The sequence below is a fragment of the Photobacterium sp. MCCC 1A19761 genome, from assembly GCF_037389125.1.
In the GTDB taxonomy this organism is placed as follows: domain Bacteria; phylum Pseudomonadota; class Gammaproteobacteria; order Enterobacterales; family Vibrionaceae; genus Photobacterium.
In genome coordinates, this window is sequence record NZ_JAZGTF010000046.1 from 1 (window position 1) to 41,198 (window position 41,198).

Annotated in this window: 48 protein-coding genes; 37 read left to right on the forward strand and 11 right to left on the reverse strand. The window is 52.1% G+C overall.

Annotation, left to right across the window (positions count from 1 at the left end; translation table 11 throughout):
* Nucleotides 1-236: 236 nt before the first annotated feature.
* The gene (locus VV869_RS23630; protein WP_337737450.1) at nt 237-770 is read left to right on the forward strand and encodes a Kiwa anti-phage protein KwaB-like domain-containing protein; all 534 of its coding nucleotides are present in this window, start codon (nt 237-239) and stop codon (nt 768-770) included.
* Nucleotides 771-817: 47 nt separating this feature from the next.
* Here VV869_RS23630 and VV869_RS23635 read toward each other — a convergent pair whose 3' ends face one another.
* From VV869_RS23635 to VV869_RS23660, 6 genes are all read right to left on the reverse strand, one after another.
* Nucleotides 818-2,041, reverse strand: coding sequence for a site-specific integrase (locus tag VV869_RS23635; protein ID WP_337737403.1), 1,224 nt, complete (start codon nt 2,039-2,041; stop codon nt 818-820).
* Between the two features lie 305 nt (nt 2,042-2,346).
* Complete coding sequence (locus tag VV869_RS23640) at nt 2,347-2,556, reverse strand: hypothetical protein (RefSeq protein ID WP_337737404.1); 210 nt, start codon at nt 2,554-2,556, stop codon at nt 2,347-2,349.
* Nucleotides 2,557-2,558: 2 nt separating this feature from the next.
* Nucleotides 2,559-2,828 (reverse strand): hypothetical protein, encoded by a 270-nt coding sequence (locus VV869_RS23645; RefSeq protein ID WP_337737405.1) that lies wholly within the window; start codon nt 2,826-2,828, stop codon nt 2,559-2,561.
* Nucleotides 2,829-2,876: 48 nt separating this feature from the next.
* The gene (locus VV869_RS23650; RefSeq protein ID WP_337737406.1) at nt 2,877-3,701 is read right to left on the reverse strand and encodes a DUF2303 family protein; all 825 of its coding nucleotides are present in this window, start codon (nt 3,699-3,701) and stop codon (nt 2,877-2,879) included.
* A 39-nt stretch (nt 3,702-3,740) separates the two neighbouring features.
* On the reverse strand, nt 3,741-4,136 hold the full coding sequence (locus tag VV869_RS23655) for a hypothetical protein (protein ID WP_337737407.1): 396 nt from the start codon (nt 4,134-4,136) through the stop codon (nt 3,741-3,743).
* A gap of 211 nt (nt 4,137-4,347) precedes the next feature.
* Nucleotides 4,348-5,007: a LexA family protein gene (locus tag VV869_RS23660; RefSeq protein ID WP_337737408.1), complete on the reverse strand. Its 660-nt coding sequence runs from the start codon at nt 5,005-5,007 to the stop codon at nt 4,348-4,350.
* 114 nt (nt 5,008-5,121) lie between these two features.
* Between VV869_RS23660 and VV869_RS23665 the strand changes: the two genes are divergently transcribed.
* The 3 genes from VV869_RS23665 to VV869_RS23675 are packed head-to-tail and all read left to right on the forward strand — an operon-like array spanning nt 5,122 to nt 6,114.
* Nucleotides 5,122-5,358 (forward strand): helix-turn-helix transcriptional regulator, encoded by a 237-nt coding sequence (locus VV869_RS23665; RefSeq protein ID WP_337737409.1) that lies wholly within the window; start codon nt 5,122-5,124, stop codon nt 5,356-5,358.
* Between the two features lie 19 nt (nt 5,359-5,377).
* A complete protein-coding gene (locus VV869_RS23670; RefSeq protein ID WP_255390293.1) occupies nt 5,378-5,833 on the forward strand; it encodes a YmfL family putative regulatory protein in 456 nt (151 codons plus the stop codon).
* Nucleotides 5,830-6,114 carry a hypothetical protein gene (locus VV869_RS23675; protein WP_337737410.1) on the forward strand — a complete coding sequence of 95 codons (285 nt, stop codon included), beginning with the start codon at nt 5,830-5,832 and terminating at the stop codon, nt 6,112-6,114. Before VV869_RS23670 ends, VV869_RS23675 begins: the two co-directional genes overlap by 4 nt.
* 119 nt (nt 6,115-6,233) lie before the next feature.
* On the opposite strand, the gene VV869_RS23680 is transcribed toward VV869_RS23675, so the two are convergent.
* On the reverse strand, nt 6,234-6,695 hold the full coding sequence (locus VV869_RS23680) for a hypothetical protein (protein WP_337737411.1): 462 nt from the start codon (nt 6,693-6,695) through the stop codon (nt 6,234-6,236).
* A 239-nt stretch (nt 6,696-6,934) separates the two neighbouring features.
* Between VV869_RS23680 and VV869_RS23685 the strand changes: the two genes are divergently transcribed.
* The 6 genes from VV869_RS23685 to VV869_RS23710 are packed head-to-tail and all read left to right on the forward strand — an operon-like array spanning nt 6,935 to nt 10,337.
* Complete coding sequence (locus VV869_RS23685; protein ID WP_337737412.1) at nt 6,935-7,924, forward strand: ATPase; 990 nt, start codon at nt 6,935-6,937, stop codon at nt 7,922-7,924.
* Nucleotides 7,914-8,117, forward strand: coding sequence for a hypothetical protein (locus VV869_RS23690; protein WP_255390299.1), 204 nt, complete (start codon nt 7,914-7,916; stop codon nt 8,115-8,117). Before VV869_RS23685 ends, VV869_RS23690 begins: the two co-directional genes overlap by 11 nt.
* Before the next feature lie 3 nt (nt 8,118-8,120).
* Nucleotides 8,121-8,840 carry a phage antirepressor KilAC domain-containing protein gene (locus tag VV869_RS23695; protein ID WP_337737413.1) on the forward strand — a complete coding sequence of 240 codons (720 nt, stop codon included), beginning with the start codon at nt 8,121-8,123 and terminating at the stop codon, nt 8,838-8,840.
* The gene (locus VV869_RS23700; protein ID WP_337737414.1) at nt 8,840-9,028 is read left to right on the forward strand and encodes a hypothetical protein; all 189 of its coding nucleotides are present in this window, start codon (nt 8,840-8,842) and stop codon (nt 9,026-9,028) included. The genes VV869_RS23695 and VV869_RS23700 overlap by 1 nt, the downstream gene beginning before the upstream one ends.
* A complete protein-coding gene (locus VV869_RS23705) occupies nt 9,025-9,336 on the forward strand; it encodes a hypothetical protein (protein WP_337737415.1) in 312 nt (103 codons plus the stop codon). The genes VV869_RS23700 and VV869_RS23705 overlap by 4 nt, the downstream gene beginning before the upstream one ends.
* Nucleotides 9,330-10,337: a DUF968 domain-containing protein gene (locus VV869_RS23710; protein ID WP_337737416.1), complete on the forward strand. Its 1,008-nt coding sequence runs from the start codon at nt 9,330-9,332 to the stop codon at nt 10,335-10,337. The genes VV869_RS23705 and VV869_RS23710 overlap by 7 nt, the downstream gene beginning before the upstream one ends.
* Nucleotides 10,338-10,468: 131 nt before the next feature.
* On the opposite strand, the gene VV869_RS23715 is transcribed toward VV869_RS23710, so the two are convergent.
* The 4 genes from VV869_RS23715 to VV869_RS23730 all read right to left on the reverse strand — a co-directional run bounded on the left by VV869_RS23715 (nt 10,469) and on the right by VV869_RS23730 (nt 14,452).
* Nucleotides 10,469-11,107 (reverse strand): hypothetical protein, encoded by a 639-nt coding sequence (locus VV869_RS23715; protein WP_337737417.1) that lies wholly within the window; start codon nt 11,105-11,107, stop codon nt 10,469-10,471.
* A gap of 639 nt (nt 11,108-11,746) precedes the next feature.
* Complete coding sequence (locus VV869_RS23720) at nt 11,747-12,367, reverse strand: hypothetical protein (RefSeq protein WP_337737418.1); 621 nt, start codon at nt 12,365-12,367, stop codon at nt 11,747-11,749.
* A gap of 78 nt (nt 12,368-12,445) precedes the next feature.
* Nucleotides 12,446-13,867 carry a phosphoribosyltransferase-like protein gene (locus tag VV869_RS23725; RefSeq protein WP_337737419.1) on the reverse strand — a complete coding sequence of 474 codons (1,422 nt, stop codon included), beginning with the start codon at nt 13,865-13,867 and terminating at the stop codon, nt 12,446-12,448.
* Between the two features lie 90 nt (nt 13,868-13,957).
* A complete protein-coding gene (locus VV869_RS23730; protein WP_337737420.1) occupies nt 13,958-14,452 on the reverse strand; it encodes a DUF695 domain-containing protein in 495 nt (164 codons plus the stop codon).
* Between the two features lie 366 nt (nt 14,453-14,818).
* On the opposite strand from VV869_RS23730, the gene VV869_RS23735 reads away from it, so the two are divergent.
* The 27 genes from VV869_RS23735 to VV869_RS23860 form a co-directional block, all read left to right on the forward strand.
* Nucleotides 14,819-15,484 carry a hypothetical protein gene (locus tag VV869_RS23735; RefSeq protein WP_337737422.1) on the forward strand — a complete coding sequence of 222 codons (666 nt, stop codon included), beginning with the start codon at nt 14,819-14,821 and terminating at the stop codon, nt 15,482-15,484.
* Nucleotides 15,485-15,639: 155 nt separating this feature from the next.
* Nucleotides 15,640-15,906 (forward strand): HP1 family phage holin, encoded by a 267-nt coding sequence (locus tag VV869_RS23740; RefSeq protein ID WP_337737423.1) that lies wholly within the window; start codon nt 15,640-15,642, stop codon nt 15,904-15,906.
* Nucleotides 15,903-16,337: a DUF5675 family protein gene (locus tag VV869_RS23745; RefSeq protein WP_337737424.1), complete on the forward strand. Its 435-nt coding sequence runs from the start codon at nt 15,903-15,905 to the stop codon at nt 16,335-16,337. Before VV869_RS23740 ends, VV869_RS23745 begins: the two co-directional genes overlap by 4 nt.
* 121 nt (nt 16,338-16,458) lie before the next feature.
* Nucleotides 16,459-16,737 (forward strand): hypothetical protein, encoded by a 279-nt coding sequence (locus VV869_RS23750; protein ID WP_337737425.1) that lies wholly within the window; start codon nt 16,459-16,461, stop codon nt 16,735-16,737.
* Nucleotides 16,738-16,956, forward strand: a complete 219-nt coding sequence (locus VV869_RS23755; RefSeq protein ID WP_337737426.1) for a hypothetical protein — start codon at nt 16,738-16,740, stop codon at nt 16,954-16,956.
* 644 nt (nt 16,957-17,600) lie between these two features.
* The gene (locus tag VV869_RS23760; protein WP_337737427.1) at nt 17,601-18,104 is read left to right on the forward strand and encodes a hypothetical protein; all 504 of its coding nucleotides are present in this window, start codon (nt 17,601-17,603) and stop codon (nt 18,102-18,104) included.
* Nucleotides 18,091-19,971, forward strand: coding sequence for a terminase gpA endonuclease subunit (locus tag VV869_RS23765; protein WP_337737428.1), 1,881 nt, complete (start codon nt 18,091-18,093; stop codon nt 19,969-19,971). Before VV869_RS23760 ends, VV869_RS23765 begins: the two co-directional genes overlap by 14 nt.
* Nucleotides 19,968-20,180, forward strand: a complete 213-nt coding sequence (locus tag VV869_RS23770) for a phage head-tail joining protein (protein ID WP_337737429.1) — start codon at nt 19,968-19,970, stop codon at nt 20,178-20,180. Before VV869_RS23765 ends, VV869_RS23770 begins: the two co-directional genes overlap by 4 nt.
* A complete protein-coding gene (locus tag VV869_RS23775) occupies nt 20,180-21,739 on the forward strand; it encodes a phage portal protein (protein WP_337737430.1) in 1,560 nt (519 codons plus the stop codon). The genes VV869_RS23770 and VV869_RS23775 overlap by 1 nt, the downstream gene beginning before the upstream one ends.
* Nucleotides 21,732-23,081, forward strand: coding sequence for a S49 family peptidase (locus VV869_RS23780; RefSeq protein WP_337737431.1), 1,350 nt, complete (start codon nt 21,732-21,734; stop codon nt 23,079-23,081). The genes VV869_RS23775 and VV869_RS23780 overlap by 8 nt, the downstream gene beginning before the upstream one ends.
* Before the next feature lie 11 nt (nt 23,082-23,092).
* Complete coding sequence (locus VV869_RS23785) at nt 23,093-23,434, forward strand: head decoration protein (protein WP_337737432.1); 342 nt, start codon at nt 23,093-23,095, stop codon at nt 23,432-23,434.
* A gap of 33 nt (nt 23,435-23,467) precedes the next feature.
* A complete protein-coding gene (locus VV869_RS23790) occupies nt 23,468-24,505 on the forward strand; it encodes a major capsid protein (protein ID WP_337737433.1) in 1,038 nt (345 codons plus the stop codon).
* A gap of 65 nt (nt 24,506-24,570) precedes the next feature.
* Complete coding sequence (locus VV869_RS23795) at nt 24,571-25,074, forward strand: hypothetical protein (protein ID WP_337737434.1); 504 nt, start codon at nt 24,571-24,573, stop codon at nt 25,072-25,074.
* A 9-nt stretch (nt 25,075-25,083) separates the two neighbouring features.
* The gene (locus VV869_RS23800) at nt 25,084-25,374 is read left to right on the forward strand and encodes a head-tail joining protein (protein WP_337737435.1); all 291 of its coding nucleotides are present in this window, start codon (nt 25,084-25,086) and stop codon (nt 25,372-25,374) included.
* Nucleotides 25,371-26,000 carry a phage tail protein gene (locus tag VV869_RS23805; RefSeq protein ID WP_337737436.1) on the forward strand — a complete coding sequence of 210 codons (630 nt, stop codon included), beginning with the start codon at nt 25,371-25,373 and terminating at the stop codon, nt 25,998-26,000. Before VV869_RS23800 ends, VV869_RS23805 begins: the two co-directional genes overlap by 4 nt.
* Nucleotides 25,990-26,418, forward strand: coding sequence for a phage tail terminator protein (gene gpU, locus VV869_RS23810; protein WP_337737437.1), 429 nt, complete (start codon nt 25,990-25,992; stop codon nt 26,416-26,418). The genes VV869_RS23805 and gpU overlap by 11 nt, the downstream gene beginning before the upstream one ends.
* Nucleotides 26,415-26,900, forward strand: a complete 486-nt coding sequence (locus tag VV869_RS23815) for a phage tail tube protein (RefSeq protein ID WP_337737438.1) — start codon at nt 26,415-26,417, stop codon at nt 26,898-26,900. Before gpU ends, VV869_RS23815 begins: the two co-directional genes overlap by 4 nt.
* Nucleotides 26,901-26,913: 13 nt before the next feature.
* Nucleotides 26,914-27,366 carry a hypothetical protein gene (locus tag VV869_RS23820; RefSeq protein WP_337737439.1) on the forward strand — a complete coding sequence of 151 codons (453 nt, stop codon included), beginning with the start codon at nt 26,914-26,916 and terminating at the stop codon, nt 27,364-27,366.
* Nucleotides 27,367-27,458: 92 nt separating this feature from the next.
* Entirely contained in the window at nt 27,459-27,707 is a 249-nt protein-coding gene (locus tag VV869_RS24460) for a phage tail assembly protein T (RefSeq protein ID WP_443147364.1), read from the forward strand.
* Nucleotides 27,688-29,913 (forward strand): hypothetical protein, encoded by a 2,226-nt coding sequence (locus tag VV869_RS23825; protein ID WP_337737440.1) that lies wholly within the window; start codon nt 27,688-27,690, stop codon nt 29,911-29,913. The genes VV869_RS24460 and VV869_RS23825 overlap by 20 nt, the downstream gene beginning before the upstream one ends.
* Nucleotides 29,900-30,238 carry a phage tail protein gene (locus VV869_RS23830; RefSeq protein WP_337737441.1) on the forward strand — a complete coding sequence of 113 codons (339 nt, stop codon included), beginning with the start codon at nt 29,900-29,902 and terminating at the stop codon, nt 30,236-30,238. The genes VV869_RS23825 and VV869_RS23830 overlap by 14 nt, the downstream gene beginning before the upstream one ends.
* Nucleotides 30,235-30,939 (forward strand): phage minor tail protein L, encoded by a 705-nt coding sequence (locus VV869_RS23835; RefSeq protein WP_337737443.1) that lies wholly within the window; start codon nt 30,235-30,237, stop codon nt 30,937-30,939. Before VV869_RS23830 ends, VV869_RS23835 begins: the two co-directional genes overlap by 4 nt.
* Nucleotides 30,936-31,670 carry a C40 family peptidase gene (locus tag VV869_RS23840; protein ID WP_337737445.1) on the forward strand — a complete coding sequence of 245 codons (735 nt, stop codon included), beginning with the start codon at nt 30,936-30,938 and terminating at the stop codon, nt 31,668-31,670. Before VV869_RS23835 ends, VV869_RS23840 begins: the two co-directional genes overlap by 4 nt.
* Nucleotides 31,607-32,146, forward strand: a complete 540-nt coding sequence (locus tag VV869_RS23845) for a tail assembly protein (protein WP_337737446.1) — start codon at nt 31,607-31,609, stop codon at nt 32,144-32,146. The genes VV869_RS23840 and VV869_RS23845 overlap by 64 nt, the downstream gene beginning before the upstream one ends.
* Nucleotides 32,146-37,335, forward strand: a complete 5,190-nt coding sequence (locus tag VV869_RS23850; RefSeq protein ID WP_337737447.1) for a host specificity protein J — start codon at nt 32,146-32,148, stop codon at nt 37,333-37,335. The genes VV869_RS23845 and VV869_RS23850 overlap by 1 nt, the downstream gene beginning before the upstream one ends.
* Nucleotides 37,336-37,407: 72 nt before the next feature.
* Nucleotides 37,408-40,866 carry a prophage tail fiber N-terminal domain-containing protein gene (locus tag VV869_RS23855; RefSeq protein ID WP_337737448.1) on the forward strand — a complete coding sequence of 1,153 codons (3,459 nt, stop codon included), beginning with the start codon at nt 37,408-37,410 and terminating at the stop codon, nt 40,864-40,866.
* Nucleotides 40,867-40,875: 9 nt separating this feature from the next.
* The coding region (locus VV869_RS23860; RefSeq protein WP_337737449.1) for a hypothetical protein at nt 40,876-41,198 on the forward strand (323 nt) is incomplete at its 3' end.

The following is a 41,198-nucleotide window of genomic DNA, read 5'->3' on the forward strand; positions in this document are numbered from 1 at the left end:
TGCTGCCGTTCGTGCGTTGAACAAGTTAACAGGGCTCGGCATGCCCGTAACTCGTAAAGTTAGCTAAAACATGGCTTAAATTGGGTAGATCTGTTGTTTTCCTGATTTGATCAACAAAGCCGTTTTTTACAGAAATAAAAGCTCTAGTCACGGGGTATACAACAGATAGTGGAAATGTAAAAGTACTACTGCAAAATTTCGACAGAAGAAGAGTAATTTCAACAAATGGGCTATCTATCTTCCACTCGTCAAATGTTTACAAAAAGATTGAAGGCATAGGGTTAACTATTGATCATAAACTTACCGCAACTTTAGAAAGTGGGAAACTGAAGTTTTTTAGTTTTCATAACGCCCGCCAAATGTTTGATTTGAGTGAGTACTATAAAGTTGCTACTGATGATGATGTAATAGAGTTTGCATCTGTTGGAATAATAAAATCTGAAAATGTTGAGCGATTGATTGAAATGTCAGACTCATGGGTAAGGCGCAAAATATCTCTTATACAACAAAGTGGTATTTTACAAAGCGTACCTATCAATGAAATGAAAGCTGTAGCCACCGAGTTTAATATTCCATTTTCAACCGAAAGGGACGGCTCAGATGAGGTCATTAAGCTACCCAACGATAAGTCAGACCTTAAAAAATTACTTCGTTTCCTAGATGAAGACTATTACAAGTCTCCACTCTCAAATACTGCATTCGTGACTAATTCAAAGAGAGCAGTCAACACCAGAAAAGCGGCTAACAACACGCTTCAAGAGGGACAGTGAACTTGTCTTATTATAGCGAATAGTAATGCAAACCGCCTTTCGGCGGTTTACTTCCTCTGAACCTTCTGCAACTCTCCCCACACCCGATCGGATTCTTTCTTGTTCGACTCCGTTAACCACTTCCCATAGACCTTGGCGACCATGGTGATGTCGGCGTGGCCCATTTGCTGCGCCAGGTAACTGACATTGACGTTCGCGTGGGTGATCATCCAGCTAGCGTAGGTGTGTCGTAACTGGTACTGATTTCGGTGTGGAATGCCGGCCTTTTGGCAAAGGGCTTCCCAAACTTTGCCAAGCGCGCGTTTCCCGTAATAGTCGTAGTCGCTGCACTTCTGCTCTCGAACGGCCTTTGGGTTGAAGACAAAGCGGAGCTTCTCCTGGCGATAAGCTTGGCCGGGCAACTCAACATCATAGTCTTTGGCCGGAAACAAATACGTTAAGTGGCGTTGCGCTTTCAGGGCTTCAATGGCTGGTGGCAGTAAATCAACAAAGCGTTCTTTGTCAGTTTTGGTTGTTTTGAGGCCACGTCTGTCATAGGTTGATCGCCGGATGTGAATGGTGTTGTTTTCAAAGTCCACGTCTTCCCAGGCGAGGGCACATAACTCGCCGCTGCGTATCCCGGTGTAAACCAGCAGCGTGATCATATTCCGATGCTGTAGCTGGTGGCATTCAGCCAGTGCTCTGTTAATTTCGTCCACCGAGAAGGGTTGTATGTCGACCTCGCTCTCTTTCACCCGGGTGAGCACCTCCGAAAGATCCCGCTCGACGTACTCCATTTTGTGTAGCCAGGCCAGAAAGGCATTGATGGTGACCAGGTTACGGTTAATCGTCCGGCCACTTTTCCCTTTAACCAGCTCCTGCCGAAATTGCGTGAGTGATCTGGGCGATAGCGTGTCGCAGCTCCGGTTTGCGCCGTAGAGTTCGAGAAAGTCCCTCAGCACCCACTCATAACGCTGGTGGGTCGACCGGCGAATATCGTGCGCTTTGGATTCAAGGAACTGTTTCGCGAGTTGGCCCAGATCTAATGCTCCCGGCTTTCCTGACGCATGCTTGGATTCAGGAAAGTGAGCCGCGTAGCTAAAGGTGCCGATTTTGATTTCGTATAAGACGGCTTCACGCTTTTGTTTTGCAAAATTAACATTTTGCTTGGTCGGGGGTAAGCCAAGTGACTCTCTGCAACGCTTCCCCCGGTAGTAGAAAGAAATTCGCACTGAGTTGCCGCGAACTTCTACCCCTGATGGAAGGTTATCTACTATTGCATTCGGTGCCATCGGTTCCATTCCTCAATATCTACCATCCAGGTGCCGTGAATCTTTCTCATGACAGTGGATGGATAGAACCCGTCACGAGCTTTTTCTCGCAATGTTTTGGTGCTCAGACCGATCTCTTCAGAAGCCTTCTTCAGCGTAACAATCGCGATTTGAGATCTACTCATGTATGTGACCTATATATCTGGTTATGATGTTGAAGGTAACCACCAGTAACGGGCAGAACTGGTGGTTGACTTTTTAAATGCGCAGACTCAATGCGCGGTATTGCTTGAAGCGTGGGGCGCTTTGTTCAGCGCCAGCATACCTTACAATAGCTTGCTGGCTTGATCGGCAAAGTCGCTTAGCAGATCGGAAGTGAGTTCAGTTGAAACCGGGTAGGGCTTGCTGACTCCCCATCCATTCTCTTGGTTTTCATGCCGTATCAGCTTCAGGTCAACCACCTGTCCCAATGGGAAGAGGTAATACGGCTTGCCGACCGTAATCACCCCGTGTTTTGTTTGAAATGTTGTAGCCATGGCTAGTCTTTCCGGTATCCCGCGTCATACAACCCTTCAACGATTGAATGCATGCTGTGATTTGTTAGTGAACGAGCAATTTCGTACATTTGCGATATATCAGCAGATCTTTGAAATTCATTATTTCGCTCTGTCTGTTCATCGAGTTCTGCTACGGCATTGCCGACAAAGACTGCGATGACTTTTCCACCGCAAATTTCCATCTCGGTGCTAAGCTCCGGTTTTGCCGGACTATCGAACTCTGCAACAAACGTTAAACAGTTCTTCGACATGGATTTTTCCTCGCAAGAAGCGCCCTCCTGAAAGGGCGCGTCATCTGGTTATGAAGAGAACGAGCCGATAAAGGTGTCGATTTCGATTTCTTCCGACAGGAACTTGGCTTGAAGTTTCTCTTGGAACTCTTCGCCCATTTCTTCCTGATGCTGCTCTAATTTCTTGATCCGCAGCACCAGCGTATCGTTCCCGATGGTGCTCATGCGTAGTTCAAACACGCGCTCATCAAGCCCCAGGTAGGGCTCACAGGTGAACTTGAACACGGCAGGCATTGGGAACTCATCTTTGGTACGAACAGCAATCGACTCGTACTCAGATTGGTGTTGACTGAAATCATCAACGCTTGATTCACGGCCTGCTTTTGATTCGAACTTCATGTTACGAACCGCGGCAGAGGCGACCGCGTTATCAATGACGTCACCGGTGGTCGAAAACACTTGGATCGACGCGCTGTAATCTTCGATCCACTCGGCCAGTTGCTTTTGTCCGAGGCGCTCTTCATTCACGTTCAGCAGGGCACGAAACAGTGCTGTTTTGCGTAAAGTGAGTTGCGCCTGGTGTTTGCAATGGCCGGGCATATTGTGAGTGCCCAGGTCAAAGATGGTTAACGCGGACATGCTGTCGGCGTTGATAAAACACTGGTTTCCTTCGGTCTGATACTCTTCGTGGTAGCGAACAAATTCATCGATGTTGGCCGTTTTCATCAGGCCGCGGAAAGTGTTGCGGTTAGGCATGTAGCTTTCCAGGCTGTGCAGTGCGAAGTTTTCAGGGAGCGCCGCAACAGGAAACCCTGTGCCAGCCAGCTGGGCCAGAAACTCTTTCGCGCTGCCGGTTTCTTGAATTTGTTGAATTGCAGATTTGTCCATGCTCATGATTATTCTCTTTCAGGTGATTGAATCGGGTGGTGTGTATTAGCTGCGAACTTCCCGCAGCACGGCGTCTTCTATAACGACTTGGCCGTGAACGTCTTCTTTTGGTCGGTCGTAGGTCAGTTTGCCGCCTTTCCCTACATACGCGATTGAGGTGTACTGGAAGTCTTCACTCTTGGCGCCGAAACCAGTTTTTGGCTCCTTCACCGACATGTTGACCGTGATTTCAACCATCTCGTTGTTGGTGCCCATGGGCTTCAGCTTGAGGTCCATCTTCACGTTGCCGGCTTTGTCGCTGTACGAAACAGCTCGGGCAACGTTCGACATGGCCAGTCCCATGACATTTGAGATGACTCCGCCATCAAGCTCTTGCATCAACTTGGGGAAGTTGGTGGTGCGATCCTCAACACTGAGGTTTCCGGCTTCTTGTTTCTGCATCGTTTTTCCTCGCAATTCAGTGGTACTCGTTAATCCAAATACAACTTGTCTATCCTTTGGTTCCAATGCCCTTAATGCTCTATTAAATTACATTATGTATTTTTCCGTGTAAATACATAATGTAATTTTTAATGTTGGGGATACAAAAAAACCGCCAAAAGGCGGTTTGAAAGTAGAGCGAATGCGAATGGCTGCTAGCTAAAGCCGTCCGTTAAATTAGTTTCAGTTTTGCGTCGACGACCACGCCGATAATTTTACAATTACCGTTGATAGGTAAGGTTGGGTAGGCAGGGTTTAATGGCTTCAGGAATTTTTGCCCGGCATCGATGACGAGCTTTTTAAAAGTAGCTTCATTTACATCTGTGAGCTTTGCGACAACCAGCGATCCATTTTCAGCATCTCTGCAAGTATCCACTAGAACAAGCGTATCTTCAGGGAAGCTAACACCCGTAGCTGAAGTCATCAAATCCCCTTGAACTCGAAGCCAAAAGCAACGTTCACTGGTGCGCTCTGTCGTGACATACCACTCATCAACATCAATAGTTGAACAGGGCTCGATTGCTTCAGTCCAAGCCCCGGCCTGGACTGAACTTAACACTGGGAACCGCTGTTTATCAAAAGGCTGAATATCTATCTGGGTTACATTCGAAATGACGTTGTCAGGATATTCTAACGTTCCATCTGAATGGAGAGTCAACTTATCAAGGCCAACAGCCTTTAAAATTTGGCTGATCTGTTCTAGCGATGGTTCTCTGCGTTTGTTTAACCAATGCGCAACCGCCCCCTGAGTTATGCCCAATCTCTCAGACAACTTCTCCTGGGTTATCCCTAGCTCTTTTAGTCTGGCTTTTACCAGCATGTTCCATTGCATTTTCATTCTCTAATTATTACAGGCTGTAATAAGTGGCTGTAGTCACAAAATGTAATATGATCTTGTGGTGTAAAATTACGTTATGTATTATTGTTCCGGTCGTAAGGAGAATTTATGTCAAATCTTAAAGCTATTCGAACCTCAATTAATGCCTCTCAGGATGAGTTGGCTGAGCATGTTGGGGTAACGCAAGGAGCTATTGCTCACTTTGAAAAGGGGATACGTACGCCGAACATAAACATGTGTTGGCGTATCGTCGAAGCATTGAACCGTATGGGAGCCAATTGCTCATTTGAGGATGTTTTCCCCACGCCTGGAAATCAAGATACCTCAAAAAAACCAAGGAACTAACCACCAAACACAGGAGCAGATGGTGATAAACAAGAAAGAGATGGTGAACAAGACCATTGCGGGGGTAACCGGTGGGAAGGAAGCGGTTGCTGCGGTTTTGGGGATGTCCGTGGATAGCTTCAATAACCACTTGTACGAAAAGAAAGGCTCGCGCTTCTTCAGTGTTGATGAGCTGGTGGAGATGGCCGATCTGACGATGACGTCATACGTTGCTGAGTACTTTGCAGAGCGTGTTGGCAGCATGGTTGTGGCGCGCCCACGAGTGGCACAGCTGGACAGCGTCGACATGTTCGATTGCCACTTGCAGCTGAATGCGGTGAAGGGGCTTTTGGATAAAACCATAGAAGAGGCGAGGGCCGACGGTGTGTTTGACTCCCGGGAACGGAAGACCATTGCGCGGTTGAAGAATGACTATCAGGGCATGTTCGAGGCCTTCATGCTCAAGCTCGATGCTTTATACGCGGAGGACGTATGAAAACAGATCAGTTCTGGGAAATGGTGAAGCAGATGTCGGATATGACGATGAACTCTTGCCGAGTGATTCGTGTGCAGCAGGACGTTGAAGGAGACCGGTTCGAACTGGAACGGCTTCAGATACTCAAGGCTCGATGCGATCTGCATATCCAAACGGTAGAGAAAAGAATTGAGTTGGCTTTAAGCCGCGGCAACGACTTAAAGCCAGGATGTGAATTTTCTTGCGAGGAAAAATCACTAACCACCCCGAAAAACCTACGAAAGAACCCGGAGAAGTCATGAGGAGAATAGCACTAAAGGCCCGTATAGAGAACCACCAATGGCGGTATTTCATGGTGGGCAAATATGGTGTCGTAGAAATCAGCCGCTCATTTTTCAAAGCGATTTTTGAGGGGGAGATTCTACTTTTTGGGGAGATCTCCGGCCAGCCAGGCAAGAAACGTTTCGAAAGTCGTCAGGCTATCTACGTAGTCCACTTGGCCACATTCAATCGAGGCCCGGTTGTAAGCCGGAGTTTCGAAACAACCGAGAGGGTCGCTGTCTTTAGGCTTCAGCCGATGAAGTTCATCCGACAGCTCTTTATCATCCATTTTACTCATATGGAGTCTCACACGAGAGTACTCGGACATCTGAGCTTTGGCGTTTGCCATCGCACTGTCGGGGCGAAAGACGAAAGCACCAATCGTCAGGCTTGCCATGATAGCACCATACCATTGAGTACCAGCTACTCCAGAGAACACCATGGTACTCAGGAAAATTTGGAGAAACACCACGAGGTTGTAGGTTCTGCGCCAGAAGGTGTAGAGGTACTTTTCCAGTCTGTAGCAGTAGATAACGTTGAATTCTTGCTCGTGGCGTTTCATGTTGCTTCTCCTTTTATTACGACTGTGGTGGCCTTTGTGGAGGCGGCGGTGGAGGCTGTTTTCGAGGGTAATTCCCTCTTCTTCCATCAGACGGTAGATGTCCAGACATTTCACTTTCCTTGCATTAGTCATTTGGTCGCATATGCATTCTATTGGTTGTTTGGTCGCGCTTCAACCAAGGAGCCCAGTTCGTGCGGTCTGGTTTATCAAAACCGCTCAACACGTTTGGAGGTGGCGTAATGGCTAGGTTGTTCGACGTCGTGCGTGAGCTATCTGGTCAGGCAGCAGCGATCAGCATTCCACGTCCATATATCAAATTCTGCGAGGGTAACCACACCCATGCTGCCGTGCTGTCTCAGCTGGTGTTCTGGTCCAGCACCAAAGCCGACGGTGAGTGGTTCTATAAATCAAATGACGAGTTGGGCACTGAACTGTGCCTGACCACAGACCAGGTGCGTTACGCCGTTCGCCAGCTCAAGAAGCGGCTGGGTGATGTGATTCAGAGCCGGGTGAAGAAGGCCAATGGCGTCCCGACAACGCATTACCAGATCAATGGTGATCGGCTGGTGGAGTTACTGTTTCCTGCAACTGAACAGGATTCCCAAATGGATTCGGTAATTTTACCGGATGGAAATGGAAATATTACCGAGTCGAATCGGGAAGATTACCAAAACCATGGAAGTGGGAATATTACCGATTCCAGTAACAGATCCAAACCATATACAAACAAACAGATCCCTAATGCACCGAGCAAGCTCGATGCCGACGAGCGGCAACCTGTTTTTCAGTTGGTCTTGAATGACAAGTCGCTGTTCCCGCTGTACGCCGAAGACGTTCAGGCACTGGCAGGGCTGTACCCGGCGGTGGACGTCCACCAGCAGTTCCGGAACATGATCGGCTGGCTTGCTGCGAACCCTCGCCGCCGCAAAACCAAATCTGGCATCGAGCGGTTCATCAACTCCTGGCTGGCCAAAGAGCAAGACCGGGGTTATGCGGTACCGGCAGCGGCTCAACCAGCTTCGAAGCCAAAACCAGATCAACGTACGCAGCTGAAAAACAAGATTCGCGATCTGGAGTTGGAAATCAACAACGAAAACCAGGCACTGCTGCGCGCGATTGACTGGGGAGCCACACAGGATTCGATCGATTCCAGTAAGCGCCGTATCGCGGAAATGTCACGACAACGACAGCAGCTTCTGGACGAACTAGGGGGAAGGAATGGCCAGTGAAAAGGATCTTCGAGCCTTGATGGTATCCCGCGCCAGAGTGTGGACGCCAAAGGAACTGTGCGACGAGCTGGGTGTGCATGTCTGTGAGTTGGTTCGACTGTTAGATAAAGCACGTAAGGCCGGCGCCAACATCCGGATCATGAACAACGAGCAGACAGGGAATACGCATAAGCTTTGGCTGGTGGAGGGATGACCAATGTTTGAACTGACGACCCAAACAGAAATGACAATGAGCAGTCACGAGATTGCTTCGCTAACCAATAAACGCCATGACAATGTGATGAAGATTATTCGTGAATTGGTGAGCGGCAGAGTACTCAAGCCGAGTGATGGGGTTCCTGAGATTAAGGAGACCCCCTATGTTCACCCACAGAACCAGAGGACCTATTACGAATATCACCTGAACCGACGAAATACATTGGTTGTGGTGGCGCGTTTATGTCCGGAGTTCACCGCAGTCGTGGTGGATCGTTGGCAAGAGTTGGAAAAGCAGAACCGACCGAAAGTCCCGGGCTCTTTTGCTGAAGCTCTGCAATTAGCTGCCAACCAGGCGAAGGAGATAGAAGCCAAAAATCACGCCCTGGCGGTAGCCAAACCGAAAGTTGAGTTTGCCGATGCGATTGCTGGTGCAGACAAGGGGGTGAAGCTGGGTCAGTTCGCCAAGACGGTCGGGCTAGGGCCGGTGACCATCTTCCGTATTCTTCGGGAGATCAAGGTATTCATGAGCCGTGGGGATTCTTACAACCTGCCATACCAGGAGTATGTCGAGAGAGGCTACTTTACGGTGAAGCAGGGGACGTATGAGACAAACTCTCAGACCCGCATCAGCCATACAGCGATGATCACCGGCAAGGGTGAAATCTGGCTCCGCAAAAAGCTGATTGAAACCGGTCATTTAAAGGCGGTGGCAGCCTGATGATTATTCGTATGTTACCTGATAGCAAAGCTGTTGAAGCGCTTTGCATTTGTTATGAGAAGCAGCGTGTTTATCACCACCAGGGAATACCACACTTTGTGACCTCGCTTACTGTTGCCGGATCAGGGCGTGAGGCGCGCGTTGAAGCCGAACTGAATCCCGTATGGAATGAAGAGGTGGTGCTGTGAGTCAGTTAGAGCGTTTGCTGTTAACGCACATTCGGGCAGTAAAGCTGGATGTGCCTGTCGCTGAGTACCGGTTCCATGAAAAGCGTCGGTGGAGATTCGATTTTGCTTATCCGGATCTGCTCGTGGCGATTGAGGTTGAGGGCGGTACCTGGACGAATGGCCGGCACACCCGGGGAAAAGGGTTTGAAGGGGACTGCGAGAAATACAATACCGCGGCATTAAGAGGCTGGACGGTACTGCGCTTTACAGGTGACATGATCAAGCGGGGGGAAGCGATCAAGATGATTGAGGAGGCGTTAAGTTGTTAGTCCTTCAACCTTTCCTGCAGCCTGATCTGGGTTTGATGATGTTCAAACCCGGCAAAACCCTGTTATCTGAGCTGGTCAAAATGAGCCAGGGTAACCGGCTGGTGGTCATGCCGTTACCGGAAGAGCTGGTGAACGTGCCAAGCGGGAAGCTGAACCGTCCGGTGTTACCGGATCGTTCAACATCGCTGGTGGATGATGAGCGGTTGCTCGAGTTCTTTGCTCATCCGGATGTCCAGAAGTGCCTGGGCAGCTTCTATCACTGGTTAGAGCGGATCCCACATTGCCAGCTGTCGGACAGTGACTATTGCGATAAAAACCTGACGTTCTTGGATTACGCCAGCGGGGCCATCCGGCTTTGCTGGCACCATGACAATGAGGAGCGCATCAATCCAAGTGAAAAGGGCAGGGCGATCGCCAGGCGTAATGTCATGCTGTGGGGCCTCGAAACGGTAAAGCACCAGCTGAGGTTATATCGGGCGGTTTCGTTACCTGAGCTTTGCTGGTGGAGTGTGGTGAATGGCGTGTACGACTGCCTGCCGCGCGCTGTCGTCGATGAGATGTTTGGTCTAAGACCAAAACCCAAATCAGAGACGCTTACGCTTCGCCGCGAGAGTGATGAACGGTTTGAAGTCGATACGAAGGCGTTGCTGGCCGACCGGGTGAAACCCATCCAGCTCAAGGTGGATGACGAGCCACCAGCGATGTACATGGCCCGGCCAAAAGAGCTTATCTGGCGTAGCGAAAAGTATCTGAAGTTTGTGCGTTCGTTGCCCTGTGTGATCACCGGTAAAACCGAAAACGTCGTCGCTCATCACTTAATCGGCCACGGCGAAGGGAAGATGGGCGGCAAAACTCATGATCTCTTCACCATCCCTTTAGAAACCAACGAGCACCGCCGTTTTCATGATGATCCCAAAGCCTGGGAAGAACGGCATGGTTCACAGCTCGAGTACGTGAAAGCAACACTGAAAAAGGCCCTCGAGCTGGGGGCGCTGGAGTAGGTGAGGTCCCCCCGTTTTAGGAGCAGGCATAGCAGCGTGTTGCTAGAACGGGGGAGTTAATTTCACCTCAGGCTGTGTTTATATAGCGGTTACGTCCATTTTGTAATTAAGCAAACTAGCTTAGCCAATCATTATGCAGTTGCACAAACATAGCTACCATCAGGGTTACGCTGGTACCCGGTATACGCGCCACCACAAACATAGCTACCATCAGGGTTACGCTGATAGCCGGTATAGGCACCACCACAAACATATGTTCCATCAGGGTTACGCTGATACCCGGTATAGGCACCGCCGCAAACATACGTACCATTTGGGTTGCGTTGATACCCGGTGTATTTGTTACCACAAACGTAGGTACCATTTGGATTACGTCGATACCCGGTATAGGCACCACCACAGACATATGTTCCATCAGGGTTACGTTGATACCCGGTATAGGCACCGCCACAAACATATGTTCCATCAGGGTTACGTTGATACCCGGTATAGGCACCGCCACAAACATATGTTCCATTTGGGTTACGTTGGTAGCCAGTATAGGCACCGCCACAAACATATGTTCCATCAGGGTTACGCTGATACCCGGTATACGCGCCACCGCAAACATACGTACCATTTGGGTTGCGTTGATACCCGTTGTAGGCACCACCACAAACATACGTACCATTTGGGTTGCGTTGATAGCCGGTATAGGCTTTTCCACAAATATATGTGCCGTCTGGATTACGTTGATAACCTGAATATCCGGCCTTATTTTTTAATGGCATATATTCTTCCTTAACCAAAAGCTTTAAATAGCGCTATAACGAATCATATGGGCACCCCTCATCAGGCTTTGCAACACTAGGTAAGTCTGAACACGAAATCACCGGAGGCCACCATGTCATCATCTATGGCATTGATTTGCCAAACATAGCTTCAGTATCCACGGAGAGGATCACCAAGGCAAGCTGTTGAACCAAAAACAATAACGCGATCAAACGTTCTATTGGTGTTTGCCAGTATTCCGCTGGCTATCGTTGGGATGGTAGTCAGCGGCGCGTCTCATTACTGGGCCCGAGAGCGATAGCAGGCAAAGCTGGGTTATACGCAAATAATCATGGTAGCAAGAGTCAGGAACCAGACGGATGAAGAGCAGCAGTACCAAGCTTTGCGTTACCTGGCATTGTTGTTGACAACTGGGGGAGTCCATGTGGCCGCGTTAGGCCAGGGTGAGAGCGTGAGTTAACAAATTGTAAAATCACCACATGTAAGGCACGTTGGGATCTACAAATAGAGGGATTTTTAACCATCTGCCCCAGGTGTGAAATGCATGAGGTGTCTAATAATCACTCAACCAGCCCGAGGGAATTCACAGCTGTTCAAAAAGTAAACACATGTGATCTCACCCTGCGCGTTAGGCTTTTTCAGAGTGAATGCTGTAACAGTTGATCTCTCACATCATTGATCGTTTTCGAGTATTCGTCAGCTTGTGAACGCAATAATTTAAGCCTTTCTTTAGATGAGTCACTTTTCAATGGAGCTATTCGAGCTATTTCGTTAACGACTTTTGAGTACTCCAATAGAGGTATTAAATGTTCTTGCTCTACCCAAAACATATTTTTACTTAATACATCGTTAAATGACTTTAAGTGTTTTTGGTCAAGTTCAGCGATACTTACCTTAAAGTCTTGGGCTATTTTTTTCTCAACCAGGAGAATATTAGATTCTGCTAGCGCAGGAGAAACACCGTCTTTAAGCTGTTGTTGCATCTTGACAAACTCTGACTTAATTTCGTTGTCAACTGAATTGTAGTAATCACGATACATGTTTAGAGACGTATTGAGCAAGTAAGCCTGTTCCCATACCTCGGCTAATTTCATAACTTTGGTCTTGTTAAACTCAACATATGCGTCATTAACAGACTTTTTTTCGTCGAGCAAATACGTAGCATAAAAAACAGCGATCCCAACAATTGCACCTATCAATAATTTGTCGATAATGTTTTTTGTAACATCAGCTACAATTGATTTCCATAATTCAGACATAATTCCTCCTGAAGCCTAACGCCGCGCTCTGCGGCAATTTTGGAGCACAGCGGAAATTTGTCCGCCAGCAGCGCCTTGTTAAGCATTTTTAAGCTCTGATATTCTCTCAATTAATTCACTTTCCAATGCTGCTATTTTTTCTGCATCAAGATGTGAGGAAAATAGTTCTCTAGTGCGAGACTCACTACGATGAAGCATCATTCGCACTTCCTTCTCTAATCTTCTCATTTTATCTCGATCACCTAGATCGCCTAACCTTTCAATTCGTGCAAAGAAACCAGACCACCTTTCATTCTCAGATAACGAGTCTAGATCTAAAAAGTGAATGAGCGACTTAACAAGAATATGTGGATTGTCACCAAGATTCTGAATAAAGCGCTCTACCAATTTAGGAGGAGCAAATTCGTCTTCCTCGACAATAAATAAGCAGTTTTTGTTTAAGCGAGATATGTTCTCAATGAGCTTTTTAGACCCAAATCCTCCCATAGAAATAACGCTTACCTTTTCAAAAGGAAGCCTATCTTTAATCAGAGAAACAACATGATCAAAGAATACTTCATCTTGCTTTCCTTCTACTAGTATGACTAATTCATTTTCTTTTCCTTGGGATGGCTCTCTCTTTTTCTTTGTAATGCTTGATTCTATCTGTTTATAGTAAGAGTTTATTCCGTTAATCTTGACAGCACGCTTAAATAATGGCAGCCAGGAATTTTTGCTACCCCAAATAATCGGGAGAGAAATATTTGGGGTATTGTAGTAAAACGCTATGAGAGCTCCGATGCCGCCATACCCAAGTGGAGACTTATTTGTTACCTTTCCATAGTATTCCAGTCGACTTTTTACATCCTGGCGCTCTTCGTGCGGAATACCTTCATAAAATGGCGAATCCAGGCAATTTACGGTATCTAATTCTGAGTACTCAAATGCACTAAATACATGAGCTTTCGTGTTTGAAGATATTGCTTTAATACCATCTTGCATGCCAACAGCCGTTAGCAAAAAGATATTTTTAACACCCAAAGGTGTTACTGTTTGAGTTAAAGACTTTATTTCATCAGTTGCCTGCTTTCCTGTACCCACTATATCATCCACAAGAACGATATTGTCGATCATTCCGGCCTCTAGAAAATTCATAGATTCATCATCCATAAAATTATCTTCTGACAGCTCATTGATGATTCTAAAATTGTACCCAATCATCGCTCCACTTTTTGCGCCATCACCTATGCCAGCAAAAAGTGTATTCCGACTTGTTATTTTGGTTCCTTTATCGACAGCCATTCTTTCCAACTTACTATAAGCAATAGTTAGTGCCGTATTTAAGTCTTCAAACCCGATTACATTGAGGTTTTTAATAACTCTAACGCCTAAGTCGATATCTTCATTGTCAAACTGCATAAGCCAATTTAGAACTTGCGTCAGATCTTTTTCAACTGGCCAGCATTCGACGATTTTAGAGACTTCATCAATCCTTTGGGAAAGAGCTATTGGATACTTCACAATTATTAGATTCCTTTTACTTAATTGCTTAACGCTTGGCTTTGCGGCGTGTCGGAGCGCAGCGTAGGCACGTCCGACAACAGCCACTTGTTATGTTCTCAGTTGCTTGAAATACCATTCGGCTTGGCTCCACTCAAGGTCCTGTTCCATGCGCCAATCAAAAGGCCGAGGATGCCTTTGGTGATCAACTAAGTACTGGAGGTGTTGGTGTGCAATTTCTGGATCGTAAACTCTCCAGACCAGGCGTCGAGTTTTGTTCCAAGTTTCTCTGACAAGGAACAAAGCGTTTCCACCTGCTTTGATTTCTTCGTCTAATTTGTCGCAGAACGGATCGACTATTTCTCTTTCTTCCTCCGACGGCATTCCATTTTCGACTGTTTCATCAAAGTCGATTATCACCGAGAGGTGCCATCCGAAAATCTGTTTGTGCTCGAAGTCACTGAGTGCAGAATTGAGCATCCCAACACACGGCAAGCTGTCCTCTTTCCATTCCATAAGCGTGTAGGACTCATCAGGAAGAACCACACGCACCTCATTTGCTTTAAGAGGCTCTTCCTTTTTTCTACCAAACAACTTCCCTAGCAAATCAATTCTCCTGGAACATAACAGAGTATTAGGCAGCATGCTCGATAACACTCAGACTGTTTTGATTGGATGTTAGCGCTTTAACATTAAGTATCAATAGCTTATATCCAAATTTGATAGCTGCGCACGGTTTTGCTTTCGGGCAAAACAAGCATGTGCATATAACGAGACCTTATCAGTTCTCAGCAATGGAAAATAATACCTTTATTTTCAGCAGTATAAGGTGAGAGGTCCTGAGGAAAGACAGCAACGCCTGTCTCGTTAAAGCCCCGAGATCCACTGCGAAGAGAGATTCCTGCTGTGTGAGTGGTTTGATACTGTGTTTATCAACAGGTATGATCTTCTCATTTGGCGAAGGGGTGCATTATGGGGCTAATCACAAATATCGAAAAATGGGGTATGCCGGCGGCTATTGGGATGGCGACTGAAGGGATCAAGGCCAAATACAATCACGGTGTTGGTGGTGGCGGCTTCGGTGCTGCTGACATGGAGATCGCATCAAGAATAGACGGTGCGAAAGTCTTAGCCGTTATCGATGAGATTGAGAAAGTATCCCCTCATCTGGCTGACTGGAGTCTGTTTGCTTACTCATCTCCCTATTGGAACGCTCAGGAAAATCGACAGCGCTTGTTCAGCCACCTGCTTCATGACTGGGCAATGAAGTTAGCCGGGCATGGCGTTTTCATTCAGGAACGAACTTTTCGGCGGGTAGAAACATTGGTCCCACTCATTGCTGGTGGCTTGGCGTTGGAACAAACCTCAGGTGCCGATGTAAGGTATCACAACTCAGAGCTGCAATATCAACCCGTGTCGACACGTTCTGCATTGATTGCCGCGCTGGTGGAGTTCGACTGTAAAGAGAAGGATGACTTCTCCGAGTCTTTTTGGAAGAAACGACAACGGTATTATCAGAATCACTGGTCGGTCTGGCAACCGCATGTCGATAGTATTCGGGCTCAGTTAGTCAGCTATGATCAATTAGCCCGGACGATGTTCAAAAAAGCGCTTGAAAATAAAAACGGGGCATATTAGTGTATATATATCTAGTATGGATAAATGTACAGATTCACGATGAACCGCCGACTTGGCGGTTTTTTTATGCCTGAAATTCAGGAAATACAATTCATTGTTTGAGGGGGCACCGTAAGGTGCCTTTTTTGATCATCATGCAAGACGAAATGAAAAGCATGTTTAAGAGAGTCGCTGTGTGGTGGTCAGCTTTTCCTGTCACCGTCAGGGCTGAAGAGATCTCGACCGGCTCGACTCGCTTTTGGGCGGGATGGTCGACGTTTTTTAGTCTGTTCACAGTGCAGGAGTGGGGGGTACTCGTGGGGATTGTGCTTGGCGTTCTGTCGTTTGTGCTGAGTTGGTATTACAAGCATAAGAACCATGAGTTACTGAAACATTCAATGGAGCGGGAGCGCCGCGTGGTGAATGAAGTGGAGCAGCCATGAGCGAAGTAAAAACTTTAGCCAGATTAACCCTGATCACGAAATCCATCCCGGGTGTCGGCACGTTCGGAGAGTTGCTTTCGAACGGGGAAGTGATTTGCAAGACAGTCGAACGGGAATGGTTGAGCAACCGAAAAAATAAAAGCTGTGTGCCACCTGGGGTGTACCGGGTGAAGCCGAATCATTCGCCGAGGTTTGGTGAAGGGTTTGTCCTGGAGAACCCAGACCTGGGCGTGACGGTGAAAGGGCCGTCTCAACGAACCCACTGCCTGATCCATGCGGCGAACTTCCCGGAGGAAGTTGAAGGCTGCATTGCGCCCGGCACTGAATTTCACCCGGCGCGATGGGGCGTATTAAACAGCCGTATCGCCTTTGGTCGACTGATGGAGCGGTTTGCCGGCCAGGAGTGGGAGCTCGAAATCATCCGTCATTAAGCGGTAAGAATTTGCGGCCGGGGGAAATCAATGATGGCAGGAGTCCAGCCCCGACAGCCGCACCTATCCAAAGTGTTATGGCCCACTTGAATTGGCCAGATAAGCAAAGGAGATGTAGTGAGTGAAGGTGTTTAAGAAAATGCTCGTCGCTATGGCCGCCGTTGTCGGGATGTTGTGTGTGGCACTGCCGGTCTCAGCCAGTGAGGCAGCAATGTCGGCAGAATCGTCCCCGGCGTGGTTAGGGGGCGCGGTTGCGTTCCTCGGGGTTTTAACTGGCCTGATCGCTCAGGTGGATGCCCACGTTCCGGAAGAGTTAAAGCGGCGTTGGCCCTGGTGGTTTGCTGTGGGATGGAATTATCTCGCCGGGAACTATAAGCACTCGAAGAACGCGGGGATGTAGATGGGAGCGACAGCGCTTAAATTGTTGGTGCTGATGCTGGAGCTGTTCACGCAAGTGAAACGAAGGGATGCCTATGAAGAGCGTCAAGAGCGGTTGTCTCAGGCCAAAGCTGATCCTGCTGGCTATTTGCGTCAGTTTGGTCGGGTGCGTGTCAACCCCGACAACCCCAGCGCCCCCGTGCGTGGCGACCCAGCCGGTACTGAACCAGACGATTCATGACACAAAAGAGGAGGTGTTTATCGTGCCAACGAGTGAGATGGCACAGATAACCACCTATATCGAGCAGCTGCGCCAATGTGTAGAGCCGCCTTAGGGTGGTTGCTGTTCTGTGATAGAGCCCGGTGAACCACCGGGCTTTTTGTTGATGGGTATGGGGTGAGACCGAGGTCCCACCCTATACCCATGAGCAAAAGACTTCATTACATAGAGGAGAGCTGATATGACCTATTAACTCCCAAGCAGGCGGGTAACGAAGCACGGATCAGGCGTGAGTATCGTTACGGAAACCAATCACCATCGTCCCTCTTTCTTGAATTCCAGTAGGATTGAGAGGTTACGACCTGAGGTCAGACAGATGAGAACAGCAGCCGGTTGGTGACGCTTCTGGATTACAGGCTGTGTTCGACATGGTGAGATTGCGGTCGCACACTGCGATGGTAAGCGGGTCCTTTGGGCGATCCGGTGTTACCACGGGGGCTGGACCTCGCAGAAAAGCCCTCGTTAAAAATTTTTTTTGATTTTGGAGGTTTCCGGTTTCCGGTTTTTAACCATGAATGAGCAGCATATTCAATCCCGACAAAAAGTTTACTCAGTCGGATATTGCCAGGCTCCTTGGAATTAGCGAAAGACAGGTCAGAAACCTTATGAGTCAAGGGATCTTGCCTGCTGCCAAGGGGCGGAACGGCATGGATCCTCTGGCGTGTAATCACGCCTACATCAGTTACAAATCACAAGCCAAACAGGCCGAATCAAAACCGGAAACGCCGGCAGAAAACCCGGAAGAAGATCTGGAACTGGAGAAGAAGCGGCTGGCGAATGAAGACAAGCGCGAAACGATCGCCATGAAGCGGGCAAAGCGGGTGCTGTTTGAAAAGTCATATGGCCCGCTACAGATCATCGTCGATACCTTGCAGCAAGTCAGTTCGAGGTTAACGTCTCGCCTGGATGGCCTGCTCCCCAAAATGAAAAAAGTATGGCCGGACATGCCGCCTGAGGCGGTTGAGGTTTTAGAGGCGGAAATTGCCGCTGCGTCAAATGAGTGTGCGGATGTTCGACCAGATTTCTCAGATTACATGGACGGCGATCCATTCGGCGGTCCAGCGTGGCTTGTCGGGGATGAAGCGGACACCACCAGTGAGTGGAACTGAGTGGGCGAATGAACACTATCGCCTGGCCGCCGGATCCTCTCAGGATGAAGGGGCCTGGGTAACGCTGCCATTTCAGGTCGCGATTCTGAACATGATGTGTAACCGGTCGATTCGCCGGTTAGCTTTCCAGAAATCAGCGCGGATCGGTTGGTCGAAAATGTTGGTGGCAGCCGTTACCTGCATGCTGCACCAGTTCAAAACCAACACGGTGATTTATCAACCCACGGACGATGATGCCAAAGGGTTCTGCATTGATGAAATAGACGGGGCCTGGGAAGAAATGCCTGTCATGCGGCGGATATTCCCGTTCCTGTTTGCCCGGGACCAAAACAACACCACCAAAAAGAAAGTCGGTCTCGGTTGGATCCTCGATATTTTGGGCGCCGCCACACCGAAGAACATGCGGCGGATCACCAAGGCGGCCTTATTTGGCGATGAGGTCGATGGCTGGGACTGGGAGCTGGGCAAAGAAGGGGACCCGATTTCTCTGGCTCGCACCCGCCTTGAAGGTGCCGCGTTCCCGATGGAGCGCTGGGGAACGACGCCGACCAATGCCGGTGAATCCCATATCGAAAAACTGATGAAAGAGATGGAGCTGACCTTTCGGTTCTATCTCCCTTGTCCTCACCCTCAGTGTGGCCACGAACAGGTGCTCGAGTGGGGCAGCGCCGAAACCAAGCATGGTTTCAAATGGGACAATGACCAACCGTCCATCGAGAAAAAAGCCCGGACCGCACATTACCGGTGCATCGGGTGTGAACAGCCAATCTACTATCGCGATTTGCTGAAAATGGAGAAGGCCGGCCGCTGGATGGCTGAGGACTTCACCTGGACCAAAGATGGGATCCATTTTTTCGATGGGGATGACAACCCGGTGGGTACGCCGGTTAGCGTCGGGATCCACTGCTGGGCCGCTTACAACACCACGATGACCGATGGTTGGGTCGGCCTGGTTCGGGAGTACCTGCATAAAAGAAAGGACCCGGCCAAACTCAAGACGTTTATCAACCTGATCCTCGGTGAACTGTGGGAAGGGGAAAACGGCGACAAGCTTGATTGGGAGCAGCTCAAGGCCCGGCGTGAGATTTGGTGGTCCGGCGAGCGAAGAAGTAACCCGGTGCCTGATCGAGCCGTTGCCCTGACGGGTGGTATCGATACCCAGGATGATCGGGTGGAGCTGTTTGTCTGGGCCTGGGGTGCAGGTGAAGAGTGCTGGCTGGTTGCACATATTGTCCGGCTTGGCGACCTCTCAAGCCAGGTGCTGAAAGACACCATCGGCAAGGACTTAAACAAGACCTACAAAAAGTGCAACGGTGACGAAATGGACGTCCAGCTTTGGTGCTGGGATGCCATGGGTCACAAGACCGATGATGTATACGAAATGAGCCGAACCCATGGGGTGCTCAGGGTGATCCCAATCCAGGGCGAAAACCAGTACGGCAAGCCGATCCAAAACTTCCCGCGTAAGAAAAACAGCAAAAAAGTGTACCTGACCCGCCTCGGTACCGACGGTATCAAGCAACGCCTATACAGCCGATTGTGCCTGACACCCAAAGGCAACGAGCCGGTGCCGGGATGCGTTCACTTTCCGCTGGATGATGAGATAGCCGGCGATGAGTTTTTCAAGCAGTTGTGCTCGGCCAATAAAAAGCTGGAGCACAACAAGTCCGGTCGTCAGGTCTGGCGCTGGATAAAGCAATATCACCCATTTGATGAAGCGCTCGATGGCTGGAACTACGCCTATGCGGCGCTCAATATCCTGATTCAAAAATTCGGCCTGGAGCTCAATGAGCCAGCGCCGGTGCAAGCGCAACAATCCTCCGGCCCCAGCATCGCTGAACTGGCCGCCCGACTGAAAGGTGGATGATGAATTTACAAGAAAGACTGAGTGAAGCGGAGCACGCTTACCACCAGATCCAGACCGGTACCATGGCGGTATCCATCCAGAAAGGGGACCGCCGGGTAGAGTACAACCGGGCGAACGTGCATGAGTTGCGCGCCTATATTGACGATCTCAAGTCGCAGTTAGGCATCACTAATGTTCGGCGCCGCCGTCCTGCAGGAGTCGGATTCTGATGAATAACACCGGACTGTTGGCCGCAGATGGTCAGACACCATTAAGAGAGGCGGTGTTCAGAGCTGGCGGTTCAGGGTTTGGTGGCCAGATGCGAGACTGGCATCCGCCGTCAAAATCGGTGGATGCCGCCTTGCTGCCTGTCATGAAGCAGGCCAATGCTCGAACCGATGATGTGATCCGCAATAACGGCATTGCTGCGAACGGTATCCAGCTGCACAAAGACCACATTATCGGCTCTGAATTTCGCCTTAGTTATAAACCGAACTGGCTGCTGCTCGGCATCAAACCGGACAAGGGGTTTGTCCGGGAAGTTGAGGCGATATTTCGCGATATTGCCGAAGACCCGAATTGTTTTATTGATGCCGAAGGGCGTCGAACATTCACCATGATGATGCGCGAGTCGACTGAGACTCATGCCTCTTCTGGTGAAATTATGGCGAAACCGGAGTGGATTGACCGGAATCATTCGCCGTTTTCAACCTGTATCCGCATGGTCTCTCCCCGGAAGGTGAACAATCCTCACTACGCCATGGATAAGCCGGAACGGCGTGGCGGGATGGATTTCAATCGCCACGGTGAAGCGGTGGCATTTCATATTGAAGAAGGGGCGGATAATTTCGGGGTGCCGAAGCAGTGGCGCCGGATCCCGAAATACACCAAGTCAGGTCGCCTCGGATTCATTCATGTTTTCGAGCCGTCTGAAGGCGGCCAGTGTCGTGGTGTGAACCGGTTCATGTCGAGTCTGGAGCAGTTGAAAATGCTCGACACCCTGCAAAACACTACCTTACAGCGCGCGGTGGTCAACGCCATGTATGCCGCCAGCATCGAGTCTGAATTGGGAACTGATCAGGCCATGGAGTTTATGTTCGGTGCATCCAAGCAGGACGGTGCCATCGGGAAGATGCTGATGGCATACGGGGATTACTACGCCTCCAATGAAGTGAAGTTCAATGGGGTGAAACTGCCTCACCTGATGCCAGGGGACAAGATTAACCTGCACAGTGCCGGCAACGCGGACAACGGGTTCGCTGCGTTGGAGCAGTCGATCATCCGCTACATTGCGGCCGGGATCGGGGTTGACTATGCCCAGTTATCGAAAAATTACGCGCAAATGTCTTACAGCACGATCCGTGCTGCCCACAACGATTCCTGGCGCTATTTCATGGGGCGCCGAAAAATTATTGCCAATCGGTTCGCCAGCCAAATCTTCACCCTGTTGTTCGAAGAAATGCTGCTTCGCCGGTACATCACGCTGCCGAGCAAAGCGCGGTTTGGTTTCTATGATCGTCGTCATGCCTGGACCAAATGCGACTGGATTGGCTCAGGGCGCCTGGCCATTGATGGCCTGAAAGAGGTCAAGGAAGCAATTCTTCGGATTGAAGGCGGGCTTTCGACCTACGAGAAAGAGCTGGCGTTGCTGGGTGAGGATTACCAGGAAACGTTCGAGCAGCAGGTGGCGGAAATGGAAGAGCGCAAGTCGCAAGGTCTGCCGCCCCCAAGCTGGGTGAAATTGCAGGCGCTTGCGCCGGACAACCCAAACGAGAGCCCAAATGAATAGCTTACAACATCTGATCAGCAACACCTTTAACCGGCCGCTGGCGCTGGAAGCGGGGTATGCCCGGGTCTTCTTCTCGGCATTGAGTCAGCGCCTGGGCAACGTGGTGCAACTGACGGATACCGACGGGGTTGTGTTGCGAGAGCAGGAGATGGAAAAAGTCGCTTCAGGCTTTAGTCGCGGCCGTGCCAGCAATCGCAGTTACCAGGTGGTGAATGGCATTGCGGTGATCCCGATTGATGGCTCCCTGGTGCATAAATACGGCCACGTAAAGCCGTATTCAGGCATGACCGGCTATGACGGCATTATGTACCGTCTCACCGAAGCGGTGAGTGATCCGGAGGTTAAAGCCATCATGCTGGACATGAACACGCCCGGTGGCATGGTCGCCGGGTGTTTTGATCTGGCGGACAAAATAGCGGAGCTTCGCAAAGTTAAACCGATTTGGTCTCTGGGCTACGACATGCACTGCAGCGCGGGCCAGATGATCGCCAGCGCATGTACTCGCCGGCTGATCACGCAGACCGGCATTGCCGGGTCGGTCGGGGTCATCATGGCCCACACCAATCTTGAAAAGATGCTCAATCAGCAAGGGGTGGAAATCACCCTGGTCACCGCCGGTGACCATAAAGCCGATGGCAACCCTTACCAGTCACTCCCCAAAGAAGTGCGGGAAAAATGGCAAAGCGAAGCGGAATCAACCCGTCAGATGTTTGCCGGCAAGGCCGCGCAATACATGGGCATTGATGTGAAAAAAGTATTGGCGACCGAAGCGCAGGTTTATGAAGGCCAGGCGGCGGTCGACGTGGGCTTCGCGGATGAAGTCGTGAACGGTCTGGATGCGATTCAGCTGATGGCCGAATCTTTCAACAAGCAATCAAGCAAATTTGATATGGGAGCCGCAATGACGGACAAAAATGCAACGAAACCAGCCGCAGCTGCAAAGCCACAAGTGGCTGCTGCCCCTCAACCGGCTGCGGAAACTGAACCGACTCAGGAAGATCTGAATCCGTCGCCAGAGCCTCAGGCGTCAGCACCGGAAAGCGACCCCGATCCCGCGACACAGGAGCGTGAACGCTGCATGGGGATCCTGGGCCTTGAAGAAAGCAAAGGCCGTGAAGCGCTGGCGCACCAGTTGGCCAACAACCCGAAGATTTCGGTTGAAGATGCCAAAGCCTTTCTATCGGCGGCGCCGGTGAGCGCCGTGAGCCAGAACGATGCGGCTTTGCAAACTTTGTCAGCCGAACATGGGGACCCGTTGGGGCAGGATGTCAGCTCCGGTGATGTGACCGATGAACAGCAAAATATCAATGCGCTCGCCGCCTCATACACCCGTATCGACTAAGGATAACTTCAATGAGCGAAGTAACAGAATATGTTCCAGATGATTATTTGATTGGTACTCCCGTCACCACCCGCGCCACGATCAAGACCGGCGAAACTTTCCCGGCACGAACGCCGTTGATGTTCGATGCCACGGATACCGCCGCATTGGTGAAGTGGGACGGTACACCAGGTAAGGCGGTGGCCATGTCGGCCCGCAATGTGACAGACACAGGTTCGGATCAACTTTCGACGATTTATACCCAAGGGGGATTCCGGATTGGTTTTGTGAACTGGCCGGATACTGTCATCACCGAAAAAGCTAAACGCGCAGCATTCCTGGGGAGTGCTGTGTACGTCGACGACGAATACTAAGTCGTTTCCCTCCGATTTTAGAAAGAGCTAACTATGCCTGATAATTTCACTACACGTGAACTGCTGGGTGCGATTACGCAAGCCGGTATTCGTCGTGACAACTTTTTCATGCGCTTCTTTTTCCGTGAGTCATACACCTTTAAAACGGAAAAAGTCGACCTGGATATGATCCCGAACAAGACCAAGATTGCAGCCTATTGCTCGCCGATGATTGGTGCGGCACCGGATCGCAATCAGGGTTTCAAAACCTCAACCTTCAAGCCTGCCTACGTGAAATCCAAGCACATTGTCAGCGCGAACCAGAGCATCAAACGACGCCCGGGTGAGCCCGTGCGGGGCACCATGTCTGCGGGTGAACGATTGAATGCCATCGTGATGCAGAATATGGACATCGAAGAGCAGGCGGTGCGCGACCGTGAAGAGCTGATGTGTGCAGAAATGGTGTATGACGGTAAAACAATCATTGATAGCCCATTCATCGAAGAGCCTTATGAGATCGATGCCGGGCGTAACCCGGATAACAACATCACCCTGTTGTCTGGGGCGATGTGGGCTAATCAGGACCGGAAGACCTACAACATCGTCGCCGATATTGAAAAATGGGCTGCCCAGTCCGAAGGGTTGACCAACACCATTATCGCTGATCCGAAAACATGGGCGCTGATGTGTGAGTTCGACAAGTTCAATGACAAGCTTGAAACCCGCCGAGGCTCCAAATCTCAGCTGGAAACCGCCCTGAAAGATCTGGGTGCAACTGTCAGCATCAAAGGCAACCTGGGTGATGTGACCATCATTATGGTTGACGAAGAGTACATCGACCGCGATGGCAGCACTAAAAAAGTCCAGCGTGACTTCCACTTGATCCTGGCGCATACCGCGGTTCGTGGTGCTCGCTTGTATGGTCAAATCCAGGATCTGGCTGCCCAGACTGAGGGCTTTGACGAGGCAGAGCGCTACGTCAAGGACTGGACCGAAGGCGGGGATCCGGCAGTGCGTCAGACTAAGACGGAATCGGCGCCGGCGATGTATCTGATTGATGTCAACAAAGTGGTGGTTGTGAAGGTGGGCTAACCCCCTTTTTCAGCTGAGATAAACAGGATGGGGCCTTGTGCCCCATTTTTGATGGGATCAACAAAATGAGCCGTAAAGACAATCTGAAAAAACGCATTGATGCGCTGTGCCAGGAGTTGGGAATTACAGACGCGCCTTACCGTGACACGTCCACGGAGGCCCAGCTCAATACCATGATTGATGAGCTGGAAGCCAAGCTGCCCGGTGAGGATGAATCGGATGATGAAATCACTCAAGACGAAGAAGCAGGCCCCGAAACGCAAACATCTGACATTGAGGATCATGCCGGTGGTGAAGGCAATGAAGCCGCGGACCCGGTTCAGGATCAGACAGAAGTCCTTGTCGGTGTCGGTGATTTGCCGCCTGGCGAGTCGTTAAACGACGAGCGAGTGCCTCAGGCCAAGGTCAATGATGAAGGACTGATTCAGGTTAAAGTGCTGAGCTCGTTTCAGTGCCAAGTCGGCGACCATCCGAAGTTGCTGAAAGTCGGTGAAGAGCCGTATCTGGATGAAGACACAGCGATGGAAGCGGTTGAAGCCGGAGTCGCGGCAATCATCGCGACCCTGTAAGGGGGCGGAATGTTCGACAATCGATTTGACCAAGCGATGGAAAAAGCCGACCAGACGATCTGGTTGGCTTTTTCGATTCAGGTGCGGGTGAACGGCGGCGACTCGGTTTCTGCTATTTATGACGAAACCCCGAATGAGTTTGATTCGATGTCTGGGGTGATCCGGAAGCTGTCGTTCCTGGCGTCCTCTGGTGTCAAGGTTCGTCAAGGGGATGTGATTGAGTTTGTCAAAACGGGTAAACAGGCCACGGTCACTTCAGGACCTTACGCAGACGGCGGGAATATTGTGGTGAATCTATGAACCAGATTGATCGACAGTTGGCCCAGGCGGTGAAAAATCTGGCTTCCTTGCAAGGGTCGGCTGTGCCGAAAGCCAGCGCGATGGCGATTAACCGGGTGGCAACTCGGGCGATATCCCGGTCAGTGAAGGATACCGCGAAAGCAGTTCGGATTAAGCAGAAAGTGATCCGACCCCGGGCAACAATTAAAAAAGCCAGTAGTAAGATGCCGGTGGCTTATGTGCGGGTACGCCGGTTCGATGTGCCGGCGATTTCGATTGATACCGCCAGAACCCAAATCAGGCGGAGACAAGGCCGGATGCAGGTCAGCGGCGTTAGCCGAAACAGCCGGGGTCGGTTCAGCCAGCGTCAGCACTCAGGCAATACCGCGATCGTGGTTGGCCGTCATAAATTTCCGAATGCATTTTTACAGCGGCTGAAAAACGGGCGTTGGCACATTATGCAGCGAACATCAGACAGCCGTTATCCAATTCAGGTATGCAAGGTGCCTATCGTCAATGAAATCACCCGCGCTTTCAAACAGCACAGCAAAAAACTGATGAAAACTGATATGCCAAAGGAGCTGTCCAGTGCGATGGGACAGCAAATTCGGCTGATTGTTCGGAGGGAAGCTGGACGTGGAAATTAATCGAGCAATTCGGGAGCAGGTCATCCAAGACCTTCAACTTGCGGAGAAATACAGCCAAAACATACCGATAACAAGGTGGTTTCGGGGTTTGCCTGGTGTGGTCAATGTGGAGAGTGAGCTCCCGGCGATCGCGGTGGCCGTGACCGAAGGAGAAGTGGCTGCGGGTAATTTTTCAGCTCAGAGCTGGACCGGAATTTTAACGGTTCGAATTTTTGTCAAAGGTGATGTTGACATAGATTCGACACTGGACAGTTACGGCGAGATGGTGCGGGAAAAGCTGGATATTCATTACACGGCAAACCGTTTGCTGACCAACTTTAATCGCCACTCTTTTCAATATGCCCGGGATGAACAATCGCCGTGGGGAACACTGGATTTGAACTTTACGATTGAATACACCGAAGAGGTTAGCGAATGACAGGATTAACGGAAGCAACCAAGGGCGCAGGAACGACGTTTTGGCGTTTGGCAGACAATGCATCAATTGAAACATTGGGTGATTTTCATGATGACGTGAAGTGGCTGAAATTGGCCGGCATTAAAGATTACCAGCCTGGTGAAATTACGGTTGCCGATGATGTTGATGATTATCTGGACGATGACGAAACGGATTGGGAAAAAACCAAACCGGGTAAAAAGTCTGGCGGTGAACACCAATTGACGCTGGCCTGGAAACCGGGTGATCCCGCACAGCAGCAGCTTGATAAAGATGTGGATGCAGGCGTCACGACCTGGTACCGCACAAAGTATCCGAATGGTGGGCTGCATTTGTTTTACGGCTACATAAACAGCTTGGGCCAAGCGGTGCCGCAGAACGAGCATATGACCCGAACCGTGAAGTTTAAAAATGTTGGCAAGCCGAAAACCGCGGAAGCGATCCTGGCATCAGCCGGTGATTAAGTAAGGGAAAACGATGTCCTTTTTAGAAACTTACACACATCAATTGAACGGCCAAGTACTGTTGCTGACGGAGTTGTCCGGACTTGATCGATTTAGCCACATTGAATATTGCGGCGATTTGCAGGTTCAGGCGCCCGAAAAACCGGAAGATGTTGCTGATGACGCCAGTTTAGTCGAGCGGGAAAAGTATTTACTGGAATTGACCCAGTGGAAAAATGCGTGGGATCGGCTGGCTTTTGAGTCCCAGGTCAGCCTGGTGGCTTATGGCTTGCGTGATGATGAGCGATTACAAAATCTGGAATCAGTCGAGTTACGCCGTGATTGGGTATGGAATAACCTATCACCGAAGGCGGTGACGGAAATTCATAACAAGGTTGCGGAAATGTCCGGGATGGTGATTGAAGTTGCTGAAGAATCTGATGCTGCCGACTTAAGGGCTGAGGAACCGATCGACCCAAAAGGATAATTGAGGCCGAGCGAGATTTTGCAGAGAACTTGGCCCGGGAATTTAAAACCCCGTGCTGGCGATCCTTACTTGCTGGCCTGGGTGCCAAGGCGGTGACCGGTTGGCGGCAGCATTTCTATAAGCATGGATTTAGCCATGAGAAAGCCGATTTTCACATGGCGCTGCTTTGCGCTCAGGTATGGAATGCCAACCATTTTGTGCCTAAATCGCCGTTGTCTCACACAGACTTCTTACCCAAGCAGCAGTGCCAGAAACCACCCCCAGTAGAACGAACCGAAGAAGAGCTGATGTCATTGGCGACAGCGGCCGGAGGAATATACCTTGAGTGCCCAGATAGCTGATTTTAACCTCCGCTTTAACGCGGAAACGGTGCAGTTCGAAAAGGATGTCAACAGCGTCAAAAAGATGCTGCGAGGTTATGCCCGTGATGCCAACGCCGCCAATGATGCAACGGGTGGATTTAACAAGCAGATCAACGCTGCTGACATTAGCCTGAAACGGTTGAATGGCGTAGCGACTCTGGCCGCTGGTTCAATTGGGGCTGTGACTGCTGGCCTTGGCGCAGCCGCTACGGCTTCCACTTTTATGGTACGTCATACTGCGCAGCAGGCCCGTGAAATTGAGCGTATGGCCACGGTTGCTCAGGTGAGCGTTGAGGAAATTCAGGCATTAGGCTATGCCTCGGAGCAATACAGCATTTCCGGGGACAAAATGGCTGACATCCTCAAGGATGTGAACGATAAGATCGGTGACTTTACCGAGAACGAAGGCGGTGAGTTCGCTGACTTCATGGCGAACATTGCTCCGCTCACGGGACTGACCATAGAGAAGCTGCAGGAGCTATCCGGGCCGGAAGCGCTGATCGCAGTGAAAAATGCGATGGATGCGACGAATGTGCCGATGAAGTCGCAGCTGCACTATTTAGAGGCGATTGCCAACGACGCTTCTGCCCTGATGCCGTTGTTGGAGAACAAAGGCGCCCGGCTGTATCAGCTGACCCGTCATTACAATGATTTGAACGTCGCAATGTCGGAGTATGACATTGGCCAGTTCAAGGCGATGGATCAGCAAATCGGTGATATGGAAAAACAGATGGGCCGGGCCTTTCGTGGGCTGGCGCGTCAGGTGACCTATGCACTATTGCCGACCATGTCTGATGTGAACGGTTACGTGACGGACCTGTCGAAGGGCGTGAATGATTACACCCAGCAAATTAAAGCGATGGGTGTGGCTTCTGCGACCTGGAGCGTATTGTCCGGGAACACCATGCGGGAGAAACACCGCGAGCTGTTTGCAGAAATCGTTGAGCTGAAAGCTGAGCTGGCTGAGTACGAAAACATCCCGTATGACAGCCTCATGTCGATCAACCTGCTCCCGGGCGGGAAAAGTCAGAACGCTCTCAACAATATTCAGCGCGACCTGGCGATGAAGCAGGATGCGCTCAAGCGTATTAACGAGACGGTGATCGAGCAGCAGAAGATGGTCTCCGGCTGGTATGACTCACCACTGCCGGGCAGTAGCGCCGGCACTGGTGATGACGGTGGGCTTAACCAACCGGTGCGACTCAAACAAACCGATAAGGATGAGCAGAAATCCGGCCAGACCAGACTGGCCTCGCTGGATACGCAATATGCCGATGAGCGGACGAAATTACAGCTGGCTCATGAGCAACGGCTATCGGATATTGAGGACCTACAACTCTCCGAAGCAGAGATAAAGCGGCGCGGCTTTGAGTCGATGGCGGCGTTGCGCCAGGAGTATCAAGGTAGAGAGAATGAGTTCTACCAGCAGCAGCAGGAAGACTACCAGACTCAGCAGGACCAACGCATCCAGGCTGAGCTGGAAGCATTTGCTCGTAAGGAAGAAGAGAAAACCCAGATAGCCGAGCGCGAGGCGAAGCAGCGCGAAGCGATCGAGCAGCGTATCGATCAGCAAGTTTTGGCGATGAAGTACAACCTGGCGAGCCAAACCCTGGGATTGATTGCCGACACGGCGAAGGAAGGCTCTTTTATACAGAAAGCGGCATTTGTAGCTCAAAAAGCGATGGCTGCAATGCAGGTCTTCCAGCAGGGTGAAGTGGCAGCGATGGCCGCGCTATCCCCACCGCCGATAGGTTTAGGACCGACAGCCGGACAAGGTTACGCGACAACGATTCGGGCCATGGCTGGTGTCAGTGCGGGAATGATTTTGGGTCAGTCGCTGGCTGGGATGGCGCACTCTGGGATTGAAGCGGTTCCGGCAGAGGGAACTTGGCTGCTTGATAAAGGGGAGCGGGTCTATACCAATGATTCGGCGCGCAGAATTGACCAGATGTATGGCGTGTTGATGGCCATGAGTAGTTCTCGGTTTGCGGTAAATGATCCGGTCTACCAACAGCAGCCCCAGGCTGCTGCACCAAATATTTTCAAATTCGAAAACCAGTTTAATACGTCCGGAGGTCAAGCCGGGGAAGACGTTGCTCAGCTTGCCCAGATGGTAAACAGCTTGGTTGTGCAGGTTTTGGAGCGAGAAATTAGACCTGGAGGGATGCTGAGTGGGCTTGGTTGAATTTAAGTGGGTGCCGGTCCGGGGTGGGAAAATCGATGAGGAACCACGTGTTCAAAAACTATCGTTTGGTGATGGTTATGAACAACGATCTCCGAATGGCATCAATCACCAGCTGCAAAAGTTTTCTTACACGTTCCGCTACCGGCATGAAGAAATTACGAGCATTCGACAGTTTTTATTTGAACGCGGTGGCGTTGAGCCATTCATCATTTACCCGACGGATGAGCCTTATCCGACCAAAGTGATTTGTGAAAAATGGAGTCGACGTCGAATTAGTGCGACGGACAGCGAACTGACCGCAACGTTTGAAGAGGTGATCGCATGACGTTACCCGCCAAGATGCTGGCCGAGTCGGTCCAGCTGACCCAGCCGCCGTTGCTGGACCTCTACGACATTGACCTGACGCCGCTGGGTGGCGATATGCTGCGGCTACACAACGGCACCAATGCCAAACGTGAGCCCCTGGTCTGGCGTGGTCATATTTACCAGCCGTACCCGTGCCAGGGGGCGGGGTTTGAGCGCTCCGGCCGTGGCCCGTCCAACCGGCCGAAATTCTCGGTCGGGAACCTGCACGGCTTGGTGACCGGCTTGGTCAAGGATTACCAGGAGCTGGCCGGGGTTGTAGTCACCCGCCGGCAGATGTTCCTCAAACACCTTGATGCGGTGAATTTCGAATCCGGTAACCCCCATGCCGATGAGACGCAGGAGCGGGTGAGCCGGTTTGTGATCGAACGCCTGGCCGAGCTGACGGCCCTGCAGGCGACCTTTGAGCTGTCGCTGCCGAGCGAGATGCAGGGGGCGATTATCCCGGCCCGGCTGATCACCACCGATGTTTGTGCATGGCAGTACCGCAGCGCCGATTGCGGCTATACCGGTGGCCCGGTGGCGGACGCAGATGATAAGCCGACCGCCGACCCGGATTGTGATCGGTGCGGCAAACGGCTGTCGAGCTGCCGCATTCGGTTTGGCCAGCACGGCGTCCTACCCTTCGGGGGTTTTCCGACTTCAGTGAGAGTAAAGCGATGAGTGATTATCACGCCATGATCCGCCATGCGGCGGATTGTTATCCGCAGGAAAGCTGCGGGTTGTTGATCAGCACCCCGGAGGGGGATGAATACCTCCCGGCCCGAAATCTGGCCCCGGAGCCGACCGAAGCGGCCGTGATTGATCCGGATGCCTGGATTGAAGCGGCCCGGATGGGAGAGGTGATCGGCGTTGTCCACAGCCACCCGGATGGTCCGGCCGTGTTGAGCGGTGCCGATCGGCTGGCGCAGCGTCAGACGGAGCTGCCCTGGTATTTAGTTGTCGGGGAGCAGGTGCGCACGTTTGCGCCGGTCCCGCCGCTGCTGGGGCGGCAGTTTGCCCACGGCACCGTGGATTGTTACACCCTGTTTCGCGATGCCTATGCGCTGGCCGGGCACCCGCTGCCGCAGTTCCAGCGTTCGGACGACTGGTGGGAAAACGGCCAGAACCTCTACCTCGACAACCTGCCGAAATACGGCTTTACCCGGGTTGACGAGCCGCAGCCCGGCGATGTCTTGCTGATCCAGCTGCAAAGCGACACCCCGAACCATACCGCAATTTACCTCGGCAACAGCCAGTTGCTGCATCATTTGCCGAATCGGCTGTCGGGCCGGGATATTGTCGGCGGCTACTGGCAACGCCACCTGCACAGTATTTGGAGATACGAATCTTGGCAACCATCCGATTTTATGGGGATCTTGAACGATTTGGCCGCCGGTTCCGGCTCGATGTAACCACCGCCGCAGAGGCCATTCGGGCACTCTGTATCCAGATCCCCGGCCTGAAACAACATCTGCAGCAGGGCCACTACCGTTTCCGGGTTGCCCGCCACGATGTCTCAGAAACCAGCTTGCAGGATCACCTGCGGCAGCCGTTGCGCGATGGCGATGTGATCCATTTAGTGCCGGTTGTCGGTGCGGCGAAATCAAAATATTTCTCTGTCGTTGCCGGTGCGGTCATGATCGGTGTCGGCCTTTTTACTGCCAACCCGGCCTTAGTCTATGCCGGGATCGGCATGATGGTCGGCGGGGTTGCAACCCTGCTGACCCCGGTGCCGCAAACCGACTCGAACAGTACCAATAACGGCAGCGGCAACAAATATTTCAGCTCGCTCGGGAACACCGTGGCCCAGGGCTCGTGTGTGCCCCTGGTTTACGGTGAGGTCATGGTCGGCAGCAAGGTGCTGTCGCAAGGTTTGAGGACAGGGTAATGGGCAAGGGCGGAGATAAGGGGCATACCCCGGTCGAACAGCCGGATAACTTGAAAAGCCGCCAGCAGCTGGCGGTGATTGATCTGGTTGCCGAGGGAGAAGTTGAAGGGCCGATCAACGGGCTGCAGGCGGTGTTCCTGAATGACACCCCGGTCGAGAATCCGGACGGTAGCTATAACTTTTCCGGGATCACCGCGCAATGGACCCGGGGCACCCAGGGGCAGGCACCGCTCGCGGGGTTTGCGTACCTGGAGAATGAACAACCGGTGTCTGCGGAGGTGACCGCGGCCACTCCTTTGGTTCGTGGGGTGACGGACCCGAATATCGATCGCCTGCGCCTGACTTTCGGGGTGCAGTCCCTGTTTCAGCAGGAAGATAACGGCGATCTCAATGGCAGCTCGGTCCAGTTTGCGATCCAGCTGAGTGATGTGCACGGCTGGCGCGGGGAGCAGTATCATACGATCGAGGGAAAGACCCGGTCGGAATACCTGATCAGCGTTGAACTCGACGACCTGCCGCCGGTGCCGTTTAACATCCGACTCAAGCGGCTGACGCCGGACAGCGACAACTCAAAGCTGAATAACCGCACGGTGTGGTCCAGCTACACCGAGATCATCGATACCAAACTGCGCTACCCGAACACCGCCCTGGTCGGTTTGACGCTGGACGCCGAACAATTCAGCGGGGTGCCGCGGCGGAATTATCTGATCCGCGGGCGGCGGGTAAAGGTGCCCAGCAACTATGATCCCGCCAGCCGAGCCTATACCGGGCTGTGGGACGGGACGTTTAAAATTGCCTGGACCAACAACCCGGCGTGGATTTACTACGATTTGGGCACCTGTGAGCGGGCCGGGATCGGTCGCTTGCTGGGCGCTCAGGGCGTTGATAAGTGGGTGATGTACCAGTTGGCGCAGTATTGCGATCACCTGGTGCCGGACGGGCACGGCGGCCATGAGCCTCGGTTTACCTGCAATGTTGCGATTACGGAGCCACAACAGGCCCATGAAGTGTTCAGCCAGCTCTCCAGTGTATTCCGGGGGATGCCGATTTGGGACGGCATGCAGTTGTCGGTATCACCGGATATCCCGTCCGATCCGGTCCATCGGTATACCAACGCCAATGTCATTGAGGGCAAGTTCAGCTATCAGAGTTCACCGCTGAAATCCAGGCACACAGCGGCGCATGTGCGCTGGCAGGATCCGGAAAACGGGTGGGAGGAATCGACTGAGTACGTCAGTGATGACGAATCGATCATCCGCTACGGGTTGAACGTCGCCCGGATTGACGCCTTTGGCTGTAAGTCCCGGGGCCAGGCCGCGCGGGCGGGCCAGTGGTTGTTGGTGACGGAGCACCACGAGCGCAACACGGTATCGTTCAGCGTCGGCCGGGAAGGTTTGCGGCACCAGGCCGGGGATATCATCGAAATTGCCGATAACCAGTTCGCCGGCGCGAGCATCGGCGGCCGGGTAAAATCGATTGAGGACAAACGGGTCACCCTGGATCGCGCAGTGGAAATCAGCGCCGGTGACAGCGGTTGGCTGGGGTATATCACCGGCGAGGGCAAAGAAAAACTGATCGGCATCTTCTCTCACCCGGAGCCGGATGTCGTGGTGCTCGATGAGCTGCCGGAAGGGCTTGATAATTTCGGCGTCTGGACGCTGGCGACGACCAGCCTGGAGCCGACGCTGTGGCGGTGTATCACGATCAGCGAAGAAGCCGACGGCACGTTCGGCGTGACGGCGTTGCAACATGTGCCGGAAAAGCACCAGATCATCGAGAACGGGATCAAGTTCGACCCGCCTGAGAGCACGCTTTACAGCGGGAAAATCCCGCCGATCGAGCGGTTGCAGGCAGAAGTGATGCCGGAAGACAGCCAGTTTCAGGTGCGCTTGACCTGGGATACCCCCCGAACCATTGAGGGGCTGAAATTCCGGGTCAAACTGAGTCGCAACGATGCGGTGCGAGCCCGGGAGACGGTAGACGATACCGAGTACCTGGCGGGCACTTTGGATATCGGCAGTTATACCGCGTATGTGCGGGGCGTAAACGGCCAGGGCCAACTGGGACCGGAAACCATGGTCGCGTTCGACATTGCCGCGCCGGCAGTGCCGGTCGACATCGATATCGAGGCCGATAACCTCTCATTGACGGCCCGGCCGGTGATTGATGGTCCGACGGCGTTGGGCACCCAGTATGAGTGGTATTTCGGCCAGACCCAGGACGCGGTGATTAACCGCCTGACCCCGCTGGGCCGTGCCTTCATCCTTAACAAGCAGGCGCTGAAACCCGATACCCAGTATTGGCTGGGTGTTGAGGCGGTGAACTCGGTCGGCCGCTCCGGCTTGTTGACCAAGGCCGCCAAGACCTTGCTCAAGCCAGACGACATCCTGCAGATCATCGGCCCGGAAATCCCCAAGCTGGACTGGGCAAAAGAGCTCAACCAGATGGTCGAGGACAACAGCGCGGCAGTGATCCTGCTCGGCAACCGGGCCGCTCTGGTGGTGAACCAGGACGGCCGGGTGTCGGGGATGACCGTTTCGGCCAGCTCGGAAGCCTCGGCGATTGATTTCATGGCCGATTACGTTAGTTTTACCGATCCGGACACCCGTCAGCGCAATCTGTACTGGGACAACGCGCTCAAAACCCTGGTTATGAAAGGCCAGATCAAGCTGCTCGATGGCCACACGGTGTCGGGCCTTGATGATATCCGGGCTCAGGACGGTGACGACGGCGATACCATTTACACCGAGTTTCAGTTTTCGGCCGACGGCAGTAGCTGGCATTTCCCGGATCAGCCGGGGGATATTTACTTGCGCTCCCGGGTGGTAACGAATGGCAGTGCGGGTGCCTGGGGTGCGGCGACGAACCTCAAGGGCGACAAAGGGGATAGCGCCACCGAGCGTTATACCTGGATCCGTTATGCCGACTCGGCCAGCGGTGAGGGGCTGTCGAATGATCCTGCCGGTAAGGCTTATATCGGGGTGGCCTACAACCGGACCAGTGCAGCGGAGTCGAACAACGCGGCGGAATACAGCTGGAGCCTGATCCGGGGTGCCGACGGTGACACGGTGTATACCGAGTTCCAGTTTTCGGCCGACGGCAGCAGCTGGCACTTTCCGGAGCAGGCCGGGGATATCTATCTGCGGACCCGGGTGGTAACGAACGGCAATGCGGGCGCATGGGGCGCGGCAACCAACCTCAAGGGCGACAAAGGGGATGACGCCACCGAGCGTTATACCTGGATCCGGTATGCCGACTCGGCCAACGGTGCGGGATTGTCGAACAACCCGGCGGGCAAGGCTTATATCGGCGTGGCCTACAACCGGACCAGTGCAGCGGAGTCGAGCAACCCGGCGGAATACAGCTGGAGTTTGATCCGGGGTGCCGACGGTGACACGGTGTATACCGAGTTCCAGTTTTCGGCCAACGGCAGCAGCTGGCACTTTCCGGAGCAGTCCGGGGATATCTATCTGCGGACCCGGGTGGTAACGAACGGCAATGCGGGCGCATGGGGCGCGGCAACCAACCTCAAGGGCGACAAAGGGGATGACGCCACCGAGCGTTATACCTGGATCCGGTATGCCGACTCGGCCAACGGTGCGGGATTGTCGAACAACCCGGCGGGCAAGGCTTATATCGGCGTGGCCTACAACCGGACCAGTGCAGCGGAGTCGAGCAACCCGGCGGAATACAGCTGGAGTTTGATCCGGGGTGCCGACGGTGACACGGTGTATACCGAGTTCCAGTTTTCGGCCAACGGCAGCAGCTGGCATTTTCCGGAGCAGTCCGGGGATATCTATCTGCGGACCCGAGTGGTAACGAACGGCAATGCGGGCGCCTGGGGTGCGGAGACGAACCTCAAGGGTGACAAGGGGGATGACGCCACCGAGCGTTATACCTGGATCCGGTATGCCGACTCGGCCAGCGGTGCGGGATTGTCGAACAACCCGGCGGGCAAGGCTTATATCGGGGTGGCCTACAACCGGACCAGTGCGACGGAATCGAGCAACGCGGCGGATTACAGCTGGAGTTTGATCCGGGGTGCCGACGGTGACACGGTGTATACCGAGTTCCAGTTTTCGGCCAACGGCAGCAGCTGGCACTTTCCGGAGCAGTCCGGGGATATCTACCTGCGGACCCGGGTGGTAACGAACGGCAATGCGGGCGCCTGGGGTGCGGCGACGAACCTCAAGGGTGACAAGGGGGATGACGCCACCGAGCGTTATACCTGGTTTAAGTATGCGGACGGACCGGATGGTGCCGGGCTGTCAGATGACGGCACCGGCAAAGCCTATATCGGGATCGCTTACAACCGGACCAGCCCGGTCGAGTCGACTAACCCGGCGGATTATGCCTGGACCAAAATTCAGGGTAAGGACGGCGCGGATGGCCGTCCGGGGGCCGGGGTGTTCCGGCTTCAGACCACGACTGGGGTCTTCCCGACCTCGGATGAGGTGGCCAACAGCTTGTTTGCCAGTCATACCGGCCGAGCGCCGGTGCTTGATGATGTACTGAGCGTGTATTCAGTTGACGGCAATGGCTATGTCAGCCAGGCCGACTCGAAGATGTTCGACGGGTCGAGCTGGGTCAAGCCAAAGATGTTCATCGACGGCGATTTGATAGCGCTGGGGACGATCCGGGGCGAGCATATTGTTGCCGGGATAGAGTTGCGAGCGCCGCGGATCCGGGGCGGTGATATTGGTATCGGCGAAGGCGGCAAGTATGCGGGATACAACACGTTTATTGACCATACGGGCAAGATCTTTACCGATCAGCTGTATGCGACGGGCGTTTTTGTCGGCCGACAAAACATCGCGGAAAATTCGGTGTCGGTTGCGCGATATGCATCTGCCCGGAATATTTCTGGCACTTCCCACACGATGACCCTGACCGGGGTGCCGCATGGGTATCCGGGGAAGGCCCAAGTCCGGCTGACGATGGATTTTAAAGTGGACAGCACCCCGGAATTTTGCCGGGTATTTATTAACTCACGCAAGCGAGGGAGCATTTACACGCATTATGAGTATCGGGATTTACTCGACATCATGGTTGGCTATCCGAACTGGATTGTTTTGCCGGCCGCCTTTGATTATGAAGAAGGCATCTACGACTACGAGGTACAACTGATGTCGAGTGTACCGTTCTCGGTTAAGAAAATGGTCCTGGAAACCCTGGCAGTCTGGCGCTGACGACGTCTTTAACCTTGGCATTGAACCAAAATGGCTTGGCTTTTTAGCCAGGCCTTTTTTTATGGAGTTTTTATGGCAGTAATCATTAGCGGCATCTTGCGTTCCCCGGCCAATGCGCCGATGCCGGATATCGATATTATCCTCAATTCGCTGGAAACCAGCCGGTCAGTCCTGGCGACGGTGGAGAGTAAGACCACGACTAAAGGTGACGGCAGTTATCACATTTCGGTTCCGCCGGGGTTCTATAATGTCCTGCTGGCTCGTTACGGTCAGCGTCCGGCAACTGTCGGGAAAATCCGGGTTTTTGAAGACAGCCTGCCGGGCGATCTCAATACCTACCTGGATGCACCTGTTTCGGAGCTGGCCCCGGCCTGGTTCCGCGACATTGAGGCTGAACGCGAGAAAGCAGAGGTGGCGGCGTCGGCGTCCAAAGCCAGTGAGCAGGCTGCAGCGGGTTATCTTGGTGCATGTCAGGGCGAGGTTGGTAAGGCGGCCAGCCATGCTGCCCGGGCCGAGCTAGAGGCTGATCGTGCCGCACGAATCAGCGGCGTGTCAACGGTGCAAGTAGCTGTCGCCCTGGCGATTGAAGAAGGCCGGTTCTTTGCTGCGAAATGGGCCGATATGGAAGCTATGCGCGCCTACAACCTGCAACGGTTCGCAGCAAGCGGGTTTGTGCATATGGGACAGCATAACAACGCCTACGTACCAGTAAATCAGGGGATGACCTCCTACGATGGAAGGTCTAATTACTGGATAAATCAACTCCAGCTCGGAGTTCCGATAACAGCCACCAATAACGTAGGAAACTCCAAAGAACTACATCCCCAGGTCCACATTGCAGGGTTTGTTTCCCAAATAAAGCAAATGAATCGTGCGCCAGGGGAGGCGGGGAACAGTGCGGTCAAGTTTCCCGGAGCCGAAGCAGGCACTTGTGTCTATGACTCAGCTACCGGGCAGTCCATCGATTACCGCTATGACGTGGATCCGAAATACGGGGACGTGGCCGCGACACATAATGAAGCAGCCAGTCGGGCCTGGGAAGGGGATGTCAAAAACGGTGATTTCCGATTTGGGGATGATGGGAGTTGGTCGGTATCGGGGGGGGTGATAATAGATAATACAGGAGCACAGTTTACTGCGTCTGGGAGCGATTCACGACTTCGCACTCATAGTATTGATATAGCAGGCAACGATATTGTTATTGAGTTTACTTGTGACGTTGCAGAGACTATTGCTTTGTATATCTACGGTGGGGATGGCGATGATGCGACTATTTACGTGCAAGCAGCTCCGGGAAAAAATACTGTAAGATCACTAGCCGCGAATAGGAATGATGATTATTCCTCTAATAACTACGTGATGTTTCGTAGTGGTTCAGGGTCGTTTTCAGGAAAAATTTCAAACGTTTCAATCCGCTTAGCTACTCAAGAAGTCGTCACCGACCGCGTAGACCTCTCCGGCCTTGAAGGCTGGCTTGAGCGCGTTACCCCGGACAACCCGATTGTCTACCCGAACGGCTTGATTCAGTCTCAAGCCGCCACAATGGATGGCATTCCGACCGTTACCAGCAATCGCCCGGATAGCTACTATGCAGTGTGTGAGGGGGATGTTTCAAGCCGTGGCAAAGGGGTGAATATTTTCACTGCTACCGTCGCTCAGGCGGATGCCTTGTTTGCAAATCCGTGGAACAATTTATGGAATCTTGGCTTGGACAATGACGGTAAACCGATCGTCGTGCAATGGCGGATTCGACAACGAACTATTCGCGGGGCCGGGAATGGGGATTGGGGTAGCGTTGATGCTGCGAGTGGCAGTGGGCTAGCATATCAAATCTCGCCCTTCTATAAGGGAATAATGCCTCAAGGCGCAAGGGATACGGTACAAGGAAGTCATGGGAGTACAAGCGATTATTTTGTACCGGCAGGCCATGCTTACGCACCTGCTGATACCCAAAAGGGTATTTACAGGGCAGTAAATGCAAGCAACACTTGGCCTGGTGCTTACAATAGCCTCTGCTTCTTCCTCCCGATCTGCGCCGTACCCCGGCTCAATCAGGGGGCTTATCACCCGAGCTTGAATCCGGCGGGGACTGCTAAGATTTTTAGCGCTGTCCAGGAAAGTAATTACGATGATTGGCATGTAGCTGATCGTATGCCTATCCAGAGTCCTAAAGACTGTTTTGACTTGGGGGATTATCCGAATACGGGCTTTGCGCATAAGGTGTTTAAGTGTGGATTTATTGGTAAGACATCAGGTCGCCCTGATGGCCGTCTCTATGACGCTATCTACGCAAGCGGCCTTGGCGGTGTCGATGACCTTCGCCTGAGTGCTTGGGGGGTTACTGGTGAAGACTATGCCCGCGTGAAGCAGGAGTTGATCGCCGGGACGTATCGCGGGGCTGAAAAACTGGTACGTATGCGCAAAGCTGAAGTATTTGACAGTCTGCCGAGTAATTCTGCTGTTGGTGGTTTAAAGTGGGCAGATACTGGCGAAACAGTTCTTTGGTCAGACCTCCCAAGCAACTTAAAAATAAAACAATGGCTGAAGCAGGATGGTAACAATACTCAGGGCATTTCAAGCCCTACCTATCGAGAGTTAGGTTTTGTTAGTACCAATACAAATTTACGCGGATCGCTGTCGAGTATTAGTTCTGATGCCTTGTACGTTTACTTGGCTCAGGCCACTATCGGCGAAGAAGTCCTTGTACCTTGTGAAACCAACCTCACCGTCTCCGGAGAATTTCAAGTTACAGAGGTTATTGGTGATCCTGCGAATATCCTTCAGTGTGATGCGTTGAAAGATGGGTGGTTAGGGGTGTGGAACCCGACGATTCCTGATGGTGTTATTAGTGATTTTAAACTAACGTGGAAATACGTTGGGTCAGGTACGGACATTACACGAACTTATACGGGGGACGCAGGAGTAACATGGACTTCCGGTAAGATACTGCTGAGTGACGTAGTTAAAAACGCAACAGCATTCACTGTCCACCCGGTGAATCAAGTCACGATTTACAATTATCTCGCCTTCGCCGCTCAGGTTGAAGAATGCGATAACTCGCCGGTGCAGAATGGTGAGGCGGGGATTGGTAATGTGTGGGCTTCTAAGTACTTCGGGAAAGAACTTGGCTCCCTAGTGGCAGAAGCTCTGATCGGCAAGGTGCTTACAAGTAACCAACAAGGGGATCGGGTTGGTTGCTATACGTTGACCTCTTTTGCTCAGTTCTCTGATGGACGGTTGTCAAATTCAGACAACACTGCGCCAATCTCCCACTCACCGTTGACGTTGGTGACTCCCGCAAATAACTCACCGGCGGTGAAGTTCCTTGACACCCGCTCCGTCGTCAACGACCAAGCGTTCCTCGACCTGCACTTCATGGAGTTAAAACATGATGGCACCGACTGGGGCGATTCCGGCAAGATTGTGATTGCTGATAAGACCTCAACCTACACCAATGACAACGGCGAAACCTTGCTGTGCGGCACCAAACGGATGGTCAAGCCGATGGGCTGGTTCCATAACAAACATTAAGGGGGCAAAATGTTTGCAAAAATTGATGATGTCCCGGCGGTCCTCGCGGCGTTCTACACCGCGGAAACCCACTCGGTGCAGCAGTTCAACGAGGACCAGACACCGGTCACGAAAGAGATCGAATACCAGTACCCGGACGAAAACGGTGATCTGCAGACGGGCACGTGCCCGGAGCCGGTGTTTGTGGCCGTCGATGTCGTGGTTCCAGTGCCCGTGGGTGAGCGCAAAAGCTGGGATGATGTTTGGCGGATTGTCGGACGTCATAAAGGCACACGCGACGATCTTATTCGCCAGTTCTTAGGCATGGTCTGTAACGCCCAGCAGTGGGCCTT

Bases quoted from the DNA above. Each gene is read 5' to 3' on its own strand.
- VV869_RS23635 (WP_337737403.1), bottom strand. From the start codon at position 2,041: ATGGCACCGAATGCAATAGTAGATAACCTTCCATCAGGGGTAGAAGTT.
- VV869_RS23640 (WP_337737404.1), bottom strand. From the start codon at position 2,556: ATGGCTACAACATTTCAAACAAAACACGGGGTGATTACGGTCGGCAAG.
- VV869_RS23645 (WP_337737405.1), bottom strand. From the start codon at position 2,828: ATGTCGAAGAACTGTTTAACGTTTGTTGCAGAGTTCGATAGTCCGGCA.
- VV869_RS23650 (WP_337737406.1), bottom strand. From the start codon at position 3,701: ATGAGCATGGACAAATCTGCAATTCAACAAATTCAAGAAACCGGCAGC.
- VV869_RS23655 (WP_337737407.1), bottom strand. From the start codon at position 4,136: ATGCAGAAACAAGAAGCCGGAAACCTCAGTGTTGAGGATCGCACCACC.
- VV869_RS23660 (WP_337737408.1), bottom strand. From the start codon at position 5,007: ATGCAATGGAACATGCTGGTAAAAGCCAGACTAAAAGAGCTAGGGATA.
- VV869_RS23665 (WP_337737409.1), top strand. From the start codon at position 5,122: ATGTCAAATCTTAAAGCTATTCGAACCTCAATTAATGCCTCTCAGGAT.
- VV869_RS23670 (WP_255390293.1), top strand. From the start codon at position 5,378: ATGGTGATAAACAAGAAAGAGATGGTGAACAAGACCATTGCGGGGGTA.
- VV869_RS23675 (WP_337737410.1), top strand. From the start codon at position 5,830: ATGAAAACAGATCAGTTCTGGGAAATGGTGAAGCAGATGTCGGATATG.
- VV869_RS23680 (WP_337737411.1), bottom strand. From the start codon at position 6,695: ATGAAACGCCACGAGCAAGAATTCAACGTTATCTACTGCTACAGACTG.
- VV869_RS23685 (WP_337737412.1), top strand. From the start codon at position 6,935: ATGGCTAGGTTGTTCGACGTCGTGCGTGAGCTATCTGGTCAGGCAGCA.
- VV869_RS23690 (WP_255390299.1), top strand. From the start codon at position 7,914: ATGGCCAGTGAAAAGGATCTTCGAGCCTTGATGGTATCCCGCGCCAGA.
- VV869_RS23695 (WP_337737413.1), top strand. From the start codon at position 8,121: ATGTTTGAACTGACGACCCAAACAGAAATGACAATGAGCAGTCACGAG.
- VV869_RS23700 (WP_337737414.1), top strand. From the start codon at position 8,840: ATGATTATTCGTATGTTACCTGATAGCAAAGCTGTTGAAGCGCTTTGC.
- VV869_RS23715 (WP_337737417.1), bottom strand. From the start codon at position 11,107: ATGCCATTAAAAAATAAGGCCGGATATTCAGGTTATCAACGTAATCCA.
- VV869_RS23720 (WP_337737418.1), bottom strand. From the start codon at position 12,367: ATGTCTGAATTATGGAAATCAATTGTAGCTGATGTTACAAAAAACATT.
- VV869_RS23735 (WP_337737422.1), top strand. From the start codon at position 14,819: ATGGGGCTAATCACAAATATCGAAAAATGGGGTATGCCGGCGGCTATT.
- VV869_RS23740 (WP_337737423.1), top strand. From the start codon at position 15,640: ATGTTTAAGAGAGTCGCTGTGTGGTGGTCAGCTTTTCCTGTCACCGTC.
- VV869_RS23745 (WP_337737424.1), top strand. From the start codon at position 15,903: ATGAGCGAAGTAAAAACTTTAGCCAGATTAACCCTGATCACGAAATCC.
- VV869_RS23755 (WP_337737426.1), top strand. From the start codon at position 16,738: ATGGGAGCGACAGCGCTTAAATTGTTGGTGCTGATGCTGGAGCTGTTC.
- VV869_RS23760 (WP_337737427.1), top strand. From the start codon at position 17,601: ATGAGTCAAGGGATCTTGCCTGCTGCCAAGGGGCGGAACGGCATGGAT.
- VV869_RS23770 (WP_337737429.1), top strand. From the start codon at position 19,968: ATGATGAATTTACAAGAAAGACTGAGTGAAGCGGAGCACGCTTACCAC.
- VV869_RS23775 (WP_337737430.1), top strand. From the start codon at position 20,180: ATGAATAACACCGGACTGTTGGCCGCAGATGGTCAGACACCATTAAGA.
- VV869_RS23780 (WP_337737431.1), top strand. From the start codon at position 21,732: ATGAATAGCTTACAACATCTGATCAGCAACACCTTTAACCGGCCGCTG.
- VV869_RS23785 (WP_337737432.1), top strand. From the start codon at position 23,093: ATGAGCGAAGTAACAGAATATGTTCCAGATGATTATTTGATTGGTACT.
- VV869_RS23790 (WP_337737433.1), top strand. From the start codon at position 23,468: ATGCCTGATAATTTCACTACACGTGAACTGCTGGGTGCGATTACGCAA.
- VV869_RS23795 (WP_337737434.1), top strand. From the start codon at position 24,571: ATGAGCCGTAAAGACAATCTGAAAAAACGCATTGATGCGCTGTGCCAG.
- VV869_RS23800 (WP_337737435.1), top strand. From the start codon at position 25,084: ATGTTCGACAATCGATTTGACCAAGCGATGGAAAAAGCCGACCAGACG.
- VV869_RS23805 (WP_337737436.1), top strand. From the start codon at position 25,371: ATGAACCAGATTGATCGACAGTTGGCCCAGGCGGTGAAAAATCTGGCT.
- VV869_RS23815 (WP_337737438.1), top strand. From the start codon at position 26,415: ATGACAGGATTAACGGAAGCAACCAAGGGCGCAGGAACGACGTTTTGG.
- VV869_RS23820 (WP_337737439.1), top strand. From the start codon at position 26,914: ATGTCCTTTTTAGAAACTTACACACATCAATTGAACGGCCAAGTACTG.
- VV869_RS23835 (WP_337737443.1), top strand. From the start codon at position 30,235: ATGACGTTACCCGCCAAGATGCTGGCCGAGTCGGTCCAGCTGACCCAG.
- VV869_RS23840 (WP_337737445.1), top strand. From the start codon at position 30,936: ATGAGTGATTATCACGCCATGATCCGCCATGCGGCGGATTGTTATCCG.
- VV869_RS23850 (WP_337737447.1), top strand. From the start codon at position 32,146: ATGGGCAAGGGCGGAGATAAGGGGCATACCCCGGTCGAACAGCCGGAT.
- VV869_RS23855 (WP_337737448.1), top strand. From the start codon at position 37,408: ATGGCAGTAATCATTAGCGGCATCTTGCGTTCCCCGGCCAATGCGCCG.